Origin of the sequence: Desulfatitalea tepidiphila (genome assembly GCF_001293685.1) — a bacterium.
GTDB classification, from domain to species: Bacteria; Desulfobacterota; Desulfobacteria; order Desulfobacterales; family Desulfosarcinaceae; genus Desulfatitalea; species Desulfatitalea tepidiphila.
Map to the genome: position 1 here is coordinate 2,191,520 of NZ_BCAG01000003.1, position 57,671 is coordinate 2,249,190.

A 57,671-nucleotide genomic window follows, 5' to 3' on the forward strand; every position below is an offset into this window, starting at 1 on the left:
CTCACCCAGCGCCATGCGCACGCATTCGATACCCGTCGCCCGGCCATCTTCAGAGACGACCCGCACCGGGTTGGTCAATGTCATGATCTCGATGCCCTCCTCCCGGCATTCCGCAATTTCTTCGGCGCTGGCGGGCATCTCCGCCTCGCTGCGGCGATAGATGATGAACGGCCGGGACGATCCGCTGCGCAGGGCCGTGCGTACGGCATCCATGGCCACGTTGCCGCCTCCGATCACGGCCACGCGCTCGCCGAGGGACACCTTTTCGCCCAGGTTGATGCGCCGCAAAAAGTCCACTCCCGGCACCACGCCCTGCAGATCTTCTCCCTCGATGCCCAGCGCCTTGCACTCCTGGGACCCTACGGCCATGAAAATGCTCTTGAACCCTTGGTCGCGCAGCCGGCCGATGGTCACCTCTTTTCCAATGGCCACGCCGGTCTTGAACTCGACGCCCAGGTCCCGGATGGTCTGGATCTCGGCATCGATCACATCGCGCGGCAGCCGGTAGGCGGGGATTCCGACGCGCAGCATGCCGCCGAGCACGTCATGCTGCTCGAATACCGTGACCTCGTACCCTTCGATGGCCAGGAAATAGGCGCAGGCCAATCCGGCCGGCCCCGACCCGATGATCGCCACCCTGGTTTGGTTCGACGGTTTGCGCTCGGGCACATAAGGCGAAGCGGAGCGACGGTCCAGGTCGGCCAGGTAGCGGTGCAGGTATTGAATGCCCAGCGGCGCTTCGAGTTTCCCGCGGGTACAGGCCGCTTCGCATGGATGGTGGCAGACCCGGCCGCAGATACCCGGAAAGGGGTGCTCCTTCTTGAACAGCGCGATGGCCTCTTCGAAGCGCCCCTGGTTCATCAGGGCGATCCAGCCCTGGACGCTCACCTGGGCCGGGCAGGCGGCCTTGCAGGGCGCCGTGCCGCGCTTTTCGATGGCATATGCGCCGGGCATGGCCTGGGGATAGAGCTTATAGGCCGCCTTGCGCTGCCCCAACCCCTGATCGAAGCGGTTGGGCAGGCTGATCGGGCACACCTTGGCGCACTCGCCACAGGCCGTGCACTTTTCAGGATCGATGAAGCGGGGCCTGGACCGCAGGGTCACACTGAAATTGCCCGGTTCGCCCTCGACACGCCGCACGTCGGTCAGGGTGTGCAGATCGATATTGAGGTGCCGCCCGGCCTCCACCAGCTTGGGCGATATGATGCACATGGAACAGTCGTTGGTCGGGAAGGTCTTGTCCAATTGGGCCATGGTCCCGCCGATGGCCGAATTGCGCTCGACCAGGTAGACCTTGTAGCCCGATTCGGCCAGGTCCAGGGAGGCCTGTATGCCGGCGATCCCGCCGCCGACCACCATCACCGCGCCGATGATTGGTTGTGTCATGGGTCCCTCCTTGCTTGCCGCATTTTTTTTGCTTTTGAAACGGTCTCCTGTTCAGTGCCCATCCAGAAACGGAAGATTGTGGTTCAGATCAAGGCCCGATCATTTTGAAACCGCAGGCGTGGCATGTCTACGCTGAGTTCTTCAAAAATGGGAGAACGCAAATCCGGGCCGCAAGATGTCGTTTCAGATGGACGCTACAGCCCTATCGCCGCCAGGTCCGGCCCCAGATAGGTCCTCTCGTTCTCCCCCAGGATGCCCATAGCCAGGCAGATGAAAGTCCAGATGTGGGCCACATGGTAGTTTCCGCCGTAAAACTCGCCGATGTCTTCGATCTGTGAGTGGCAGTTGTGGCACGGCGCCAAGACGTATTGGGCGCCTGTGGCCTGGATCTGGTCGAACTTTACTCTTCCGTAAGCCCGGCGCTGATCGGTGTACCCGGCCTGCAGGGCCCCGCCGCCCCCGCCGCAGCAGTAATTGTTGGCGCCGCACGGCACCATGTCGACGAAGTTCTCCTCGCCCACCACCGACTTGACCACGAAGCGCATGTCGTCGGCCATCTCTTCGCCCCAGGTCTTGCGCACGATGTTGCACGGGTCCTGAAGGGTGAACTTGACTTTCAGGTCCCTGTTCCAGTCGTAGTTGACCTTAAGGCGCCCCTCCCGGATCCATTGGGCGTAAAGGGTGATGATGCTGGTGAATTCAAACTTGTGGGGGATGTTGAATTTTTTCAATCCTTCCAGGATTGCAAAGAAGGAGTGCCCTCACTCCGTGTTGACCACCTGCTTGCACCCCAGGTTGTTGTCGATATGGTAGACGAACTCTTCCAGGATGTAGCGCCAGCCCTCTTCATCGGCCAGAAATAGACAGTAATTCTCCCCGGCCCACATCACCGACGGGTAGGTCCAGTCGGCCCCGACGATATGCAGGATCTTCCACAGGGGGCCCAGTTCGTCCGGCTCGGTCACCGGTTCGCGTGAATTCTGGTTGATGGCCATGAAGGCGCCCTTGCGGTCTACCGTTGCCTTCAGGTCTTTGAAGCGCGGTTGGGACGCACGGATCTCTTCGGCCACATCCTCCACGGTCCAGACGAAGTCATCGGTTGGCACGCCCATGGCGTTTCCTGCCCGGATGTGCTGGTCGCACGACCCGCGGATGCCTTTGGGGCGCTTGTCTCTATCCCAGTTGTGGCGCATATTGTAGACCAGTCGGGGGATGTCGATGGACATGGGACACTGCTTGATGCAGCGAGCGCACATGGTGCAGACCCAGGCCCAAGGCGTTCGTTTGACCTCCTCGTCCAGACCCAGCACCAGCATGCGCACCAGCTTGCGCGGATCCATATCGAAAATCTCGGAGGCCGGACATCCGCCGGTGCACGTCCCGCACGTCAGGCACAAATCGAATGCGCCGGCCGGGACCCTCTCCAATACCGTGGTTTTGAACTCGCGATCCAATTCATCGACTTCGATGGGTATTGTCATAGCTTGCCCTCCTGTTAATCCGGGTTCTCACGTCTTCCCGGTCCTGCAGGCAGCGCCATGTCGGCGCCTCAATCGCCGCCGTGGGTCGGCTTCGGTGGAAAGGTTGGGCCTATGAAAAGGTGGGAGGCGGATGAGCGTTTCAGCTGATAGCCAGAACAAATTGAAGTCAAAAGGGAAAAATCGAATCGAGCCTCGCGGCCGGCGCGGTTAGCGGAGCCCGGCGGCATCCAGGTAAGCCTGCAGCCGATCCTCGCCACCCAGGGTGATGATGTGCACACCCCGGCAGACCTCCTTTAGACCTTTAACCAGATCGGCGAACAGTTCGATGCTGGCCTGTCGCTTGTCAGCCGCCTTGTCGAGCTTTTCGATAACCCACTCGGGCACCAGTCCGGATTTGAAATGCCGGTTGATGAAGCGGGCCATGGCCGGATTTCTCAGCAACAGCACCTCGGCAATCACCGGCACCCGGAAGGTGTTGACCTGGCGAGTGAACTTTTCGAATTGATCCAAGTCGAAGACCGGCGTGGTCAAAAAGTATCCGGTGCCCATTTCGCGCAAGATCTCCATCTCTTCCATGCCCTTTTTGGGGACGTTCTTGCCCCACAAGGACTCGACACCGGAGCCCAGCGTGAAATCCATCGACTCGGGGAGATGCTCGCCGTCCACGGTCCGCCCCTCGCGGACGTGCTGCAGGACGGAGGCCAGTTTGCCCGAATCCACATGAAAAAACATCGATTCCTGCAGGCTGTCGCCGGAGATGCGGTAGTCTTCGGTGAAGACCAGTAGGTTCTCCACCCCCGCCTGGTGGGCATTGGCCAAATCCTTTTGGAGCTGGATGCGGTTCTTGTCCCGGGTGGTGGTTTGATAGATCGAATTGAAGCGGCTGCGTTGAAGCAGCTCGCAAGCCCGGATGGTATCGCCGACCACCCCCTCGAGTTCCACATCGGTTACCGTGACGCCATCCATCCGACCGCGCACGCGCTGCAGGCATTCGACCAGGTCCTCCGGGGTGGCGTCGAACAGGGGCGCCTGGACTTCGGATGTGACGATGAATTTATGGGTCGACAGCGCTTCTTTCAATTTCATGGTATGCCTCCTTTCTCGAAATCCCGGCCCTGAAGGAAAAATTTACGCCCTCTCCAACAGACGGGCGACCTCCTCCTTGAGCTGGGGCAGCGGCAATGGCTTTGAAAAGCACATGTCGGCGCCGTAGGACTTCATCTCCTTGAACTTGTCATCGTCCAGGTAGGCCGACAACACGATGATCTTCGTCTCCCGAGTGTCTGGATTTTCCTTGATTTTACGGCACACCTCGTTCCCTTTGATATCGGGCATCATGATGTCCAGGATGATCAGGTCCGGCCGGAAATGGTTGACCTGCAGCCCGGCCTCGAATCCGTCGGCCGCCGAAATCACCTCGTAGTCGTGCTCGTCCTCTTCGAGGGACTGGACGATGGTCTCGACGATGATGGGATCGTCGTCCACCACCAGGATTTTCCGGCGGGTATTGGCCGGCAGTTCGTCCGGAACGGGCATGCCCTGGCGCTGCATGAATGCGATCAGGTCCTCCCGCTTGATGCGCCGATGTCCGCCAACGGTTTTGTATGCCTTGATGTGCCCCGCTTCGATCCAGTTGATGATCGATTTGGAGGAGGCCTTGCACATCTGGCTGGCTTTATAGACGGTGAGTGTGTCTTCCATGGCGAGTCCCTCCTTTCTAATCTTTGAGGAGCGTATAGTGTTCTATTACGCCGTCTCAATGGAGCTGTCAACTATAATTTTTATAATTTCTGTAATATTTAACTTTTTAACCCAGTTTTCGGCTAAGTTAATGGATGTATTTTTATTTATTATAGTTATTTTAGTTTTAAAGAGGTGGCTGAACGCTTCCGCATCGTGCAAGCCTTGGACGAAAGGCAATGGGGTGCAATCGGGAGTGCCGCCAAAGGCATGCGTAGGGCCGAGGCCGCCCAGCGGAATCCTGTTTCAGGAAGGAAGCATCTGGTGGATTCGAACCGAGATTCAGGCTGCAGCGCCCGGCTCGGGGCAGGTCAGCGGCTCGGTCGCGCTGGTGGTGGGCAGCAAAATGGTGAAGGTGGTCCCTTTGCCCACCTGGCTCTCCACCTTGATATCGCCGCCGTGGTCCTTGATGAAGCCGTAGCAGACCGAAAGCCCCAGTCCGACGCCCTTGGCACTGTCCGTCTTGGTGGTGAAGAAGGTGTCGAAAATCTTGTCGAGGTGTTCGGCCTTGATGCCCAGACCGGTGTCGGCAATCTGTACCCGGACGGTTTCGCCGTTTCCCTGGGTGCTGACCGTCAGTACACCCCCTTCGGGCATGGCATCCTTGGCGTTGGAGATCATGTTGAGGAACACCTGGCGGAGCTGGTTCTTGGAGGCCATCACGGGCCGCAAAGTCTCTCCGAAGGCGCTCACGATCTTGATGTCCACCTCGCGGAACTGCTTTTCGTGCAGCAGCAGGATTTCATCCAGAATGGTATTGATATCCACGACGCAGCGCTCCTCCTGGTCAGGCCTGGAAAAGGAGAGCATCTTGCGCAGCATGTCGGTCAGGCGCATGCTCTCGGACAGTGCCATGTCGAGCAGTTTACGCCGTTTGTTTGTGGGCGGCACCTCGGTCTTCATCAACTCCAGGGTGTTCATGATGCCGTAGAGCGGATTGTTGAGTTCGTGAGCCAGCTGTGAGGTGAGCCGCCCCATGGCCGCAAGTTTTTCCGACTGCAGCAGTTGCTCCTGGGTGCGGTGCAGCTTGCGCTCCATCTCCAGCCGCTCCTCCAGATCCACGAAAAAGCCGGCCGAGGCGATCTCCTGCCCCTTTTCATCATAGATGATGCTGGCCGACAGGGTGCCCTCCACCAGGGTCCCGTCGCGATGCCGGAAAGTCATGGGGAAAGCGCGCAATTTGCCGCTGCCGCCGTAATCCCGGCTGCGCATCTTGCGCATCAACTCGTAGGCCTGATCGCCCTCGTAAAGCTCGCGCACATCCATGCGGTTGATCACGTCCTGCGCGGCATAGCCCAGCGTCTCTTCCGCGCCCTGGTTCCAGATGATGATCTTGCCTTCCATGTCGGCGCCGATGATGGCGTTTGGCGAACTCTGAATGATGTTGTTGAGAAAATCCAGCGTCTGCCGGATTTTGCGCTCCAGACGCACGATCTGGCTCTGATCCATGCAGATGCCTTCGTATCCGGAAACCTGCCCGCTGGGATCGGTGCGCAGATGGGCGGTGAGCAGCACCGGCAGACTGCTGCCGTCCTTGCGCTTGAAATCCACCGGATAGTTGACCACCCGGCCCTGACTTTCAATCAGGCGCTGAAAGACCGCCCGGTCTTCGGGGCGCAGATAAAGATCCCTCTGCAGGCTGATTTTCAACAACTCCTGCCGGTCCGTATAGCCGAGCATCTCCATCAAGGCGGGGTTCACGTCGAGGAAACGCCCCTCTTTACTGCTTACGTATACCCCTGCCCCGACATTTTCGAACAGGCGCCGATAGCTCTGTTCTGTGGAACGCAGTTTGAGCTCCTGATCGCGGCGGCGGGTAATATCCCGATATATATTGAGCTTCGACATGGTGCCGTCCAGGTTCCGGATGGGCACCTCGATGATGCGGAAGGTGCGGTCCATCCGCGGCATGTAGACTTCCGAATGGGCGCTTTCGCCATGTTCGAACACTTCGCGCGCCTGACACCAGGGGCACATCACCTCGCTGGCGTTGACCACCTCGTAGCATTTTTTGCCCACAGCCTCGCCGAACATCGAAATCATGGCCCGATTCATGAACTCGACGGTGTAGTCCTCGCGGGTGATATAGATGCCGTCCTCCATGGCATCCAGTATATGGCCGAGTTCCTGTATGGTTTTCATGGTATCCTCGCTCGCATCATCGAGAAAGTCGCTTGACAGGCCAGGCCGGCCCCGGCGACAAACGCCAGGATCGGGCTGCAAAAGAGGTGTCGACCCATGACCATCCTTATGATTACACCGGGAGATCTGTCAAGAGATGGGCCGAATGGCGGCTCGTGGATCCTTTGGGAACAGGTTCAACGGAAATCGTCCAGCCGGCCCGAAAACCGCCTGGCCGGGCGCCTGGCATTCGAGCCCAACTTGTGTTAAAAATGCACAATTTGGGCGAAATGAACGTGAGCCGTTCGGCAGCGCATGGTAACGACGACCCGATACGAAAGGCTTCTCTGAAATGGTGACGACACAGTTCCCGGCGAAATTTGCCGCCGTCCTGGTATACAGCAGGCCCTTTCTGGTCTTCGGAGGGATGGTGTGCGCCCTGGCGGTCATCTGGGGAAAGGATCCGGCCGTTTACACGCTGGGGATATCGTTTCTGTTGATCTCCATGACGTTCGACCTCATCGACGGCTGGTTCGCCGCCCGCTTCCGACCCCAGGCACTGCTGGCGCCCCTGGCCGACCGGATCATGGACAAGCTCGTCTTTTCGATCATCTTTCCGGTGATCGCCGTCGGCACCATGTGGCGGCTGGTCGGCACCCAACCCAACCGCGCCCAGCTGCTGCACGCCATCTTCGTGCTGCTGCTGTGCGTGACCGTGCTGATCCGCGACAATTTCGCGGGATTCATGCGCGGCTTTTCTCTGCGCCAGGGCAGCGAACCCGAATCCAAGGAATATACCCGGCTGCGCACCATCGTGGCCGCTCCCATCAGCGTATTGCTATATGCCCACGCCTTCTACGTTCCCGAAGGGCCATCCTCCTGGATCTACCACTGGGTCTCCTGGATGGGCACCCTGCCGCTAAGGACCTTTTTCTTTATCGAAATCCTTTTCATGATCATCAATTTCGGCTCCATAGCCGCCTATTGCCGCAAGTACGGCACCGTATGCCTGGATGAATTGTGCCTCGGCGATCAGGTCCTCAGGCGCAAAATTCTGTCGGTGCTGCCTAATGCGCTCACGGTGATGAATGCCATGATGGGGATCATGGGGGTGATCTTCGCTTATCAGGGACGCTTCCGGGAGATGTACTTCATGCTGATCGGGGCCGCCACGTTCGATAAGCTGGACGGTGCCGTGGCCCGCCGCCTGGGGCTGACCGAGCCGCTGCCCGAGGAGGAAAACGAGTCCGGGCGGAAAGTGAACATAGGCAATCTGATGGATGACTTTGCCGACGCTATCAGCTTCTGCATCGTGCCGGCCTGGATTTTCTACATCGCCCTGACCGATTTCGGATACGGCCGTTTCAATGCCGCAGTCGTCGGATGGATCGCCGCGATCTACGCCCTCGCCGGTATAGGTCGTTTGATCTACTTCACCATCGATAAGCACCCGATCCCCGGATTTTTCAAGGGGCTGCCCACGCCGGCGGCCGCCCTGCTGGTGCTCTCGCCCATCGTCATCTATGGACATGCCTTGGAAGCATTTCCCGGATGGATCGGATTCTGGGGATATTTCTCCATCGTTCTGGTGCTCTTCAACGCCGTCATCATGAATTTTTACCCGGTCCATTACATCCATATGGGCCGGGCCATGAGCCGCAATCCGTGGTTCGGCCGCGCGACCGCGCTCATCGTGATCGCATTCGCGTTCACGCCCTACCTGGGCCAGGCCAGCCTCTGCATCATGATCCTGTACCTCTTCTCGCCCCTGGTCACCTGGCGCATTCATCCAGACGATGCGGCCAGGGAAAGCCGCAGGGACACCCAACCGGCGATCAAATCATAGTAAAAATACTGTGCCGTATTTACTCTCCGGTCGAAGCGGCCTTATACGCGAAGAAAATGCGCCGGGGATTCATACGATCGGCAAATGGGGTTTTAACACAACCGCCCTATCGCTGAGACCCGAACACTTTCTTCAGGATGTCGGTCACCCGGGCCGCCGGATCGGTCCGGATCTTGGCCTCCTCCTGCGCCAGCATGACGAAAAGGCCGTCCAATGCCTTGTCGGTCACGTATTGGTCCAGGTCGACATCCATAAGGCCCTTTACCGGCAGCACGCGGATCTTGTCTTCCAGGGTCTGGTAATAGCGTGTCACACCGACCTCCGCCATGGCGTCGTGCACCAGCGGTTGGAAGCGCTGCCCCAGAGCATGGTAGGTTTTGTCCTTGAAGAAAAGGGTCGCCTCATTCTCGCGGCCGTTCAGGATCTTTTTGGCATCGGCAAAGGTCATCTGCTTGATGGCGCCCACGAAAAGCGCCTTGGCCTCCGGCGCGGCGCGCTCGGCTGCACGGTTCATGCTCTGTTCAAAAGAGGTGACCTGCTGACCCAGACCCGCCATGCGCAGCACGTTTTCGACCTTACGGACGTTTTCCGGCAGGGGGATCTTGATTTCAGGGTTGCTGTAATACCCGTTGAGCTTGGAGGTGACATCCACCGCATTTTCCGTCCCCACCCGGAGAGCCTCCTTGAGACCGGCGACAATATCGCTCTGGCCCAGGCCCTGGCTGGCCTGCAACTCCCTTGCGACCTGGCCGAGCACGCCGTCCATGCCGCCCTGGCAGGCAAAAACCGTCATTGCCAGCAGCAATGATACCACCGCACAATACGCCGCTTTTCTTCTGGACATGAAAGTTCCTTTCGTTTGATGATTCGCCCGCAATAGCGATCCTAGACGATCGTTTTCAGCTTGCTCCTTGCCTCCCGGAGGTCGGCCGATGCCTTTTTCGCCATGAATCCGCTGTCCGTTCCCAGCGTGACGAATTGAAATCCCTGTTCGAGGTATCGTCGGGTGAATGCCGCACTCCAGGTATGAATCCCCACGGCCAGGCCATGCGCTCGGCAGGCTTTGAAGATGCGGTCGACGGTCGCCACATGGGCGGGATCGTCGTTGTCCCCCACCGGCGCCAGTCCGATCGCCAACGCCAGGTCGGCCGGGCCGATGTAGATGCCATCCAGGCCGGGCGTCGTCACGATCTCCTCCAGGTTGTCGAGTCCCTGCCGGGTTTCGATCATGCCGATGCAGGCGACCTGTCGATTCGCTTCCGCGGCATAGCCCTCGCCGCTGTATAGCGCCGCACGAATGGGGCCGAAGGAGCGCTGCCCCTCGGGTGGGTAGCGGCAGGCCGAGACTGCTTTCAACGCTTCTTGCCGGTTGTTGATCATGGGCACGATGACGCCGTAGGCGCCGGCGTCCAGCACCTTCATGATCATGGCCGGGTGGTTCCAGGGCACGCGCACCAGCGGGATGACGCCGGTGGTGGACATGGCCGGCAGCATCTGTTTCAATTCGTGTTCGCCGATCATGCCGTGCTGCATATCGGCGCACAACCAATCGAACCCGAGGTGGGCCATGAGTTCGGCCGAATAGGCATTGCCGATGCTCAACCACCCGCCGATGGTCGGCCGTCCCTGCCGCCACGCTTCGAGCGCCTTGTTCGGTCTCACCGGGTCACCTCCTGGTTCATAAAATTCGATTCACGATGCGGCAGCACGACGAATGCTGACGACAGCATTTTTACGCTCGTGTTGTAACGCTTCTGGGCTGGTGTCGCGGTTCTTCGTCGGCCAGCCATCCATAGCAGAGCCGTATCGGCGAAGCAAGCCAAGTGGACCGACACCAGCGATTCTAACTGAATGCCATTGCTTAGGCCCGGCCCGGGGGTGTTGCACAATATCGCGCAATGAAATATGGATCTGAGATGTACGAATTCATCCCAGACATCCAACACCTCGTCGATCGACTGGCAGCACTGCCCCAGGCCGAACACGGCATCGAAGCGCAGGCATTGGCTCTGCTCGTCCCTCTGCAACAGGCATTGAAAACATGCAACACGCCCGCCGTGGCTCGGTATGAGGCCCGCCTTCGGACCTTCTGGCTGCAACGCGTGCCGTGGTGTTCGAGCCTGTCCAGGGAGCTCGAAAAAGTGTTGATCCAATTGGCAGAACTCAGTAGCGAGCCGCCCGGAAATCCCGTCGGCAGGCAACCCTTTTGAACGGCTGCCGCATCCCGACGGTCCATTCAGGCCCGCTTTGCGCCGCTCCCCATCTCTCCGCCCAGGCACCTATCCCCTTTTGCTGTTGATTTTTGAAGCTCACTCATGAAAAGAGTATTGACATAAGCTCTGTTTTTCTTTCTCGACCCGACGGTTCAAATGGAAACCATGCCAAGCTGCAAGCGATCGGAAACGAAAAATGCAAACACACCTCACCCGTCTCCCCTCGAGAACCAACATGCCGCGTGTCAACCGGAAGCACCATGGGCTTGGGTGTTCTATCTGCGTAACGGTGGTCCTCCTTATACCGTTTTTGTGCGGATCGATCGCTCTCGCCGGAATGCCGGATAAACCCACACTGCTTTCCGCAGCCGAACAGCGGGGCTTCAAACCATCCGTGGATGACCTCAAAAAGCTCACTCCAGTCATGTTGGCGGCCGACCGTTTCAAAGGCACAGCTCGCGTCGATTTCGAAAAAGCGCTCCTGATGTTTACCCGCGACCTGGGGCGGCAAAAGATGTGGGCATTGAATGAGGAATGGGGGCCCCCTGCACTTTCACAGTGGACCTGGATGCATTTTCTCGGGGCCGCCGTGCAGGTGACGAGCGGCCGACAGGGTGATTTCGGGCTGGTTGGATATTACAATCCTTACTGCGATGCCTTTCTCATCACTGCATGGGACCAGCGATCAGATATTCCCCAGATTGTCGATGCGGAAATGCTCATGGGCGATTGGGTGCGCAACGACAACGATACATTAGACCCGACCCCGCTCTGGCTCAGAGAAGAGATCCATCGTCCCCTGGCCCTGGGGTTGTCTGTGGCCGAATCCCTCATTTCCTTCGAACGCATGCTCGATGGGGCCACACCAAACGACTGGCGGATGAATCTCCCGATTCTGCAAAGCGAGGAGGCACTCCAATATCTCAACTATCCGGGCCTGGCCCTGATGCTCAACCAGCATCTCAGCGGCATCAATGCATTGCTCGATGCCGAGGATCCGGCCCTGGCTGCCTGCCGTCAGCTGGCCGGCCGGGTGCTCGCAGAGGCGGCCGCGGGGAGAATCGCCACGAGCCTCTCCACGGCCACCGACACCCTGCCCGACACGAAGACCGCCCTCTTAGGCACACCGCCCGAATGGTTCAAAGACCTCAAGATGACAGCCGCACGCACCGGACCTGACGGAGCCCTGATCTTCTTCTCTCCGGCCCGACGCACCACATCCAGCCTCGGTCTCTATTTCAGCGGCACACCTAAGCACTACACCCTGCGGCGCGTGGATCTGGTGGACTACCAGGCCTTCTACAACCGGCTCAAGTATTACCAATACGAGACCGCTAAAGGAGGTCGGCCATGAAGCGAAATCTTAAGAGGTGGTCCAAGCGCCTGGTTCTATCCGCTATCGGGCTGCTGGCCTCCGTAATGGCCGCCTCGGCCACCACGAATGATTTTAAATATCTGAGAGTTCCAGAACACTATGACGACGGAAAGGATAACATCGAGCATTTTGTTGACTTGATGGAGGGGTGCGGGCCGACTTTCAACGCAGCCGAGCCGATGGGCGAAAAAATGATTGCTCATTTAGGCAAACTGTCGATCAACCAGCGGGTCAAGCTGCTGCAAAACCTGGGATTGAACCAGAAACAGGCCCACGCCATTGCCTCCAACTTAGGTAAAAACATCAAAGACCTCACCAAAAAGCTGGGCAGGCTGGACCAGACGGCCACATTGTCCGAAGCCGCCGGCGCCCTCTCGGGCGGGGATATCGTGGGTGCCGGTCAGGCGGGCACCAATAGTCTATTTTCAGGCGCAGCGGCGGCAGGCGGCGCCTGGCTGGGGGCCAAAACCGGGGCGGCCGTCGGCGCCCTGGCCGGTCCGGCAGGAGCTGCCGTGGGCTGCAGCGTGGGAGCCGTTGGCGGCGCCGTGTTGAGCTCCTATCTCTATGACTGGCAGGGCAGGCCGATCGTCGACGATGTGGCTCAAATTGTTTCTGACGACATCAGCACCAAAGAGGAACAAACCGAAAAATTCAGGCGGCGTGTCCGCGTGGATATCGCGACGGTCTATCCCAACGGTGTGATCGTATCACCGGAGAACCCCCTGCCCCCACCCAGCGAAATTCACCGCCAGGCCCAGGAGATTCGCCGGCAGCGCCAAAATGACAGGGTAAACCGCCTCGCCGGCATCGACGAATGCCCGCACGACCCGCAAAAGACCAAGCCGGGCATCTGCGGTTGCGGCCTGGCGGACATCGACACCGACGGCGATCTGGTCCCGGACTGCATCGACGAGTGTCCCCATAACCCCAAGCGATATGAAACGGGCCCCAACGGCTGCGGCAACAAAGCGACGGTGCCCGCTGTCATCGGCAAAAAGTTAGATCAGGCGGTATCCGAAATCGCCGCGGCCGAATTGGCCCCTGCGGTCAGCGGCGGCGACCCGGCACCCGAAAAGAACCGGGCCTTCACCATCCAGTCCCAGAGCCCACCGGCCGGCGACCAGGTCGACGTCGGATCGCCGGTGCGCATCCGGGTGCACAGCGACTATAAACCGACCGTTCCCAATGTCATCGGCATGAAGGCTCAGGATGCAGCGGCGGCCATAACGGCGGCGGGCTTCGAACCGATTGTGATCCAAGACGCAACCGCGCCACGGGCCGACCTGAACGGCCGAGTCCAGGCTCAATCGCCGCCCCAAGGCCAAAAAGTCACCCTCACCGTATACAAGGACTTCAAGAATACAACAGCGACCGTCGACGATTGCACGGCGCTGCTCGATCGCTTTCTGGCGGCCATGTCGGCAGAGGATGAAACCCGGGCCAGGGAGGTTCTTTCCCATAGTCAAAACTGCAGTTTTTACGCCGAGGGATCGGCACAGGTGAAAAAGATGGTGTGCCTGAAAAACGCTGCGGCATTCCTGGAGGCAATGAAACAAGGCAACCACACGCTCGCGCGTGCACTCCTGGCAGCCAGCGGCGACTGCGACTTTCACGACCGATATGCCATGAAACTTGACTGCGACGAAAACCTCAACCAAATGTCGGCCGCATTGCAGGTCAACGACATCTCCCGCTACCGCGCGCTTCTGGATCTCAGCCGCAACTGCGGCTATTATGCCTCCCTGTCCGCGGCGCTGCAGGATGCAGAGCGCCAGGCCGCCGAGCAGCGCCAGCGCAACGAACAGCTGGCCCATACCCTCGGCCAGGTGCTTGGGGGCGTGCTGCGCGAAATGGCGTCGGGGTCAGGGGCTGGATCGGGGACGGGAAGCGGCACGGCTTCCGGCAGTTCGCGAAGAGGCCAGCCATCTGGACCGCCGGTGATCAAGCACGGCACCTGCAACGATGTGCGCAAGGCTGGAGCCAATCAGCCCGAACGCCACATCATGGATTTGGGTAGCGGGAGCGGTATGTTCGTATTCGAATACGAAACCTATACCGAAGAAGACCAGATCATCGTCTCGCAGGGCGGCAGCACCCTGTTCAACAGCGGCTGCGTGGGAACCAACGGACGAAAATCGGTCAGACTCAAAAAAGGCTTCCGTTCCGAGGTGACCGTGGATGTTCGCCCCAACTGCGCCGATGGGACCAATACGCAGTGGGAATTCATCGTGCATTGTCCCAATTGAGCGTCGGCCATCTCCTGAAACTCTTCTGGGATGGCAACGGTGGGATGCTTTTTTATCTCCATCCCAGCCGGCTCAGAGCTTCGCGTGCCTTCTCATATCCTTGTCCTGCGGCGAGGCGATACCAGCGAACGGCCTCATCCTGGTTTTGGTTCACGCCGAGCCCTGCTTCATACTTGGTTCCCAGCACGAACTGGGCCTGGGGATCGCCCTGGTCAGCGGCTTTTCGGTACCATTCAGCGGCAATTTTTGGATCGCTGGGCACCCCGCGCCCTTTGGCATACATGACCCCCATGTTGAATTGGGCCTCGCCATCGCCCTGCTCGGCAGCGTATCGATACCAACGCAGAGCCTCCTCCTCATCCCGGGCAACTCCCTTGCCCTTTTCATACAGAAAGCCAAGGGTTGCAGCGGATCGAATGTCCCCCTGATCGGCGGCCTTGCGAAACCATATCGCCGCCTCACCGAAATCCTGTGCCACACCATGGCCGTTATAGTATTTTCGGGCCAGGTTGGCTTGGGCGCTGGCATTCCCCGCCTCAGCCGCCTGTCGGTACCAGCGGATCGCTTCCTCATAGTCGACGGCCACACCCTGGCCGTAAAAATACATGAGTCCCAAACTGTTCTGGGCCTGGGGCAGCCCTTGATCGGCCGCTTTGCGGAACCACATCAGCGCCTGCGCATAATCCGGATCCACGCCGCGTCCCTCGCGATAGAGGCTCCCAAGGTTGTGCTGGGCCTTGGCAAAACCGAGATCCGCCGCCCGGCGATACCATTTCAGCGCTTCGGCCGGATCCGCAGACACGCCCTCTCCTCTGCTGTACATAAACCCGATGCTGTACTGCGCTTCGGCGGACCCCAAATCGGCCGCCTCACGGTAGGCCGCCAAGGCTTTACGGTAATCCCGTGAAACGCCGTTGCGGCCATAATAATAATTCTCACCGCGGTTGTACGCCTCGTCAGCCGCTTGAGGCTTTTCAACGAGCCTTCGGGGTTGGTCGCTATAGATGCTGACAAGTTGGCCGACCTGGGGCCGCGCCACGGCGCCGACCGGCTCCGCCTCGATCGTTTCGGCGCCGACAAAGGATACCTGCCATCTGCCTTCGAGCGGCACCACACCCGTGCCTGGCACGGCGAAGCCGATGGTCACAGGATCACCGACCTGGGGAATCAGCGCCTCTTCCAGTTGAACCTGCACCGCAAAGCCATTCACTGACGTTACCTTGCCTTTAAGCTCCGCCGCCGAGGCCTCTTGGTAAGAGGTCAACAACAGTACGAAAAAAAGAATCGGTATCCAGATGCGATCCGGCTTCATGGCAGCTCCTTTTTGTGGTCCGAATAGCCATTGACTTTGCCAGAATAATCCGGTTTGCTGGATTTCACAACAGTTTGAAAGCGAACGAAAAGCGGACCAGGCGGCGATGACGACAGTAACTGACGAGAGCATTATTTCGGCGGTCGATCGATATTTCGAAAATCCGGACATCGCCCGCAACCTGACCGCCCTGTGCCGACGCCTTCCCGTCGAGGCCCGGGTGGTGGTGGCCGGCGGCGCCATCCGGAACATCATCATCGATCTTGTCCATGGCAGCGCACCCCCCACGCCGGACATCGATATTTTCATCGGCGGGCTGCCGCGCGACTTTTCCCTGCCACACGCTCTGGCCGATCAACTCATCGAACATACCGATCTAAAAGGGTTTCGCTGGCATCCTGAGGGATCGCAACTGGCCTATGACTTGTGCCTTCTTCCAGATTTCGTGATCATCGAGGCCTGCCATCTCGAACCGACCATGGACAACCTGCTGAGCAGCATCGACTTCACGGTCAACGCCATTGTATTCGACGTGCGCGACCGCTCGTTGGCGGAAAACGGGTGTACGGCGGACATTCGAGCGCGGCGCATCGATTTCAACTGCCACGTGATTCCCAACAGGGAATTGATCGCCTATCGCGTCTTGCTGATGGGTCACAAGACCGGGTTCACCCTGTCCGAAACGGTGTTCGATTTCCTCAAGCATCGCCTCGAGTTGGACGCCGTGACCCATCTGCTGAAAATTATCAGGTCCAAACTGGATAAGGAGACGGCCGACACGGTCACGGCGGAATACGACGCCCTGTGCCGCTGCCGCGACTATGTAACGTATCTCGCCGGACTGGGCCGGTGAATTGAACTTGATCCGCACAAGGAGGCAAACGATGACGAAAAAAAACTTCCCCTGCCTGGCCGCGGCCGTGGCCGTCCTTTTGATTTCCGCATGCCAGAGCGCCTACTACTCGGTGTGGGAATCCCTGGGGAAAGAGAAGCGCCACTTGCTGCGCGATCAGATCGAAGCGGTCCAGGACGATCAAAAGGAGGCCTCCGAAGAGTTCAACGACGCCTTGACCAGCCTGAAAATGGTCTACCATTTCGACGGCGGCGACCTCGAAAAGATCTATAATCGGGTATCGGGCGATTACGAGGTCTGCCGGCAGCGCGCGGGGATGATCGATGAGCGCATCGCCAAGGTCGAGCGCATTTCGGACGACCTGTTCAAGGAGTGGCGCGCTGAAATCGACCAGATCCAGAACCCGAGCTTCAAGTCCAGGAGCGCCCAGAAACTCAAAGAAACCCAGGTCCGCTATGCCCGGCTGGAAAGTTCCATGCACGCCTCGCGCAAACGCATGACCCCGGTATTGACAAAACTCAACGACTACGTGCTGTATCTGAAACACAACCTGAATGCCCAGGCCATCGGCGCGTTGAAAGCGGAAATGAGCAGCATCGAGGCCGACATCGGGACATTGATTCAGGACATCAACCGCTCTGTCCAGGAAGCGGACGCCTTCCTGGCGCAACTGGAAGAGTAGTTCCGACGACATGCAACCAGTAGAAGAACAAACGTCAAACATGCGCACCCTCTTGCTTTCCGTGATCCGCTGGTTCGACTCCGAAGCCGGGGTGGCGGATATCCTGGAGGAGGAACAGAAGCGGATCGACTGGTTCAGGGTGCTTCCCCTGATCGGCCTGCACGCCGGATGCCTTCTGGTGTTCTGGGTGGGATGGTCGCCGACGGCCGTCGCGACCGCCGTGGCGCTCTACCTGGTTCGCATGTTCGCCATCACCGGGTTCTACCACCGGTACTTTTCGCACAAGGCCTTCAAGGTCAACCGTTTCTGGCAGTTCGTGTTCGCGGTCATCGGCAACATGTCTGTCCAGCGCGGCCCGTTGTGGTGGGCGGCCCACCACCGTCACCATCACCGCTTCACCGATCAGCCATCGGATGTACACTCACCGAAGCAGCATGGGTTCTGGTGGAGCCATATCGGCTGGCTCACCTCTAGATCCAACTTTCCCACCCGCTATAAATATGTCCAGGAGTGGGCCCGTTTCCCCGAACTGCGATGGATCAACCGATTCGACACGGTCATCCCCATCGCGCTGGCCGCGTTTCTTTTTCTGGCCGGCGCTTTTCTGAATAAGGTGGCCCCGGCCCTGGGCACCGACGGACCCCAGATGCTGGTGTGGGGATTTTTCATCTCCACCGTGGTGCTCCTGCACGCCACCTGTACCATCAACTCCCTGGACCACATGTTCGGTACGCGCCGGTTCGACACCAACGACACCAGCCGCAACAACGGCCTGCTGGCTCTGCTCACCCTGGGCGAGGGCTGGCACAACAACCATCACCACTATGCTGTCTCGGCCCGCCAGGGATTTCGATGGTGGGAACTGGACATCACCTACTACCTCCTGGTGATCCTGAGCTGGTTGGGCATCACTAGGGACCTTCGCCCCGTGCCGCCGAGCGTGCTCAAGGGATGAAAAGGACAGGCGAATGAAGATTGCAGTGATCGGTACGGGCATCTCGGGGCTCGTTGCGGCGTATCTGCTCAGCGAGGCCCACGATATCTCCGTATTCGAAGCCAACGACTACATCGGCGGGCATACCCATACCGTAGAGGTGCCATCCGCCGGCGGAACGGTAGCCGTGGATACGGGTTTCATCGTCTTCAATGCCAAGACCTACCCCAACTTCATCCGGCTCATGGAAAGGCTCGGTGTGCCCTGGCAGCCATCCAACATGAGTTTCAGCGTGCAATGTGAACGAACCGGGTTGATCTTCTCGCCGAGCACCTTCGCATCTCTCTTTGCCCAGCGCAAAAACCTGGTGCACCCCGCTTTCTACAGGATGCTGGCCGACGCCCTGCGATTTCGAAGCCGGGCCGCGGCGATTATGGAACAGGGCGACGACCGGACCACCCTGGCCGCCTACCTGAAGCGAGAGAAGTACAGCCGCGGCTTCATCGAGCACTTCATCGTGCCCATGGGCGCGGCCATATGGTCGGCCGACCCCCGACGATTCATGGATTTTCCGGCCCGCTATTTCATCACCTTTTTTCATCACCACGGCTTTCTCAACCTCCGCGACCAGCCCGAGTGGCGGACCATCAAAGGCGGTTCGAGCCGGTACATCGCACCCCTCACCCGCCCGTTCCGGGACAACATCTATCTGAACACCCCGGTTCGCAGCGTCCAGCGCCATTCAGACCACATCGAACTGACCACCGCGGATGACACCCGCCATCGCTTCGACCAGGTGGTCATCGCCGCCCACAGCGACCAGGCCCTTGGCATGCTGGTAGATGCATCTCCAGAGGAGACGGAGATTCTGGGCGCCATCGCCTACCAGGAAAACTTCACGGTGTTGCACCGCGACGTCTCCCTGATGCCCTCGCTGAGGGCCGCCTGGGCCAGCTGGAACTACCGCATTCCGCGCCAGGCGATGAACCGGGTGGCGTTGACCTACAACATGAACCTGCTGCAAAACCTTCCGCCCCACGATCCTTTCTGCGTCACCCTGAACATGGCCGGCGCCATCGATCCGGCCAAGAAGATAAAGGAGATCGTCTATCACCACCCCATCTACGACCCCGTCGGTCTGGCCGCCCGCAAGCGTCGCGAAGAGATCAGCGGCGTCAACCGCACCTGGTACTGCGGCGCCTACTGGGGCTATGGGTTCCACGAAGACGGTGTGAACAGTGCGTTGGCGGTCGCCCGACATTTTGGCTTGGATCTCGATTGAGACCTGGCCGACAATGCAAAGCCAGGATACATTTTCATCTGACAAAGCCCGCATAATATCTGGAAACGATGGAATCTCTCAGGTTTCATACTTCGGATGCGTATGGACCGGCGCCTCCTTGACGACTAACCTGAGCGCCTGCCAGTAGATGAGGAAGATCACCTTTGCCGTCATTGCCGGAAAAAGCAGCAGCGCCCGGGTGAGGTTGTCACGGGTCAAGGGCCGGCGTGCCAGGGAGAGGCTGGCATCGAAGATGCGCTTGTCGTTCCGGTAGTTGATCATGTGGACGCCGAGGCGTTCGCCGGGCAACCGGAAACGCCAGTCGTATTGAATGTCCATCTCCATGAAGGGGGACACGTGGAATTCCTTGGCAAAGCGATGGCGCCGCCATTCGACGGATGCATGACGGCTTTGATCCGCCGGAAGGATGTAGAGATGCTCTTCGCCCCAGGGCGTGTTGTGGATCTCGGTCACGATGGTCTCCACGGAGTGGTCGTGGACATCGTAACAGTAATAAAAGCTCACCGGATTGAAGCAGTGCCCGAAATAGCGCAGGTGGGTGAGCATGCGCACCGGCCCGGCCGGTCGGTGGCCGGTTGCGGCCTGGACCCGATCCCTGATCGCCTGGTCCAGGGGCACGCGGGGGTCGCCTGTGTGGTCGCGGCGCCGGAAGTAGGCCAGGTTCACCCCACGGCCCGACCAGAGGGGATGAATGCCCGAAAGGGCGTCGATGCGGGCCAGGTCGAGAAACACCAGAAAGAGCCGGTACTCGAAATGGTTCTCCACCGGGTGAAAGCGGCGGTGCCGGATGGTGCCTTCGTAGAGGGCGTGCAAGGGGGCTCGCGTGGGGTCCACCATGGTTCAGCTCCTTTCTCCGGCCGTCCGGCCGACCCACGGCATGCGGGCCAGCGGCTTGGTAAAGATCATTTGCACGCTGCCCAGGTATCGTTCTTCGAATCCGGCCTCGCAATAGTGCAGGTAGTAGATCCACATACGCTGAAATGCGTCGGAAAAGCCGAGGCCCTGCACCTGGTCGAGATTAAGGTGGAAATTGCCGCGCCAGCGGCGCAGGGTTTCGGCATAGTGGGGCGTCATGTCCTCCAGATCGAATAGGCGCAGGTCGGTACGCCTGGCCGCGGCGTTGCCGATGGCGGACACCGAAGGGATGCAGCTGCCCGGAAAGATATAGCGTTTGATGAAATCCACGCTCCGCTTGTGCGTCTCGAAGGCCCAGTCGGCGATGGTGATGGCCTGCAGCGCCATGCTGCCCTCGGGCCGCAGCAGTCGCGCGCACTGGGCCATGAACGTCTCCAGGTAGTGATGACCGACGGCCTCTATCATCTCGATGGAGACCAGCTTGTCGTATTGGCCCCGCAGAGCGCGGTAGTCCGATTTCAGCAGGGTGATCCGGTCGGCGACCCCGGCCGCTGCGATCCGTTCCCGGGCAAGCGCGTATTGCGCGTCGGAAATGGTGGTGGTGGTCACCCGGCAGCCGTAATGCTGCACGGCGTGCAAGGCGAAGCCGCCCCAGCCCGTACCGATTTCGAGCACATGGTCTTTTTCCGAGAGCTGCAGTTTCCGGCAGATCCGGTCGTACTTGGCGACGGATGCCTGGGCGAGGGTGGCGTCCGGGGTGTCGAAATAGCCGGCCGAATAGGTCAGGGTCTCATCGAGAAAAAGCCGGTAGAACTCGTTGCCCAGGTCGTAGTGGGCCACGATGTTCTTGCGGCTGCCGGAAACGGTGTTGCGCCGCATGAAGTGGAACAGTTGGTAAAATGGGCTGGCCAGCCGCGCCGGGCCGCTTTCCAGCTCCCGGAAAACCACCTGGTTGCGCAGCACGATGCGCACCAGGGCGGTCAGGTCGTCGCTCTCCCATTCGTGCCGCATATAGGCCTCGGCCGCGCCGATGCTGCCGCCGAAGACGATTCCCGTGTAGGCCCGCCGGTCGCGAATGCGCACTTCCGCTTCGAGTGGAAAGTCGTTCGCGGCGTGCCCGAAACAGCGGCGGACGTCGCCGTCGTAGACGCAGACCCGGCCGTTTTCCAATTTGGACAAGAGCCTGAACAAGATCTTTCGGGCCAGGCCCGCGGCCGGAACCGCTGCGGCCTGCACCGGCCAGCGCGTTTGGTAAGGCGTCAAGGTTTCGTTCATACGCACCCCCTGTGCGGTCGATGGGTCAGCAGATAGTGGGATACCAGCCATTCCCGTCCCCGGCGATATCCCCAGAGCTCGGCGCAGGCCATAAAAAAGATCCGCCAGCGCTGATACCACATGTCGGCATGTTCGCGACCATAGGTCGCCTCCAGGATGGGCATGACAAGGCTCTTGCCGGCATCCAGGTTGGCCAGCCAGGCTTCGGCCGTCTTCTGGTAGTGGCGTCCGTCCAGGCGCCAGTGGCGCTCCACCACGAGATCCTGCTGGAAATAGAGCAGCAGGTCGTCCGAGGGCATCATCCCGCCGGTGAAGAAGTGACGGCCCATCCAGTCGTCGTCGCTGGTGGTTTCATAGAGATACGCCGCATCGCGGTGGGTGAAGATGTGGATGAAGAGACGGCCGTCGGGTTTCAGCCAGCCGGCCATCCGGTCCAGCAACTTTTCCCAGTTGCGCATGTGCTCGAACATCTCCACCGAAACGATGCGATCGTAACGCCCCTGGGCTGTGAAATGATTCATGTCCGCGGTCACCACTTCCAAGTTGTCCAGGTTGCGCCGACGGGCCTGGGCAGTGATGAATTCGCGCTGGGAAGAAGCGTTGGAGACGGCCGTGATCCGGGCACGGTGAAAGCGCTCGGCAGCCCACAGGGAAAACGATCCCCATCCGCAGCCCAGCTCCAGGATTCGCTGGCCGTCCAACAGCTCGGCGCGCGCGGCGACCAGCTCGAGGGCCCGCGCCTCGGCCGCGTCCAGGCTGTCGACCCCATCAGGCCAATAACAGGCACTGTATTTAAGGTGTTTGCCCAGTACGTGCCTGAAAAAGTCCGGCGGCAATTCGTAGTGCTGCGTGTTGGCCACATCGGTCGCCAGCGCGATGGGGCTTTGCCGCATCGCTTGTATAAAACTTTGCTTACGGGACATCTGCCGTTCCGGACCGCCCTTGCCTTCTACGGCCAGGCGCTGGAAATCCAGAATTTTGATTCCCAGTCGGATCAGCGGATCGGGCAGCCGGCCCTGGTCCGCCAGGTCAATCAAGGTCTTCATGGGGATCCTCCGTTGGTCGTCGCTCCCGGGGCATCCAGGGAATGAAGGCGGACGTCCGTTCGATGTAGCGTCGATAGGCCGGCCGCTTTTCGATCAGTAGTTTTTCCGTCAGCGGCACGCCCGTCATTTTGAGAAGGACGAGGGTCAGGACCAGGGGGCTGATGATGCTCCAGCCATTCTCAACCTGGGATAACCCGACGACAAACACGCCCCACCATAGCAGGCATTCGCCAAAGTAATTGGGGTGGCGGCTGTAGCGCCAAAGGCCGCGGTCCATGACCCGACCCCGGTTGGCGGGATCGGATTTGAAGCGGGCCAACTGCCAGTCGCCCACGCTCTCGAAAACGAAACCCACAAGCCAGAGCCCTGCGCCGATGGCATCCAGGATGCCCAATCGAGACGGTTCGCTTGCGGCCATGCCGGCCTGAAGCGCCAGGGCGATGACCCAGAGAAACAGCGCCTGCAACAGGAACACCTTGAACAGGCTGGTCCACCAGAAAGCGGCGCCGCTCGATCGGCGCCATGCGGCATAGCGCGGATCTTCGCCTTTGCCGCGACTGCGCCAGGTCATGTATGCGGCCAGACGAACCCCCCAAACCGTTGTCAACCCGAGCAGCAGAGCCTGGCGCAGCGCATATCCGTCGGTCCGGGACCATGTGAGCCAGGCAATCATAACGAAACCAAGTCCCCAGAGTGCGTCCACGTGGGTCACATCCCGGCGGACGAGACTCACCACCCATCCCAGGCCCATCAAAAGCATCGCGGCCAACAAATTTTCCATATAGAACGATGCCAATATCATGTCGATCACCTCCTGAAGCTATCTGGCCGACGCCGAAGCGTCAGATCACGCACGCCATGCGGTCTCGGCACACCAGTACCCCGGGCCGGAGCGGATCCGCCGCCGCGCCGCCCGCCCGGACACGGTCGATGGCCGCGATCACTTCCCCATGGCGCTCGCCGCTGAGCGGATAACGCAGTGCGATGGCGATGGCCGCAACGTTGCAAAGCGAGGGAATAAGGGCGTAGAAAACCCGGATGGTCCACTCGACGGATGTGCCCTGGATCGCATTGGGCACGTATCCGGCCATACCCATGGCCGCCAGTCCGACCCCCACCCCCACGGCTGCGGTCATCTTTTTGGCCACGGACCAGAGGCCCATGTATTGGCCTTCACGACGCTGTCCGGTAATCAGCTCATCGTAATCGATCACGTCGGCCTGCAACGCCGACGGCAGGGCCAGCACGGCCCCAAACCCCACGCCGGAAACAACCACCAGCACCCCATAGGCGACCACGTCGCCCGGCCCGAGAAAAAAGATCATCAGAGAGACGATGGCATTCACACCCAGGGAGATCAACCAGGCGTGCTTCTTGCCGAGTCTACCGGCCACCCGCCGCCATAACGGCAGAAAAGCGATGCCAGTGACAAAAAAGAGAAGAAGAAACAGTTCCGCACCGGATGTCCGGAGCACGTACTGCACGTAATACAGGATCAGGGCCGCCGGCAGGTTGCTTCCCAATGCGCTGACGGTAAAGGCCGCCAGCAGGATCAGGAACGGCCGGTTGCGCCGCATGCCGCGCAGGCTCTCGGACAACCGAATCCGTGCGGCCTCAGTTAACTGCCTCCGCTCGCGCAGGCGATACACGCACCAGGCACAAGCACCTACCAAAGCCGGGGCATAGAGCAGGCCCATGATCAGAAAGGCCGTGCGCTCCTCTCCAGGACTACCATCCAACCCCCATGCCCATCTGACAATGGCCGGCGAGGCGGCGGCCACCAGCGTACCGCCGATGAGAAATCCGTCCCGCAGCATGAACAGCGTGGTCCGGTCATCGTAGTGTCGGCTCAGCTCCGGGCCTAATGACTCATAGGGGACGGCCGTTACGGTCCAGAACAAGAAAACCGCATAGATCCAGAAGGCAAACCAGACGGTGCTGGTCCGAGCCTCGGCGGCCATAGGGGGCCGGAACAAAAAGAAAACGCCAACGGCGAGCAGTACGGCACCGAAGAGGATGAAGGGCCGGCGCCGGCCCATGGCTGTGTGGATGCGATCCGACCACAAACCCATCATCGGATCCGTGATCGCGTCGAAAATGCGCACCCCGAAGAGCAGGAATCCCACCACGGCGATGTCCACCCCTACCACATCGGTATAGAACTTGGGAATGAACACATAGACCGGAATGCCCACCATGGCCAACGCAAAAGCGGGCATGGCGTATGCCAGTTTGAGGTTCATGGGGAGTACATTCTGGTCTGTCCGCATCGGGTATCTCCTGCCGCGTTCGATTCTGTTTGATCGTGTATCTTCAATTTGCATAGGAAGTTATGGAGCCCCCGCCACAAAGACAACCAGGTAAGACTCGGTGGTCAATGGCAGGATAAAACTACCCATAAGCGTTTTCTGTCATGCATGGGCGCGCTTCATCAGCCATAAGAATTTGAAAACGAGAAATCGAAGCCTATTTTGAGGAAGCAAGTTTGATGGATTCGTAAAAAGTTGTTGCCGGACGGCGCCGTAAAAGGTTCAAGATCAAGGCGCGCGAAATTCCGTGTCCTGAGGCGTACTTGTCGTACGCCGCAAGGACTACGGAATGAGCGCAACGCAGATATTGGACCTTTTACGGTGACGTCAAGTTTGACAAAATGGCAGCGATTCATCTGACAACCGAAAGGAGCTATACCCATGCCCGTCATCATCGTGAAAGCACGCGAAACCGAAATCGATACCCGAGAGAAAAAGAGCGCCCTCATCGAGGCCCTCTCCGATGCCTATGCCAGGGTCGCCGGCGACACGGAATACAAGGATCAGGCCATGGTCGTGATCGAAACGTTCCCGGACGAAAACTGGGGCCGCGGCGGGGGAAAGCCGCTACCTTGAGGGGTGCCCCCGCAGGGGAATCTCCTTCAGCCAGAAATTGATGAGCCATGCCCCGGCAACGACCACCAGGGCGACCAGAAAAACTTGAAATAAAGCCGCCTGAAGCGCCTGCCGAAGGCTCGTCATGGTTGCGTCGAAAAGGGCCGTGGCATGTGGCCCCAAATCGGAGAAGAGGTCGCGCAGCAGCTGACGGTGCTCGGCACTGACCAGCGCCTGGGGGGTTGCGGGCCAGCGCCGAAAGTCGTGGCGCGTCGATGATGCCCTGTAACGCCTTGGGAAGGTAATCACGGAAACCGGCGGTCAGGCGAAGGTTCATCACCGTCCCCAACACGGCAAGGCCGATGGCGCCGCCGAGGGAGCGGACAAAAGCGGTGGATGAGGTCGCCGCACCGAGAAACCTGTGAGAAACCGCATTCTGCACCGCGATGGTGTAGATCGGCAATGTCGCGCCCAGACCGATGCCGACGACCGAGATGTACATGACCGCACGGGCATACCCGGTGTTCATGTCCAAGCCTGCAAGCATCGCCAGCCCTGCAGCCATCAGTCCGAGTCCCAACATCCCCTGGATTTTGTAATGCCCGCCCATGCGCGAGAGCGACTGCCCAGAAAAAAAGCTGCCGAAGACCATGCCCAGCATCATGGGGGTTAAAAAGCTCCCGCTGATCGTGGCCGTGACCCCCAGCACCCCCTGGAAAAACAGGGGAATGAAAATAATGCTGCCGAACATGCCGAAACCGATGAGAAATGTGACGATCAACGATACCGCCACGATACGGTCCCGGAACATTGCCAGGGGCACGATAGGGGCCTTGCACCTGCTCTCGATCCATAAGAACCATACCACCATAGCCCCGGAAAAGCAGAACATGCCGAGGATGCGGACCGACCGCCAGGAATGGTCGCTCCACCAGGTCAGGGCGAGCATGGCCGGCACGATGGCCAGCGCCAGGGTCGTCATACCGGCCCAATCGATGCGACGGCGTTCACGCTTGGGCCGAACATTCGGAAAGTACAGCGCAAAAAGCGTAATGATGGTGACACAGAGCGGGATATTGATGAAAAAGACCCAGTGCCAGGAAAGCGTGTCGGTAATGTAACCGCCCAGGGTCGGTCCGATGATGGAGGACAGGCCATACACGGCGCTGCCGGTGCCGATGTATTTGCCGCGCTCGGCCGGCGGAAAGAGATCTCCGATCACCGCAAAACCGGTCGCCATCATGATGCCGGCGCCCAACCCCTTGGCGGCGCGGCTGACGATCAACTGCCACATGGTCTGGCTCAGGCCGCAGGCGATCGACGTGACCAGGAACAGGCTTAAACCGATCATGTAAAAGGGTTTGCGTCCATACGAATCGGTCAGGCTTCCGGTAATGGGCATGATCACCGCCGAGGAGATGATGTAGGCGGATGAGATCCAGGTGTAATGGCTGAAGCCCCCCAGATCGGCGATGATGCGCGGCATGGCGGTGCCGATGATGGTCTGATCCAGAGAGCCGAGAAACATGGCCAACAGCACCCCGGCAAAGGTCATCGCTTTCTTGCGGCGCGGCAGGACGTGAAGGCCGGAAGGGGCGGCATGAAAAGCATCGGAAGGCATGTGTTGTCTTTATTGATCCCTTGAATCCATGGTGAGATTCTTATTCAGCCCATTTCGCTATCCACGGCCCTTTTGCGAGCCATCGCAACCTTTTAAAAAGGCGTTGACGGAAAAGTCCCGGAGACGTAAACAAAGCAGGTTTACAGACGGTTACTGTTTATCCACTTTTAAGGGGTTTTTCATGAGAGTTCTGTCCGGCATTCAACCTTCCGGTTCACTGCACCTCGGCAACTACTTCGGCATGATGAAAAAGATGATCGAATACCAGGAGAGAGCCGATCTTTTCTGTTTCATCGCCAACTATCACGCCATGACCAGCCTGCGCAACGGCAAGATGCTCGCCCAGGGGACCCTCGAGGCGGCCGCCAACTTCCTGGCCATGGGCATGGACCCCGAAAAATCGACGTTCTGGGTGCAATCCGACCTGCCGGAAGTACAGGAACTCACCTGGGTGCTTTCCAATTTCACCCCCATGGGCTTGCTCGAGCGCTGCCACAGCTACAAGGACAAGGTCGCCAAGGGCATCGCGGCCAATCACGGCCTGTTCGCCTACCCGGTCCTGATGAGCGCCGACATTCTGATGTTCCAGAGCAACATCGTACCGGTGGGCAAGGACCAGAAACAGCATGTGGAGGTCACCCGGGACATCGCCATCCGGTTCAACAACGAATACGGCGAGGTTTTCACCCTGCCCGAGCCGGAAATCGACGAGGAGGTGGCCACCGTGCCCGGCCTCGACGGCCAGAAGATGAGCAAGAGCTACGGCAACACCATCGATCTGTTTCTCGACGACAAAGCGTTGCGCAAACAGATCATGCGCATCGTGACCGACGCCACGCCGGTGGCCGAACCCAAAGACCCGGACCGCTGCAATGTATTCCAGATCTATCGGCTTTTTCTCGACAAAGAGCAACAGGACGCCCTGCGCCGACGCTACCTGGCCGGCGGCATGGGCTACGCCGAGGTCAAGGAAGAGCTGTATGAGACCGTGCGCGCCTTTTTCGCGCCCTTCACGGAAAGACGTCGGGAGCTGATGGCCGACAGGGAGGGCATCCGCCGCACCCTGGCCCAGGGCGCCGAAAAGGCCCGCTACGTGGCCCGCAAAACCATGGGTAAGGTTAAAAAGAAGGTGGGGGTGATTTACTGAGTGTCCGTCCACAAACGGCCAATTGGCCCGATATCGGCGTTGCGCGAAAAATTCAATCCTCGGAATATCGACCATATGCCTGCGGTTAAATTTTTCGTGCGCCTTGATCTCGACCCAATTCGCCTGTTTGTGGACGGACACGACTGAGTATCGCCCTTTTTTCGATCGGACTTCTTGACACCGGACGACAAGCGTTTATCGTTTTTCTCAAGTGTGACAATTCCCCGTGTGAACATCTGCTGCTTCGGTAGCAGATAAATTCAGGACATACAAAAAAACGAACACCGTGTATCTCCATTTCTTTTTTTAACCGGTGATTTCAGACCGGTGCGAGCGTTCATTCCGGAAGGATCAGAAGCCCACCCTTCCCGCCTATCCCGCCTTATAGACATTGCCAACCCATCAATTTCAAAGGAGATTGGCCATGAATAAGTCCAAAACCACTGTCCGTGCGTTTATGCTGTTCGCTGCGCTTGCCGCGATCGGCGGCGGTCTCGCCATGTGGAAACATGCCGCCACCGAGGAGGCCAATGCCGCCACTGCCAGCCAAGCTGAGCCGATGGAGACGGTGATGGCGGCCGTCGCGAAACCGTTAGAGCACCGGCAGACCGCCACCGCCATCGGGACGGTTCTGGCGTTGCGCTCGATCACCTTGCGCAACGAACTTGCCGGCACCGTGCAAATAGTGATGCTCACACCCGGACAGATCGTCGAGCCAGGTGCTGTCCTGGTTAAACTCGACGTCTCCGTCGAACAGGCCGAGTTGAAAGCCCAGGAAGCCCAGGCCGCACTGGCGCGAACCACCCTCAGGCGCATGAAGCAGGCCCACCGGAATCGGGCCGCGTCCGAAATCGAAGTCGATCGCGCGGCCGCTGAACTGGACATCGCCCTGGCCCAGATCGCCCGCAACCAGGCGATCATCGCCCGCAAGACCATCCGCGCACCGTTTCGCGCGCGGGTGGGCCTGGCCGACGTGCACGTAGGCCAATATCTGAACGAAGGGACCCAATTGACCACGCTGCAAGGCGTGGACGACGCCGTGCATGTGGACTTCAGGGTGGCGCAGCAGGTAGCCGAGGGATTGACGGTCGATCAGTGGGTGGATGTGTTTCCCGCCAGTGACGCGCAGCCGACCAAAGCCAGGATCGTGGCCCTCGATGCGCGCATCGATCCCGAGACCCGCAATGCGATGGTGCGTGCCAGGATGGACGGCGCCGCCCAATCGCCGGCTCCGGGCGCCTCGGTGCGCATCCGGATTCCCATCGGCCCAACTCGAGAGGTCGTGGCCGTTCCGGTGAACGCCCTGCGCAAGGGGCCGGACGGGGACTTCGTGTTCATCATCGAGCCGGACCAGCACGGCCGGTTCCGCGCCCGGTTGCGGACGGTGCGAAGCGGGGCTGTGCAGGGCGACGAGATCGCGATCTACGAAGGGCTTTCCCCAGGGGACCGAATTGCGGCTGCGGGCTCGTTCAAGCTGCGCGAAAACACGCTCGTGGCGCTCGCCAACGGGAATGGTGAATAGAGGAGGTGATCTATGGAGACACCATCTGGGGAGACACCATCTGGGGAGACACCATCAGAGGCAAAAACAGGCAATCAGGATGTAACCCGGCGTTCTTTTACCGACCTCTTTATCAAACACCCGGTTCTGGCCGTGGTCGTCAACCTTGCGCTCGTCTTCGGCGGGTGGCGGGCGCTGACGGCCCTGCCGGTGCAGCAGTATCCGGACCTCCAGAGTTCCTCGGTCGTGATCACGACCGTATACACCGGCGCCAGCGCCGAGACCATCCGCGGTTTTCTCACCACCCCCATCGAACGGGTCGTGTCGGCGATCAGCGGTGTCGACCACATCGAGTCCTCCAGCCGCGCCGGCCTCAGCACGGTCACGGTGCGCCTTAAACTGAATCATGACAGCACGGCGGCGCTGGCGGAGGTGACCGCCCGACTGCAGCAGGTTCGATCCGAGCTGCCGGCCGAAGCAGAGCCGCCGGTGGTGGAGGTGCAGCGCGCCGACCGGCCGTATGCATCGTTCTATTTGAGCTTTACCTCCACCGAGCGAACTGTTCCGGCCATTACCGACTGGCTGACCCGCACGCTGCAACCGCAGCTTGCGACCCTGGCGGGTGTCCAGCGGGTCACCATCGAGGGCGGCCGCGCCATCGCCATGCGGGTCTGGATCGACCCCGAGCGCCTGGCCGCGCTCAACCTCTCCCCTGGTGATGTGCATGCGGCCTTGCAGCGCAACAACTACCTGGCGGCCGTGGGCCGGACTAAAGGCAACCTGGTGCAGGTCAACCTGCTGGCCAACACCGACCTGCGCTCTGCCGAGGAGTTCAGGGAGTTGATCGTGGCCGAGCGCAACGGCGCCATGGTGCGCCTGAGGGACGTGGCGCGGGTCGAACTGGGCGCCGAGGAAGCCGAAATGGTCGCCAAGTACAACACATCCAAGGCCGTCTACCTGGGCATCTGGCCCCTGGTCGGCTCCAACGAAATCGAGGTGGCCGAACGCCTGCGCGACGAGATGGCGCGCATCCGGATAACCCTGCCCAAGGACATCGACATGCGTCTGGTGTGGGACGGCACGATGTTCATGCGCGACGCGCTGGCGGAGATCACCAAGACCCTGGGCGAGACCATCCTGATCGTGGGCGTGGCCGTGTTCCTCTTCATGGGCTCGATACGCACGGCGCTGGTGCCGCTGTTCGCCATGCCCGTTTCGCTGGTCGGGGCCGCCCTGGTGATGCTGGCCTTCGGGTTCAGCCTGAACCTGTTGACCATCCTGGCCATCGTCCTCTCGGTAGGCCTGGTGGTCGACGATGCCATCGTGGTGGTGGAAAATGTCGAGCGCCACGTGCGCCTGGGCAAATCGCGGATCGAGGCCGCCCTGGTCGGGGCGCGCGAGCTGGTGGGTCCCATCCTGGCGATGACCATCACCTTGGCCGTGGTTTACGCTCCCATCGGATTTCAGGGGGGCCTGACCGGCTCGCTGTTCCTGGAATTTGCCATCACCCTGGCCGCAGCGGTCGTGGTGTCGGGCATCGTCGCCGTCACCCTGTCACCGGTGATGAGTTCCCGCTTCATCCACCCCCAGGGTCGGGAGGGCCGCCTGACCGCCCTGGTCAACCGCGGTTTCGCCCATGTGCAGCGTGTCTATGCATGGCTGCTCGACCGCGCCCTCGAGATGCGGTGGGCGATCGTCACGGCCGCCCTGCTGATCACGGCGGCCGCCGGGCCCCTGTACCAGCAATCCCAGCGAGAGCTGGCGCCCGTGGAGGACCAGAGCCACATCAGCCTCTTTCTCGAAGCCTCTCCCGATGCCAGTCTCGAAGCGGTGGATCGCGAATCGCTCGATGTGATCGGCAACATCACGGCCTTTCCCGAGGCGGATTTCATGTGGTCGTTGACCACCCCCTGGGGCGGCTTCGGCGGCATGGTCACCCGCAACTGGAAGGAACGTGAGCGCTCCACCGCCGAGATGTACGGCGATGTGTTCGCGACGGTGTCCCAGGTGCCCGGCCTGCGGGTGTTCCCGCGCCTCGACCCGCCCCTGCCCACGCCGGGCCAGTACGACGTCGAGCTCGTGCTCCAAAACGATGCGTCGACCGGGGAGCTGCTGGACACGGTGGCATCGGTGGTGAACGCCGGATGGCAGAGCGGCAAGTTTCTGTATGTCGATACGGATCTGAAAATCGACCTGCCCCAGGCGCACGTGGTCCTCGACCGTGAACGGCTCTCCGACCTCGGGCTCGATCTGGCCGGTGTGGGTCAGGAACTGGGCACACTGCTCGGCGGGGCTTACGTGAATCGTTTCAACTACTTCGATCGCAGTTACAAGGTGATCCCGCAAATCGGCGACGAGGACCGTGCCACACTCCAGCCGCTGCTCGATCTCAAGGTCAAGACCCCGAGCGGCGAGCTGGTACCGGTATCGACCTTCACCCGGATTGACACCGGCACGGCGCCGCGTGTGTTGAACCGTTTCCAGCAACGCAATGCGGCTCGGGTTTTCGGCGGCCTGCAGCCCGGTGTCACCAAGGAGGAGGGATTGCGGGTGCTCGAAGCCGCCGCGGCCGCAGTGGGCAGCCCCGGCATGTCTGTCGACTACGCGGGAGAATCCCGGCAGATCCGCCAGGAAGGCGAGGCGCTCACCGTCACCCTCGGGTTCGCCCTCGTGCTCATCTACATGGTGCTTTCCGCCCAGTTCCAGAGCTTCCGCGATCCCCTGATCGTGCTGCTGGGCTCGGTGCCGCTGGCCATATCGGGTGCGCTGGTGTTCACCTTCCTGGATCTGACCACCATCAATATCTACTCCCAGGTCGGCCTGATCACGCTGGTGGGACTGGTGGCCAAAAACGGCATCCTGATCGTGGAGTTCGCCAACCGGATGCAGGACCGCGGCCTCTCCAAGTCCGCCGCATTGCGCGAGGCGGCGTTGACGCGACTGCGACCGGTGATGATGACCTCGGCCGCCACGGTCTTCGGCCATCTGCCCCTGGTTCTGGTGTCCGGACCCGGCGCCGCCGCCCGCAACAGCATCGGGACGGTCCTTGTGGCCGGCATGTTTCTGGGGACGACGTTTACCCTGTTCATCGTGCCGGTGTTCTACTCCCTGATTGCGGCCGGACACCGGCGGGAACGGGTAGCGGAACAGCCCATCGACAGTTTTCGCCCGGTGGCGGTGCCCGTCGGTGCGGATACCGACGTACGGGAACGGCGCCGGACGCATGGGGGCCTTGCCGGTACTGCCGCCCGTGTCGGTGACGGCCACACTGACGTCATCCACCTGCCGGTGCAGGGCCGGGGGGTTCACGCCGGCCGACCGTTGCACCAGGTGTCGGGCCACCGGAACTGGCGGGCGCGCATGAAGCGGTGGCTGGTCTCACATCTCTCATTGTTCATCTTGCTGACCGGCTGCACGCTGGGGCCGGACTACCGGCGTCCGGATGTGCCTGCCCCCGACGGGTGGCGGCAGGGCAAGGCCGAGGCGGCCTCGCTGGCCGACCTCACCTGGTGGGAACTGTTCAAGGACGAAGAGCTTCGCCGGCTGGTGAGGATTGCGCTGGACGCCAACAAGGACCTAGGGATCGCTGTAGCGCGGGTGGATCAGGCGCGCGCCCAACTGGGCATTGTCCGGGCGGCGCAGCTGCCGGGAATCAACGCCGGCGCCGGCGCTACTACCAACAGGTTCTCGGAAAATGTATCTTTGCAGGGTCAGGGCGGAGAAATGGAGTTGCTGTCCACGACAGTGGATCTGACCTTTGAAATCGACATCTGGGGACGGCTCCGGCGGGCCAGCGAGGCCGCCCGGGCGGAACTCCTGGCCAGCGAAGAGGCCCGGCATACGGTGGTGATGACCCTCGTCAGCGACGTCGCCGCCACCTATCTCCAACTCCGCCAGCTCGATCTGGAACTCGAAACCACCCGACGCAGCGTCGCATCACGCCGGGACTCCATGGATATCGTGCGTGAGCGCCTGGCGGCCGGTCTGACCTCTCCGCTCGATCTGCGCCAGGCCGAGGCCGCGCTGGCGGGCACGAGCGCCCAGATTCCTGAACTGGAACGCCGGATCGCGCAGACGGAAAACCGGCTCAGCCTTCTGCTCGGCCGTTATCCGGGCGGCATCGACCGCGGCCGGCCCCTCATCGGGCAGATTGCGCCGCCCGCCGTTCCGGCCGGGTTACCTTCGGTGCTCCTCGAACGCCGTCCCGACCTCCGCCAGGCCGAAGCCGGGCTCGTGGCCGCCAACGCGCGCATCGGCGTGGCCAAGGCGGCTTTTTTCCCCCGAATCTCCCTGACCGGATATTTCGGGGTGGAGAGTGAGTCGCTCTCGAATCTTTTCGAGGGGCCGTCGCGCATCTGGCGGTTCGGCCCGAGCATCACCCTGCCGATCTTCACAGCGGGCCGCAACCAGGCCACCCTCGAACTGGCCGAAGCCCGACAGCGGGAAAGCCTGCTGCACTACGAGCAGGCCATCCAGCAAGCCTTCCGGGAAGCGGAAGACGCCCTCATCGCCCACCGCAAGGCCCGGGACGCACTGACCGAGCGGCACGCCGCGGTCCAGGCCTCACGGGAAGCCCTGGGCATCGCTGAGTATCGTTACGCGAGCGGCCTTTCCAACTATCTCAACGTCCTGGACGCCCAGCGCACCCTGCTCGCCGAGGAGGTGGCCGAAAGCCGGACGCTGCTGGACCAGGTCGTGGCCGTGGTGCAACTCTACCGCGCGTTGGGCGGCGGCTGGGAAGACGAACAGGTCGATACACGGTCATCGGCCGGTCGACGACCGATTTCTATGCAAGCTGACGCAAGGAGGTAAGAATGAAAAAAATGCAATTTTCCAACCTCATCGATGCTCCGAAGGAGAGAGTCTGGCAGACCATGCTTGACCCGGAAGGCTTTAAGATCTGGACCACACCGTTCTGCGATGGTTCCTATTTTGAAGGTTCCTGGAACAAAGGCGAGAAAATCCGGTTTCTGACACCCGATGGCAATGGCATGACTTCCATAATCGCCGAAAACAAGCCATTTGAATTCATATCGATCCAACATCTCGGCATGATCAAGGACAGCATGGAGGCTCGGGACGGTCCGGATAGTCAAACCTGGGTGAACATGTTTGAAAATTACACCTTCAGTGAACGCGATGGCGCGACTGAAGTGATAGTGGACATGGATGTACCGCCGGAGTATGAGGAATTTATGAATCGTACCTGGCCAGAGGCATTGGCCAGGCTGAAAGAAATCTGCGAGAAGTAGGGCCGTCACAAACGGCATTGCGGCGCATCCGAGCACCGCGAGCAAGGCGTGCCAGGGCCCTGTTCACTCCCGATGCACGTGAACAGGGCCCTGCGACGATTATGCCACCTGCACGCCACGTTCCTTGAGATAGGCCTTGAGCTCTCCGATTCCGATGATGTTGAAATGGAACACCGAGGCGGCCAGCAGAATGGTGGCCCCTGCCTGCACGGCGTCGTAGAAATGTTCGAGTTTGCCCGCGCCGCCCGAGGCCACCACCTCGGCTGAGGTCGCCTCCTTGATCTTGCGGATCAGGGGCAAATCGTAACCGGTTTTCACACCGTCGGTGGTCTTGCTGGTGGGCAGAATGGTGGCCACGCCATAGCCGTCGACCCGCTTGGCCCACTCCACGGCGTCGGCGCCGGTGGGCGTGCGGCCGCCGTCGATGTACACTTCATGGCCCGAGGGCATGGCGGCATTGACCGAGGCGTCGATGGCCACGGTGACCCGATCCGGTCCAAATTCGGCCACCATCTCCTTGATGATCTCCGGCTTTCGGAAGGCGGCGCTGCTGGTGGATATCTTGTCTGCGCCGGCTTTCAGAACGGCCGCCGCCGAGGCCACGTCATTGATGCCGCCGCCGACCGTAAACGGCACGGTGGCCGCATCGGCCACCTTCCTGACCACATCCAGCATGGTGGCACGGCCCTCGACCGTGGCGGTGATGTCGAGCAGTGCGATTTCGTCCGCACCGGCCTGGCAGTAGGCCAGGCAGCATGCCACCGGATCACCGGCATCGCGGATGTTGACGAATTGGACGCCCTTGACCACCCGTCCGTTCTGCATGTCCAGGCAGGGCATGATTTTGACCGTCATTGCCATATCTCCTTTCATTGAAAGCGATTTTGCTGCTGGGTTCGTTCCGGATGTCTACACCGCCTCTATGGTGGACGGCGGCTTGCTCGTGACGTTATACGTGACGCTCACCACGCCGGGCACCTCCGTGGTGATCCGATCCGCCATTTTGCGGAGCAACTCGAAAGAGAGCCGGGTCGGCGAGGCCGTCACGGCGTCCTGGCTGTCCCAGCAGCGGATTTCGATCTGAAAACCATACTGCCGCTTGCCGTCGCGCATGCCGGTGACCCGGTCCCCGTGCAGGATGGCCATGTACTGGAAGGCGTCGACGGCTTCGAGTTCCTCTTCGACCACGACCGTGGCCTTGCGGACCAGCTCGATCCGTTCCGGCGTCGCCTCGCCGATCACCCGTGCGGCCAGGGCCGGGCCGGGAAACGGCGGCCGATGGTACATTTCTTTCGGCATGCCCAGGGTCTTGCCGATCGTCCGGACCCCTGTCTTGCGCAGTTGAATCAACGGCTCGATGACGGTGTAGCCATAGGCGGCTTGGGTATCGATGCCCAACTGGGCCAGGATGTTATGCTGGCGTTTGATGCCGGCCACGGTCTCTTCCACATCCGTGAAGATGGTGCCCTGAAGCAGGAACGGCGCGCCGCTTTCCCTGACCAGCCGGCCGAAAACGGTTTTGTAAAAGGTGTCGGTGATGGCCTGGCGCTTCTCTTCCGGATCCGCCTTGCCCTCGAGGGCCGAAAAAAACGCCTGGCGGGCATCCACCCGTTGGACGGGCACCCCCAATGCTTTCATGGCCGATACGACGGCCTCCGGCTCGCCTTGGCGCATGAGGCCGTTGTCGATAAAGTACGTGAGCAGCCGGTCTCCCAACGCCCGATGGGCCAGCATGGTGGTCACCGACGAATCCACGCCCCCCGACAGGGCGTTGACCGCCCTGGCGTCCCCGACCTGCTCGGAAACAAGGCGGCACTGCTCGTCGATAAAGGCCTGGGGATCCAGATCTTTCAACAGGATTTCCTGGATGGTCATGATGCAATCTCCTTGTCCCTTGTTCATGGTGATGCGCGTCGACCGGCGGGACGCAACCTGTTCCTCGCCCGTCGATGCCGGATGATCGGTTTCAGCCCAGCCGTTCGGCCAGCAAGGCCTTGAGCACCTTGGGATTGGCCTTACCCTGGGAGGCCTTCATGGCCTGCCCCATGAGGAATCCCAACACCTTGGGGTTGCCGTTGCGATAGTCGGCCACATCGGCGGCGTGGTCCGCCAGCACTCCATCGACCAACGTCTCCAGGTCGCCGGTTGCGGAGAGCTGGCGGAAACCGCCATTCTGTATGATCTCTTCCAGGGCGGCCGGGCTGTCCAGCAGCTGCACCAGTATCTCCCGGGCGGATTGGGTGTTGATGATCTCCTTCTCCAATGTGTCCAGCAAGCCGGCGAAACGCTCGGTCGTCAGATGGGTTTGGCCGATACCCTGGTTGCGATCCCGCAGCGCCGGGATCAGTTGCGAAACGATCCAGCCGGCCGTTTTCCGCGGCGGCAAATCCTGTGCGACGACGGATTCGAAAAATTCCGACAGATCGCGCTCGGCGCTCATGGCCGCGGCTTCGTCCGGCGTCAGGCCGTAGGTTTCCATGAAACGCGCGGATTTGCGGGCGGGCATCTCGGGCAGCCGGCCTCGGATGCCTTCCAGCCAGGCATCGGTCACCACGATGGGCGCCACCGAAGGGTCCGGGACGCAGGGCCCCTCGAACTTGGCCCGCATGGGTGCGGTCACGCGCCGCTCCGGGTCCCACAAACGGGTATGCAGGACGATGGGTTCGCCCTTTTCCAGGCACTCGGTCTGGCGGACGATTTCGTAGGCAATGGCATCGCCCACGTTGTGGATGGAGTTCATGTTCTTGACCTCCACCTTGGTGTTCAACCCCTCGGTGCCGGCCGGCCGCAGGGAGATGTTGGCATCCACCCGCAGGGTGCCCTGCTCGAGACTGCATTCGGCGCTTCCTGTATAGCGCAACTGGGCCCGCAAGGCTTTGACATATTCCATGGCGTCGTGGGGGGTGCGCATGTCCGGCTCGCTGACAATCTCGATGAGCGGGGTGCCGGCGCGGTTGAAATCCACCAGGCTGATCGGGGTGCGGCCTTCCGTTTCATGCACCAGCTTGGCCACATCCTCTTCCAGGTGGATATGGTGGATGCGGAGCCGCTTCAGACCACCGTCCGCCCCCACGATGTCCACCCAACCATTGCGCGCCAAGGGTTTATGGTGCTGGGAAAGCTGGTATCCCTTGGGCAGATCGGGGTAGTAATAGACCTTCTGGTCGAAGGCGCTTTCGTTCTGGATGGTGCAGTTCAGGGCCAGGCAGGCCAGCACGGCCTTTTCCAAGGCCTCCTGGCTCAATCGGGGCAGCGACCCAGGCAGCCAGAGACAAACCGGACAGACATTGCGGTTGGGCGCATCACCGGGCCGGTTGGGGCAATCGCAGAACAATTTGGTGGCGGCGTTGAGTTGTACGTGGATTTCGAGACCAATGACGGCTTCGTATGTCATGTTAGCGTCCCTCCCGTGCCGCTGACGACAGGTGCTGACCGATGGCGAGCAGCCGGCCGTCGTCCAGCCGCCGGCCGATGAGTTGCAGGCCCGTATCCCGATCCGCGGCCACTCCCGGGTTCGGCACCTGCAGGGCCGGATGGCCGGTGACGCTGGCCGGCAGGGTCAGTGCAAAGACCGCATAGGTCGCTTGGATCGTGGCCGCCTGCGCCGGATCTGAAGCCGGGCGCCGGGTGGGCAAGACGAGGATGTCCACCTTCCCGAGCAGATCGTCGACCGCCCGCACCAACCGGCAGCGGAGACGGCAGGCGTTCTCAAAGGCAAGGTAACGTTCGAACTGGAAATAGGCGCCTTGGAAAAGAAAAGGTTTGAGCAGCGGCCCGAAGCTTTCCGCCCGGGTGTTCAGGTACATGTCGTTCCAGTTTTTGCCGACCGCACTGCGGTGACCGTAACGCACGCCGTCGAATTTTCCTGCACTTGAAGAGGCCTCCACTGCGGCGATCAGGTGGTGCACATCCTTAAATAGCCCGTAATCGGCCAGGTTGACCGTCTGGATGGTGACGCCGGCGGTCTCGAGACACGCCGTACCCGCATCGAAGGCGAGGCGTTCCTCCGGATCGAGGCTGCTCAAGCTCTCTTCGATGACCCCGGCCGTCAATGATTCTGTGCCGGACGGCGGCGCCGCGCTGAAACCGGCCGTGCAATCGTCGGGCATGGAGGGGTCGTCGGGGTCTGCGCCGGCCATGACCGCCAGAATTTCTGCGATCATGCGAGGATCTGCAGCGGCCAGGCCGATACTCTCCATGGAAGGCACCAGGCCGGCCAGGCCGTGCCGCGAGACGAGGCCGTGGGTGGGTTTCAGGCCGAAAAGACCGGAACCGGCAGCGGCCAGACGGACCTCGCCCATGGTGTCGGTGATCAGGGCCACGTCTGCGTGGCCGTCGACGAGGGTCCGGGCCGATGTGTCGCCGGCCAGTCCGAAACCCAATTCGGCCATGCGCGAACTGCCGCTCAACACGGCGCCGGCCTTGACCAGGCGGGCGACGACCGTGGCATCCTGCAGGGCGGTATAGCCGGACAAGGCGCGCGAACCGGCCTCGCAAGGCCATCCCCGCACCGCCAGATTGGGTTGTACCGCCACCCGCAGGTCCGCGAGTGTTCCCTCCGGGGTGATTCGGGATGGTGACGCGTTACTGTAAGTGTAAACCTCGTGCATCCGTATGACCTCTCAATCCAGGACGGCGGCCGTCTTGAAGAAACCGCCTTTTTCTGCGGGTGCGTTTTTAAACAGCTCGCCGTTTTCCGACAGGGAATGGATACGTGCCTCGCGGCCTTCCCGGAACCGGTTGGATACGGCCGCGACCCGGAAGAGCGGCGCATCCTGCGGGGAGGCCTGCCGATTGACCCGGTCGGCACAGGCGGCGGCCTGTGCCAGTGCATCGGCGATGGCCGGCCGTTCCGGGTCGCCGATGCCGATGCGCGACACCCACGATAAGGTCTCGATCTGGTCCTTCTTCGCATGGGCGCCGGGCAGCGGGCGGTCCCCCCCCAGATCGAGCAGGCCCAACTCCTCCAACTGCGCGGAGGCCACCGTCGATGGGGCCTGGGTCAGGGGGCAAAAGGCGCTGCGATTCTTGGGAAAGGCGATCACCTCGCGGATCGAGGCGGCGCCCAGAATCATGGCCACGACCCGGTCGATGCCCAGGGCGATGCCACCGTGCGGCGGGGCGCCGAATTCCAGCGCCTTGAGGAAGAAACCGAATTTTTCAGCCACCTCCTGCTCACCCAGCCCTAGGGCCTGCAAAATGCGCTGTTGCAGGCCGCGATCGTTGATGCGGATGCTGCCGCCCCCCAGCTCTTCGCCGTTCATCACCAGATCGTAGGCGCGCGAGCGCAGGGCAAGCAATTCGTCTATGTTTCCGGGATCGAAATCGGTCCGGTCCGGCATGGTAAACGGGTGGTGGCTGGACGTAACGCCCTCGTCCGCGGCCTCGAACAGGGGAAAATCGGTGACCCACAGCGGGTAATAGACGCCTTGGGGAATCATATCCAAACGGTGGGCCAGGTGCAGGCGCAACTGCCCCAAGGCCGTGCAGACCAGGGACCAGGAGGGATCGGCGATCATGAGAATGACGTCTCCCGGCTTGGCGTCGAAGCGTTCGAGAATCCCCATGCGCTCCGCTTCGCTGAAGAACTGCACGATATTGGATTCCAGTCCGCCGTCCATCACCCGCATCCAGGTCATGCCCTTGGCCCCGAATCCCGGCACGATCTCCTTGGCATATTCGTTCTGCAGCACATTCTTGCTCAACCGTTCGGACGCGCCTTGGACGTTGATCCCCTTGATGCAGCCGCCGCGTTCGAGAATCTGTTTGAAAATACCGTAGCGGGTTTGGGTGAAGAGATCGGTGGCGTCCTGGAAAGTCATGCCGAAGCGCAGGTCGGGGCGGTCCGAACCGCTGCTGTTCATGGCATCCTGCCAGGTCATGCGGGGAAAGGGACGCGACAGGTCGATACCGCCGATCTTGAACATGCGGGCGGTGAGCTCCTCGAAAAGCGTGTAGAGGTACGCCTCGTCGATGAACGAGGCCTCCAGGTCCAGCTGGGTGAATTCCGGCTGCCGGTTGGGCCGCAGATCCTCGTCCCGGAAACAGCGCACGATCTGGAAATAGCGCTCCATGCCGCCCACCATGAGCAGTTGTTTGAATAACTGCGGCGATTGGGGCAGTGCGTAGAAATTCTTTGGAAAATGGCGGCTGGGCACGAGATAGTCCCTGGCCCCCTCGGGGGTGCTCCGGGTCAGCATGGGGGTTTCCACCTCGACAAACCCCTGCTCGTCCAGAAAATCTCGTATGGACTTGACGATGCGATGACGCCGGATCAAGTGCTCCTGCATGTTGGGACGCCGCAAATCCAGGTAGCGGTATTGCAGCCGCAAATCCTCTCCCACCGTCTCTTCGCGCTTGACGGCGGCGCCGGCAGTCATGGATTTTTCCGAGATCTGAAACGGAAGGGCAGCGCACCGGCCGAGAATATCCAGGTCCGCGGCCACCACCTCGATGCCACCGGTGGCGATGCCGGGATTGTCGGTGCCTTCGGCCCGCTCGATCACCCGGCCGGTGACCTGCACGCAGAATTCGCTTTTCAGCTCGGCGGCCTTGTCGCAAACCGCCTGGGGCGTGCTTTCGGGGGTAAATACGACCTGCACGATACCGCTGCGGTCGCGCAGGTGAATGAAGAGAACCTCTCCGTGATCCCGGAGGGCGTCCACCCAGCCGGCCAGGGTGACCTCTTTCCCGGCATCGGCCAGACGCAGCTCTCCACAGCTGGATCGGTCATGGTGTGGCATCGTCGCCGCCTTTCTTTGGTGACAGTTGACCCCATTGTCATGGTCGGCCCTGCGGCCGTCCCGTCCCAAAAAACGTCGGGACGTTACCATCGCGCTCCGGGCGGGTCAACGCAATTATCGACATACCAGCGGATCTAACTGAATGCGATTCATTAAACCCGGCGAGGATAGGACAGGTAGCCGATGCCACACGCCAAGCGGTCAAGTGCCGGTAAAATGCACGGCGGGCGGCCCAGAAACTCGCTGCGCTCAAACAGTCTGGGTCACTTGTCCGCCGTTTGCATTCAACCGGCACTAGCGACCGCAGGCGTATGTGGCCCTGGCCACCTGCCCTATCCTCGCCTGCCATGCCCATTGCCCTGCGTTTTTTTATCAAACAACCTCTGAAAATTACCCTTCAAGGTGAATCACGTTGAGTGAGAGTTGCTGGCGACATATGCCGAAGAGGGTATGAATTGATCAGGTGTGCAGGATCCGTTCGGAGGCCGCCGCACAATCGCGGGTTCCCGTCAACACCATAGCCGACTGCAACTCCGATGCGATCTGCTTCAGATATGTCTCGACCCCCGCTTTGCCGCCGCCGATGGCGGCCACGCTGATCGGACGGCCGATCATCACGGCATCGGCGCCCAGGGCCAACATTTTGAGGACATCGGCGCCGCTGCGCACGCCGCCGTCGGCGAGGATAGCGATCCTGCCTTTCACCGCCGCCGCGATGTCAGGCAGAACCTCGGCCGTGCCGGGCGTGTGGTCCAGCACCCGGCCGCCATGGTTGGAGACCACGATGGCGTGGGCGCCCGCGTCCACCGCCAGGCGGGCCTCGTCCGGGGTCATGATGCCTTTCAAAATGAACTTGACCGGCAGGTTCTCGATGATGCAGCGCAACGCATCCGCGGGTTTGGGCGATACCGGCCGTCCCATGAGCTTGAGTGTGATCAGGCCGGCGGCATCCACATCCATGCCGATGATGTCGGCCCCTGCAGCCAGAGCCTTATCCACTTTAAGTTGCCACTCGGCCGCTTCCCAGGGCTTGATAAAAGGGATACCCGCCCCTGCCAGGGATTCGATGGCCGCATAGCCGGCTTCGTGAATGAAGTCCGGCACGCCGTCGCCCACGCAGCCGAGCGTACCGGCCGCCACGCACCCGGACAACACCGCCTCGATGTACGCATCTTCTGAAATGGCACCGCCCATGTTAAAGGAGACCCCGCCGATGGGTGCGGCCAGGACCGGCAAACGCAACTTTTTGCCCAACAGCTCGAGGTCGGTGCGCGGATCGGCGACATTGTGCAATACGCGCATGTTCAAGCGCCGCCTGGCGAGGGCCGCCACATTGGCGGTAAACGCGCCGCCCGTTCCAATGCCGCCCATACCGGGCACTTCACCGGCGCAGGCGCGGCCGTCGCAGACCGGGCAAACCCGGCAAAAGCCCTTCATTCGTTCCCTGGCGGTTTGACGAATCTCCTTCATAATTAAGTCGACTCCTTCCGTAATTAGGTTGGGCATCCAATGCACGATGGATTCGTAGAAAATTTCCCCCGACGGTGCCGTCAATCAGCAATTCTAACTGAATGTGATTCACCTGGAAGGGCTCACCCTCCAAAAGTTTTTGACAAAAAAGTCGCATGGCAACGCAGATGGCAGGCGTGCGTGGGGCAGGTGGCCAGGGCCACGTGAGCCTGCGGTCTTAGAGCCAGTTAAATGCAGACGGCGGACAAGTGGCCCAGACTGTTTGAGCGCAGCGAGTTTCTGGGCCGCCCGCCGTGCATTTTACTGGCTCTTGACCGCTTGGCGTGTGGCATCGGCCACCTGCCCCACCCACGCCGGGTTAAATGAATCGCGTTCAGTTAGAATCCCTGGCCGTCAATCCATTGTTTTGACAAAACCCGATCCCACGTCTATACAAGCTATCTCAAAAAATGAATTCTGGTTCAAGATCATGGCGGCGCCAATGGAAAAAACAATCCAAAGGCACTGCCCGGAAATCACTATGGCACGCGGAGACCAACTCAGCCGGCAGTGGAAAATCATCCAGAGCCTGATCGCATCGGCCAGGGGCAAGTCGGCCGGCGAACTGGCCGGCGACCTCGATTGCCACTCCCGGACGATCTATCGCGATCTCGAGGCCTTGCAGCAGGCCGGTTTCCCGCTGTTCACCGAACAGGAAGGCGGAAAAACCTACTGGTCGATCCTTGATGCGGGAAAGCACCAGATGCCCCTGCCGCTGAGCCTGACCGAATTGATGGCGCTCTATTTCAGCCGCGACATGCTCCAGGTGCTGCGCGGCACGGTCATCCACGAGTCGCTGGAGACCCTGCTGGAGAAGGTGAAGGCCACCTTGCCGCCGGCCTACACCCAATATCTCGATGCTTTGGGACAAACCGTCGAAATCGGGTTCAAAGCGTACAAACCCTATGACGGCATCGAAGCGCGGCTCGACCAGGTCAGGAGCGCCATCCGTGAACAGCGCTGCGTCGATATCGACTACTTCAGCATGAGCCGCGGCGTCGCGACCCATCGTCGCGTGGCCCCTTACCGGCTGTGGTTCCACCAGGACACCTTCTACCTGATCGGTTTTTGCCACTTCCGGCAGGCGGTCCGGTTGTTCGCACTGGACCGGGTGGAGCGGTTGGAGGTTGCGGAAGAGACCTTCCAGGCACCGTCCGACTTCGACGCCAATGCCTTCATGCAGGCCAGTTTCGGAGTGTTTCAGGGAGAAGCGGTCCGGGTGCGCATCCGTTTCGATTCGACGGCGGCCGGATACATCCGGGAAAAGATCTGGCACCCGACCCAGGAATTGACGGAGGAAACCGACGGCGGCGTCATTTTCGGCGCCGAGGTGGCCGGCATCGATGAAATAAAATACTGGGTGCTCAAGTGGGGGGCGGCGGCCACGGTGTTATCGCCCAGCCACCTGCGCCTTGCGGTGGCCGAGGAAATCCGCGCCATGGCCGGAAATTATTCTTCGTAGCGGGAGGAATCTTTCATGACGATCGCATCCAAGCTCCCTGATGTGGGCATCACCATCTTCACGGTCATGTCCAAGCTGGCCGCCGACCACGGGGCCATCAACCTATCCCAGGGCTTTCCCGATTTCGATGCGCCGGCCGAACTGATCGAAAGGGTCGGCCACCACATGCGCAGCGGCATGAACCAGTATGCGCCCATGCAGGGGGTGCCGGCCCTGCGGCAGCGCATCGCCGAGAAGATCAAGGCACTTTACGATTGCGATGTCGATCCCGACACCTGGATCACCATCACCTCCGGGGCCACCGAAGCCCTGTTCGCCGCCATTTCGGCAGTGGTCCGCCCCGGCGACGAAGTGATCGTGGTCGAGCCGGCCTACGACGCCTACGTGCCCGTCATCCAGCTCAACGGCGGAGTGCCGGTCTTCATCCCTCTTAGCTTCCCGGATTATACGGTGGATTGGGATCGCCTGCGGGACGCCCTGACCGCGCGCACCCGGCTGATCATCCTCAACTCGCCCCACAACCCCACCGGCACGGTGCTCGACACGGAAGACATGGCCGCGTTGAAGGCCATCGCCGCCGACCGGGACCTCTTCATCCTCGGCGACGAAGTTTATGAACACATCGTGTTCGACGGCCGGGTCCACCAGAGCCTCCTGCGCCACCCGGAACTGGCCCGCAAGAGTTTCGTGGTCAGCTCGTTCGGCAAGACCTACCACACCACCGGGTGGAAGATCGGTTACTGCGTGGCGCCTCCGGAGATGACCGTCGAGTTTCAAAAGATCCACCAGTTTCTCACCTTTACGTCCAACACGCCGATCCAGCTGGCCTATGCCGACTACATGCAGCACACCGAACACTATCTGCAGCTGGCCGGCTTTTATCAGCGCAAGCGCGACCTGTTCCTGGATTGTATGCGCACGTCGCGTTTCAAGCCCCTGCCCTGCGCCGGCACCTATTTTCAGATGATGGACTACTCGGCCATCACCGACGCCCCGGACATCGAGTTCGCCCGGCGCCTGACCACCGAGTTCGGCGTGGCGGCCATTCCACCGTCGGTCTTTTACCACGACCGCCGGGATCATCAGGTGCTGCGCTTCTGTTTTGCCAAGCAGGATCAAACCCTCATTCAAGCCGCGGAGCTGCTATGCCGGATTTGACCGTGACCCTGATGCAAAGCGATCTGGCCTGGGAGGATGTCGCGGCCAATATCGGCCGGTTCGACGCCGCCATCGACCGACTGGAAGCGGCCGGCGACCTGATCGTGCTGCCCGAAATGTTCTCGACCGGCTTCAGCATGAATGCCGCGCGCCTGGCCGAACCGATGACCGGCCAGGCCGTGACCTGGTTGCGCCGCAAGGCCCAAGCCAGGGGCGCCGTGCTGACCGGCAGCGTGATGATCGAAGAGGGCGGCAAATATTTCAACCGCCTGGTGTTGGCCCGGCCCGACGGCACGCTGGCCACCTACGACAAGCGCCACCTGTTTCGATATGCCGGAGAAGAGAAGGTCTACACCCCCGGCCATGGGCATATCACCGTGGAATGCCGCGGCTGGCGCATCCGTCCGTTCATCTGCTACGACCTGCGCTTTCCCCTCTGGACGCGCAACCTGGACCTCGCATATGATGCGGCCCTCTTCGTGGCCAACTGGCCGGACCGGCGATCGGCCCACTGGCGTGCCCTGCTGGTGGCCCGCGCCATCGAAAATCAATGCTATGTGATCGCTGTCAATCGCGTGGGCCGCGACGGCAACGGCCTGGGCTATGATGGCGGCTCGATGGTGATATCACCCACTGGAGAGATTCTCATGGAAGGATTGTTTGAGGCAGCAACGCCCACCGTCACCCTGCGGCATGACCTTCTGGAACAGTACCGAAAGGACTTTCCGGCCTGGATGGATGCGGATACCGATCTGATGCGCCGGCCCGAAACCCGTTAAGCCGTTTCGGAATTAATTCCCTGGAAGTTTGCAAGTCACCCGGAACCCCAGCCCCGACCCCAGAAAATCGGCCGCACAACTGAAACGCCTTGCGCAGCGGGCGCTCCAGGCGTCCAGGTGCCAGCTGCCGCCGCGGATCACGCGGTCCGCATCCGACAGTTCGACGAGCGGATTGTGCGCGGCGTGCCGGCTGTAAGCATCGGCGGCAAAACTGTCCCGGCACCACTCCCACACGTTGCCGCTCATGTCGCAGAGGCCCAAACCGTTGGGCGCCCGGGTGCCCACCGGATGCGTATGCCCCTGGCTGTTGGCCTCGTACCACGCCACCGACTGAATATCGTCGCCGCCGGCGTATAGCTCCTGGCGGCCGCCGCTCCGGGCGGCATACTCCCACTGGGCCTCGGTGGGCAGATCGAAGATAGCCCGGCCGTGATGCGCCGCGTTCAACCGCGCGATGAACTGCATGGCATCGTCCCAGGTGACCTGTTCCACCGGTCGATCCGGCTCCTGGAAATGGGACGGATTCTCCGGCATCAGCCGCAGCCACTGCGCCTGGGTCACGCAGCAGCGTCCGATATAAAACGGATCCAGACCGATCTCATGCACCGGCTTCTCGTTGTCCGAACCCTGGTCGAAGGTATCCCCCATCTTGAACCGGCCGCCGGGCACCAGAACCATTTCGATGCCGCAGACCGATTCGGTCCATGTGGAAGGCGATGGCTTCTCATCGACCGCCGCCACGGTAGGCGTGCAATGGGGGCAGACATGGTGGCCTTTGGGCACACGACGCCGGCAGATGCTGCACAGCAGCAACGCTTCGCACTCGGGGCAGCGCTTCCAGTTCTCTTTGACGGGCTGACCGCAGACCGGGCAGGCCAATTCGACCAGGCGCGTTTCGCACACCGGGCAGATGCGCCAGGTGGGCTGTACCGGTTCATTGCAGTTGGGGCAGTGGGATGGCGGTGTGGATTGCGTCATGATGCCTATCGCTGTCGTTCAGCGACCCTCGGAGGCGCCGACCGAACGCCGGTTGGATATATCCTCGGCCCGCATGCCGTCGAAGGCATGGGCCTGATGTGCGTGCTAAAATAACTTTCTCGCGTCGCCCTGTCAACGCCGGCCTATTCGGCGCGTAACGCTTCGATGGGGTCCATTTGTGCCGCATGCCGAGCCGGCAAGACACCGGCCAGCAGGCCGATCGCGGCAGACAGCAGTTCTGCATAGAGCACATAGCTCCAGGGCGTGTGGGTGGGCAGGCTCGGTACCAGCGTTCCCAACAACCAGGCGCCGCCGGCACCGACCACCAGACCGGCCAACCCGCCCAGGCTGGCAAGAACGATCGCTTCTCCGATGAAAAGAAAGAGAACCTGCCGACGATCCGCACCGATGGCGCGCAGGAGTCCGATTTCGGCCGTGCGCTCATGGACGGCGATGGTCATGATGGTCAGGATACCCACACCGCCGACGAACAGCGATATACCGCCCAGGGCACCCACCGCCAGGGTCAGAATATCGAGCACCGAGCCGAGCACCTCCAGCATCTGGTCCTGGGTGACGATGGTGAAGTCTTCATCCCCATGCCGCTCGATGAGCAACTTCCTGGCTCGCCGGGCAACGTCCGCAGAACTGCTGCCGGCCGCGTAGAGCAGATCGATCTCCATCAGGCTTTCGCGATTGAACAGTGCAAGCGCCCGGGCCGCGGGAATATAGACGGCATCATCGAGATCGAACCCGAGCATCTGCCCCTTGGATGCCATGACGCCGATCACCCGATAATGTTCGCTGGCGATGCGGATCCTGCGCCCCAGAGGATTTTCGATGCCGAACAACTCCTTTTTGACCCGGCTGCCCAGCACGACGTAGGCCCTGGCCGCACGGGGATCGTCATCCGGCAGAAAGCGTCCCTGGGCCACGTCCATCTGCCACACCCGGGGCACCGCCGCGCCCACGCCGAACACATAGGTGCGGCGGCTGCGTTCACCGCTCTCCACCGCGGCGTTGCCTTGGACCACCGGCACCGTCGCCAACACCCGGGGCAGCCGTGCCAGGGCCACGGCATCGGCCAGGCTCAAAGGCCGCACATTGCTGATCACACCGCCGGAAAAGCCGGTAGTGGTGGTTTTGCCCGGCGTGATGCCGATCAGGTTGGTGCCGAACTGCGTGAACTCGGCCAACACGAAACGATGGATGCCCTCTCCCAGGGAAGTCAGCAAAACGACGGCGGCGATACCCACGGCGATCCCCAGGGCCGTCAAAAAAGAACGCAACCGATGGCTGACCACGGCCTGGAGGGAGAGGGTGGCGGTGTCTCGCAGAAACATGTCTCTATTCTTCTGTTCTATTATTCGTATGTTCTTACAGTCGGCCCAAAGGCCTCCAGCGCCTCCGGCGGGTGCCCGGGCGCGATCCTATCTCCGCGACAGGGCCGCCACCGGATCGAGGCGGGCCGCCCTGCGAGCCGGCATCACCCCGAAGATCAACCCGGTGCCGATGGCCACACCCACGGCCGCGAAAGTCGCCCATGGTGGCACGGTCACCGGAAAATCGGGAAAGAGCCTGGCCAGCAACACTTGCCCCAACATGGCCAGAAGGAGGCCGAAAAGAGCGCCGATGCTCGACAGCATGGCTGCTTCGGAAATAAAGAGCCGCTCGATCTGTGTGCCGGTGGCGCCCAGCGCCTTGAGCAACCCGATTTCGGCCGTTCGCTGAGACACGGCAATGAGCATGACGTTCATAATTAAAATGCCGGCCACGGCCAGGCTGATGGCCGCGATACCGCCCACGGCCAGGGTGAGCACTTTGAATATACGATCAAAGGTCGATAATAACGCATCCTGGGCAATGACCGTGACGTCATCCTCGCCGTCGTGTCGCTCACGGATAATCTCCAGAACGGCGTTTTTGGCTCTAGGGATGGCGTCGCGCCCGGTCGCCTGCACCAATATGCGGAACAGTGAACTGCGATTGAAAAGGGCTTGTGCGGAGGCCACGGGAATAATGGCCACATCGCCGATATCCACACCGAGCGATTGCCCCTTTTTGGCCAGAACTCCGATGACCCGGAGTCGGCGTTGGCCGATGCGCACGAAGCCGCCCAGTGGCGAATCGTTGCCGAAGAGTTCGGCTTTTAATTTATGCCCCAGGACACAAACCGCTTCGGCGCGATCAATGTCCCCTTCGGGCAGAAAACGTCCCTGGGCCACGACCAGATTTCTAACCGGCAGCAATTCGGCGGTGGACCCGAGCACCACGGTTTCACGGGTCAAGTTGCCATGGGCCACGGGCGCCGAACCCACCATGATCGGCGCGATGAGATCCACGGCACTGCTCCGTTGCAGGGCCAGGGCATCTTCCAAGGTCAAATCGCGCGGGGTTTCACCGATGAGCGGTGGCGGTCCGCCCACGGTTTCGGAGCGGCCCGGCAAAACGATCAACAGGTGGGAACCCAGGGAACTGAACTGCTGGGTCACATAAAGGCGGGCCCCTTCGCCCAGGGAGGTCAACATCACCACGGCGGCGACACCGATCGCCATGGCCAGGAGCATGAGACTGGTCCGCAAGGGATAACCGGACAAGGAACCCGTGCAAAAACGAATCGAATCCCAGGTCTTCATGGGGCGCCCTCGTTAGCGTGCCCCCTGTCAAGCATGCCGTCAAAACCGCTGTCAAATTCGATGCGTCCGTCCATCATCCGAACCTGCCGATGGGTGCGGCGCCCGATTTCAGGATCGTGGGTCACCATGACCACCGTCATGCCCTCTGCGTTCAGCAATTCGATGGTCTGGATCACCTCCTTGCCTGAAGCGCGGTCCAGATTTCCGGTGGGTTCATCGGCCAGCACGATGGCCGGCCGCATGATGGTGGCCCGGGCAATGGCCACGCGTTGACGCTGGCCGCCGGAAAGCTGGTCCGGGCGATGCCTGGCTCGATCGGCCAACCCGAGTCTTTCCAGAGCGACGGCGACACGCGATTTACGATCCGATGGATTCACCCCGGCCAGGATCAGGGGGAGTTCGACATTTTCGGCGGCCGTCAGGCGCGGGACCAGATGGAAAAACTGGAAGATGAAGCCGATACGGTGGCGTCTCACCTCGGCCTGCTGGCGATCGGACAACGCCGTGGTGTCCCGCCCTTCCAGATGGTAGCGTCCCCGATCCGGTCGATCCAACAAGCCTAAGATATTGAGCATCGTGGATTTACCGGAACCGGAAGGCCCCATGATCGACAGATACTCCCCTGCCGCTACCTCCAGGGTCACATCACGCAATGCGTGAACGCGTTCGTCGCCTACCTCGAAAACGCGATCGATATTCTCCAGCCGTATCAAGGCGTCGCCTCGATCAGCACCGCGGCCGCCCCATCTTCAATACCCGGCGCATCGACATTGACCACCACCTGTTCATCTGTCGTCAGGCCTTCGGCCACTTCCGTCCAATCCCAGTTGCTCAGGCCGGTTTGAATCGATCGTGCCGAAATTCGACCTTCGTCGGCATGGAAGACGAAAACGCGCCGTCCGTCCAACACCGCCTCGGTGGGCACCCGCAGCACATCGTGGCGAACATCGATCGTCACCTCGATGTCGGCACTGTATCCGGCCAGCAGGTGCTTGAAATCCTCCGGCCGGCTGAAGGCGACCTCCACATCCACGGTACGCGCCTGCTTTTCGATGTCGAGCACATAATCGGCAATCCGTCGCACCTGCCCCTGAAATTGTTTTTCCCTGAAGGCATCCAAGGTGACGTTCGCCGTCATGCCGACCCGTATGGCGGCGGCATCCACTTCGTCGATGGGCGCGGTGACATAGAAGCAGGCGTTGTCGATGATATCCACGGCCGGCGGCGTGGGGATGCCGATGGGAGACGGGGTGACGAATTCGAAGAGCTCACCGTTGATGGCGGCGATCACCCCATCGAACGGGGCGGTCAATTGGGTGCGCCGGATATTGGCGCGGGTCACGGCCACCTTGGCTTCCAGAACCCCTATTTCCGTGGTTCGGGCCCGGCACTCGGCCTCCAATGCGGTGGCATCGGCGACGGCGTTTTCGGTTTGGTCCTGGGACACCACATCCTTTTTCCGCAAAGCGACAAGGCGGTCGGCGCTGCGCCGGGCGGCATCCGCCTTGAGGCAAGTGGCCCTGGCCCTGCTGCGCGCCGCCGTCACTTCGCGTTCGGCCAATACGGCCTGCGCTTTCAGATCCTCGTTCCACAACTCGAGGAGCAACTGCCCCGTCTTGACCGTATCGCCCTCCTTGATGGGGAGATAGGCGATCTGTCCGCCGGTGCTGGGAGAGAGTTTCGCCCGGCGGCACGCCTCGATGGTGCCGGCGCGGGTGTTGGCCACCGTTTGGGCAACCGTGCCGCGAGTCACCGGTTTGAGCACCACCTTAACCGGTTCGGGCCGCGTGGCGGTCCAGATCCACAGCGCGATGGCAACGACAATGATCGCTACGATCAGCCACCTTGCAACGCTTCGCAATGTCATGCCGAAATTCCTGTAGCGGCCGCTCTTTCGTCTTCGAACAGGGCCAGGTTGCGTTTCAGGACCGTCCCATCCATGAGATCTTGCATGGCCTGGCGGTAATGCGCGGCCGTGAGGCCTTGGATCAAATCCAGCCGTTGAATCCGGGCCAGGACCACGATGTTCTGCATACGCGCGTCTGCCAGATCGGGACGATTCACTCGAATCAGGCGCGCCCGCAACCGCTCGCACCTATCAGAGACCTCCTCCCCGGAGACCTCCGGCGCTTCGCCGAGACGCACGGGCAGAGGCTGCCAGACCGTATCGTAATAGATGAGCGTACCGTGCTCCTTGAGGGCGGTATCGGCGGCCCGCAAGGCCTCATGACGCTCCAGGGCCACCACCAGATCGGCATCATGAGCGCCGATCAGAGGCGAAAAGGCATCGGCGCCGATGCGCAACTGTGAAACGACGACTCCGCCGCGCTGAGCCAGACCGTGGGTATCCACCGATTTGACCGCCAGACCGGCATGATCGGCAGCGCGCAACAGGACCTCGCTCAGCAGGCCGATACCCTGGCCGCCAACCCCTATCATGTAGATGTTGAAGGTGCTCATGGTGTCATCCCTCTTGGCAATCCCTACTTTTTGGAAGGCATGCCGATGGCGTGCGTGGGACAGGTTTGCACGCAGGATCCATCCCCGATGCACAGATCGGTGTTGACCTCGATACGGCCATCTGGACCGCGGCTGAAACTCGGGCACCCGAATCGGGCCACACAGTTGTGAATCTGTTCGCACAGGGTCTGATCGATGTCGACCTGACGGGGTTCAAAACCAGGCTTACGCCGCTGTTCGCGGTTGAACTTCAACATGCAGGGATGCCGGGCGATAACCACGCTGAAACCCGTCACCGCCATGGCCTCCTTGACGATTTCGGCGAGACGCTGCTGCTGATAGGTATCGACCTCGAAAATGTCCTTGACCCCGAGCCCTTCGAGCACCTTCCGGATCGGAATTTTATCCGTGGCCATGTTGAAATTGCGCCCGGAACCGGCGTGATCCTGATGGCCGGTCATGGCGGTGGTGCCGTTTTCCATCACGATCATGGTGAGGTTGTGGCGATTGTGCAGCGCGTTGATGATGCCGGGCAAACCGGCATGATAGAAGGTGGAATCGCCCATGAACACGACCACCTTGCGGGTCTGGTTGAACAGGGCCAACCCCGAACCGATCCCGGTGGATGCGCCCATGCACATCAGCAACCGGCCGATTTCGTAAGGTGGCAGATAGCCCAGAGTGTGGCATCCGATGTCCGCCACCGTGATGTCTTCTACGGCCAATGCCTGTTTGATCGCATAGAAAGCGCTGCGATGACCGCATCCCGGGCACATCTGGGGCGGCCTCTCCGGAGCTTCGGAGGCCGGGCCAGGGGTGAAAGGCTCCGGTACCATCTCCGGCCAGACGCTGTGGAGGATGCCCCGCACCTTATCCGGCGTATATTCGCCGATCCAATCCCTGTGGTCTCGCTTGCCGACGATTCGGGCGGTCAACCCCATGTCGTAAGCCCGGGCCTTGATCTCTTTTTCCACCAGGTCGTCAAGCTCTTCGAGGACCAGCACCTCCTGATGGTTTTTTAAAAAATCGGCGATCGGGTCGTGAGGCAGCGGATGAACGATGCCGAGCTTTAGAATGTCAGGTCTGTCGGTTGCCTTTGAAATGGCTTCCATGAGGGACAAATAGGGCAGCCCCCAGGTGATGACGCCACACGCCGGGTTGCCGCTATCCATCAATTGATTCAACGGGCACTTGTTGGCATAGGTCCGGAAGTCGTCCAACCTGTCCAACGCCCGCGCCTTGAGTTCCGCTACTGTTGCGGAAAGCGGAATGTAAGGACCGTTGGCGGCATCGAATCGGGGCGTGCGGTCCACGGCGATGGGATTCCAGGCCGCAAAAGAGATTTTTTGCTTGGCATGGCACACATGGGTGGTCAGGCGCAGGATGATGGGCATCCGGCGCTCCCGGCTTTGGCGTGCTGCCTCCTTGTAATATGCATAGACCTCTTCCGGATCGGACGGCTCCAAGACCGGCATATATGCCAGATGGGCATAATGGCGGTTGTCCTGTTCGTTCTGGGAAGAGTTGGCGCCGGGATCGTCGCCCAGGACGATCACCATGCCGCCGATCAAGTTCATCAGGCTCAGTTGGACGAAGGTGTCGGCCGCCACGTTGAGCCCTACGCTCTTGAAAAAAACCGTGGCCAGATGACCGTTCACTGTGGCGCCGTAGGCCACCTCTGTCGCCACCTTTTCGTTGGTGGAAAATTCGAAATAAAAAGGGCGTCGATCGATGGGGATGGATTGGATGGCGGCAGCGATTTCGGGCGTCGGCGATCCGGGATATGCGCTCACCACCTGGGTACCGGCTTCCACCATGCCGCGAACGAGGGCGGTATTTCCCATGACGATTTCGGCGAAGGGCTCACGTCGCAGCAACATGTCACCCATGGACTTCATCATCTCACCCCTTTGGTTGTCTGATTAAACAGCGCGCTTTGGGTACAGATCCAATCGCCTGGGCATGGAGCAAGTTCCATCAAATTTGCCGAGTCATCGATACATTAACGCAGAACGAGGTTCCTTTCAAATAGACAGGACAATATAAATGAGTCAGTCGGACGTCACTTTTTGTAGCCCACGAACGTGCCCTTCCCCTGCCCACCGAAATCGATGGTGCCTTGCATTTTATCGCCGGCCACCTGGCCCGTATAGGTCATCGGCAGACCGTTGGAGGTAAATTCGATCACAAAATCAATGCCATGGACCTCTCCTCGAAGGGGAGCGTCACCGAAAGCCCCTTGGTAGGCGCCGGACAATGCCTTCCCGTCCTGGTTCAGATGAAACAGCGGTGTGCCGATGCCGCCGGGAGTGGCCACCTCGAGAATCCAGATCCCGGTCATGTTCAGGCCCATTCTGGCCTTAAGGCCGGCGCATCCGCCGATGGCCGATGCCACTGCAAGGGTCGCCACCATCAGTGTCGTTGTGACAAGACAGTTGATCTTCATACGTTCCTCCAGACGATATGCTTGCAGCCGAGAGCCTCTGCTTCGAAGTCCATCTCTGTATACATCGTATTCGCACCAGAACAGGAATGACGTGAAAGGTGTTTCTAGTTTTTGAAATAATCTATCGTCTTTGAAATCGCAAGGCGGGCGTGCTCTTTGAGTATGAGACGTCGGCCATCTGCTCCCTCAGCGCCGGGTTTAATGAATACCATTCAGACAGAATCGCCGAGGCCCATGGCTGAAGTTATGACATGGGGTTGCCCGGAACGGAGCTGTTGATTGTTCTGCGATGGGCTAAAGAAAACGTACGACCAGCCGATTAATCATTCCGATTCAATAATTTTTAGACCATAGGGCAAAGGAGACGCTTGCATGGGCACCGATAACATCGTTTTTCTGGAAAACCTGGAGTGGTTTGACGAAACTGGCAAGGAACTCGTGCACCGCCTGCCCGAAAAGGGCTCCGGTGAAATCAAATGGGGTGCCCAGCTCACCGTACGCGAAAGTCAGGTGGGTGTCTTTTTTTATAAAGGCAAGGCCGTCGAAGCCTTTGGCCCCGGTCGGCACACCCTGAAAACGGGCAACATCCCCATTTTGACCAAGCTCGCCAGTCTGCCGTGGGCCATGAACAGCCCCCTGCGCGCCGAAATGTACTTCGTCAACATGAAGACTTTCGCCAATTTAAAGTGGGGCACCCGGGACCCAGTGGCCTTCAAGGATACGGAACTCGGTCTGATTCGATTGCGCGCCTTCGGCGTCTTCAACCTGCAAGTCGTGCAGCCGGTGCTTTTTATCAACCGATTGGTCGGCACCCAGGGTATCTTTACCACCGAAGGCATCGAAGAGTATCTCAATCGGGTGATCGTTTCGCGTTTCAATGATTTCATGGGCGAAACGATCGATTCACTGTTGAACCTACCTGCCAAATACGACGAACTATCCACCGGTTTATCCAAACGCCTGCAGGAAGATTTCTCTCATTTCGGCCTCGGGTTGCCCCAGCTGTATATCAATTCAGTCACACCGCCGCCTGAAGTGCAACAGGCCATCGACGATCGCAGCCGCATGGGCGTTTTCGATGATATGAACAAATTGATGCAGATGAAGACGGCCATGGCCATGGAAAAAGCCGCTCAGGGCGAAGCCAGCGGCGAGGGCATGGGCGCCGGACTCGGTCTGATGATGCCGGCCATGCTGGCGCAATATTTTGCCCATCCCCTGGCTCAGGGGCACTCGGGGGCCGCACCTTCGGCGCCGCCGGCCGGCGCGCAGCAGGCCATGGCCCAATGCCCGGATTGTGGGCAATCCATCCCCATCAGTTCGAAATTTTGTCCCATGTGCGGCCACCAGCAGTTGGTCTTTCGTCAGTGCACCCATTGCGGTAAAAACCTGACGCCGGGCGCCAAGTTCTGCTCCCGCTGCGGCCATCCGGCCGAAGAGAAGCCGGCGGCGAAAATCTGCGGCCGGTGCGGTGCCGAGAATCTGGGAGATGCCAAGTTTTGCACGCAATGCGGTGAGAAGTATTAGATCGGGCCCGTCCACACACGCCCCACTCGCCTGTTTGTGGACGGGCTTCAGATAGGACCAGGACGAGGAACTGTTTTTGACGAATTTCATCATCGAGCATCAATGCCCGCAGTGCGGTGCGCCGGCGGAGCTGGAAGAGACGGATCGTCTCTTCCGGTGCAGCTTTTGCCGGACGGCCTCCTATCTGAGCGCGCCTTCCTTTTTTCGTTATGTTCTGCCCCATAACGCACCACAGGACCAAGAGCTGGTCTACTTCCCCTACTGGCGGTTCAAGGGCATGCTCTTTTCGTGCCTTCCCGGCCAGATACGAAATCGATTTGTGGATCTCAGCCAACAAGCGATTCCATCCGACCATTTCCCTTTCTCCTTGGGTTTTAGAAGTCAAACGCAGAAGCTGCGGTTTGCCACATCCGAGATCAACGGCCGATTCTTGAAACCCGAACTGCCCAAAAACGGTCTGATCGAGGCGCTCAACGACCGCTTCAACGCGAACCTGCCCAAACCGATCCTCCATCAGGCGCAGATCGGGGAGACGATCAGCCTCCTTTACGCGCCGTTTTATGTGACCGAAAAGGTCTTCGATGCCATCCTGAACGAACCGGTCGGCGGCGGATCCACCGAAGAGACTGAAAAATTATTGCAAGTGGCGCAATCGCCCAACTGGCCCATCCAGTTTCTGGCCACGCTTTGCCCTCATTGCGGATGGGACCTGAACGGAGAGCGTGACGCCTTGACCCTTTACTGCCAGAACTGTCAATCCGTCTGGTGGCCGAAACAGGGCCGACTCGAACGCCTGCCCACCATCTATGAAAAAACGTCGCTCCCAAACCCTGTCTTTTTGCCGTTCTGGCGGATTCAGGCCGATATCACCGACCTGCCGCTCAGCAGTTATGCGGACTTGATTCGGACGGCCAACCTGC

At 60.7% G+C, this 57,671-nt stretch carries 44 protein-coding genes and 2 pseudogenes (2 of these 46 running past the window's edge); 18 read left to right on the forward strand and 28 right to left on the reverse strand.

Going from position 1 to position 57,671, the window contains the following annotated elements; translation table 11 throughout:
• The 5 genes and pseudogenes from DFT_RS14365 to DFT_RS14390 all read right to left on the reverse strand — a co-directional run.
• Positions 1-1,386 (reverse strand): annotated as a pseudogene (locus tag DFT_RS14365) (FAD-dependent oxidoreductase) (it extends 3,044 nt beyond the left edge of the window).
• A 194-nt stretch (positions 1,387-1,580) separates the two neighbouring features.
• On the reverse strand, positions 1,581-2,867 hold the full coding sequence (locus tag DFT_RS25125; protein WP_083453520.1) for a (Fe-S)-binding protein: 1,287 nt from the start codon (positions 2,865-2,867) through the stop codon (positions 1,581-1,583).
• Positions 2,868-3,074: 207 nt separating this feature from the next.
• Complete coding sequence (locus DFT_RS14380; protein ID WP_054031851.1) at positions 3,075-3,953, reverse strand: methylenetetrahydrofolate reductase; 879 nt, start codon at positions 3,951-3,953, stop codon at positions 3,075-3,077.
• A gap of 42 nt (positions 3,954-3,995) precedes the next feature.
• Positions 3,996-4,568, reverse strand: a complete 573-nt coding sequence (locus DFT_RS14385; protein ID WP_054031852.1) for a response regulator — start codon at positions 4,566-4,568, stop codon at positions 3,996-3,998.
• A 321-nt stretch (positions 4,569-4,889) separates the two neighbouring features.
• Positions 4,890-6,749, reverse strand: coding sequence for a PAS domain-containing sensor histidine kinase (locus DFT_RS14390; RefSeq protein WP_054031853.1), 1,860 nt, complete (start codon positions 6,747-6,749; stop codon positions 4,890-4,892).
• A gap of 331 nt (positions 6,750-7,080) precedes the next feature.
• On the opposite strand from DFT_RS14390, the gene DFT_RS14395 reads away from it, so the two are divergent.
• The gene (locus DFT_RS14395; protein WP_054031854.1) at positions 7,081-8,574 is read left to right on the forward strand and encodes a CDP-alcohol phosphatidyltransferase family protein; all 1,494 of its coding nucleotides are present in this window, start codon (positions 7,081-7,083) and stop codon (positions 8,572-8,574) included.
• Positions 8,575-8,680: 106 nt separating this feature from the next.
• Here the strand turns inward: DFT_RS14395 and DFT_RS14400 are convergent, their stop codons facing one another.
• Together DFT_RS14400 and DFT_RS14405 are read right to left on the reverse strand one after the other, a co-directional pair.
• Entirely contained in the window at positions 8,681-9,418 is a 738-nt protein-coding gene (locus DFT_RS14400; protein ID WP_054031855.1) for a DUF4197 domain-containing protein, read from the reverse strand.
• A 41-nt stretch (positions 9,419-9,459) separates the two neighbouring features.
• The gene (locus DFT_RS14405) at positions 9,460-10,236 is read right to left on the reverse strand and encodes an HpcH/HpaI aldolase family protein (protein WP_054031856.1); all 777 of its coding nucleotides are present in this window, start codon (positions 10,234-10,236) and stop codon (positions 9,460-9,462) included.
• A 254-nt stretch (positions 10,237-10,490) separates the two neighbouring features.
• Between DFT_RS14405 and DFT_RS14410 the strand changes: the two genes are divergently transcribed.
• From DFT_RS14410 to DFT_RS14420, 3 genes are all read left to right on the forward strand, one after another.
• Complete coding sequence (locus DFT_RS14410; protein WP_054031857.1) at positions 10,491-10,784, forward strand: hypothetical protein; 294 nt, start codon at positions 10,491-10,493, stop codon at positions 10,782-10,784.
• A gap of 199 nt (positions 10,785-10,983) precedes the next feature.
• Positions 10,984-12,141: a hypothetical protein gene (locus DFT_RS14415; protein WP_152971997.1), complete on the forward strand. Its 1,158-nt coding sequence runs from the start codon at positions 10,984-10,986 to the stop codon at positions 12,139-12,141.
• Positions 12,138-14,408: a PASTA domain-containing protein gene (locus DFT_RS14420; RefSeq protein WP_054031859.1), complete on the forward strand. Its 2,271-nt coding sequence runs from the start codon at positions 12,138-12,140 to the stop codon at positions 14,406-14,408. The genes DFT_RS14415 and DFT_RS14420 overlap by 4 nt, the downstream gene beginning before the upstream one ends.
• Before the next feature lie 52 nt (positions 14,409-14,460).
• Here DFT_RS14420 and DFT_RS25530 read toward each other — a convergent pair whose 3' ends face one another.
• Positions 14,461-15,720: an SEL1-like repeat protein gene (locus tag DFT_RS25530; protein WP_054031860.1), complete on the reverse strand. Its 1,260-nt coding sequence runs from the start codon at positions 15,718-15,720 to the stop codon at positions 14,461-14,463.
• Between the two features lie 106 nt (positions 15,721-15,826).
• Here DFT_RS25530 and DFT_RS25535 point away from each other — a divergent pair, with 106 nt between their 5' ends.
• Genes DFT_RS25535 through DFT_RS14445 form a run of 4 tightly spaced genes read left to right on the forward strand, consistent with a single transcriptional unit; the run spans position 15,827 to position 19,471 of the window.
• Complete coding sequence (locus tag DFT_RS25535) at positions 15,827-16,573, forward strand: hypothetical protein (RefSeq protein WP_054031861.1); 747 nt, start codon at positions 15,827-15,829, stop codon at positions 16,571-16,573.
• Positions 16,574-16,604: 31 nt separating this feature from the next.
• On the forward strand, positions 16,605-17,255 hold the full coding sequence (locus tag DFT_RS14435; protein WP_054031862.1) for a DUF2959 family protein: 651 nt from the start codon (positions 16,605-16,607) through the stop codon (positions 17,253-17,255).
• Positions 17,256-17,295: 40 nt separating this feature from the next.
• A complete protein-coding gene (locus tag DFT_RS14440; RefSeq protein ID WP_200907061.1) occupies positions 17,296-18,210 on the forward strand; it encodes an acyl-CoA desaturase in 915 nt (304 codons plus the stop codon).
• A gap of 13 nt (positions 18,211-18,223) precedes the next feature.
• A complete protein-coding gene (locus tag DFT_RS14445; RefSeq protein ID WP_054031863.1) occupies positions 18,224-19,471 on the forward strand; it encodes an NAD(P)/FAD-dependent oxidoreductase in 1,248 nt (415 codons plus the stop codon).
• Between the two features lie 78 nt (positions 19,472-19,549).
• On the opposite strand, the gene DFT_RS14450 is transcribed toward DFT_RS14445, so the two are convergent.
• From DFT_RS14450 to DFT_RS14470, 5 genes are read right to left on the reverse strand one after another with little or no spacing between them, the layout of a single operon-like run.
• Positions 19,550-20,329: a DUF1365 domain-containing protein gene (locus DFT_RS14450; RefSeq protein ID WP_054031864.1), complete on the reverse strand. Its 780-nt coding sequence runs from the start codon at positions 20,327-20,329 to the stop codon at positions 19,550-19,552.
• 3 nt (positions 20,330-20,332) lie between these two features.
• A complete protein-coding gene (locus DFT_RS14455) occupies positions 20,333-21,622 on the reverse strand; it encodes an SAM-dependent methyltransferase (RefSeq protein WP_054031865.1) in 1,290 nt (429 codons plus the stop codon).
• Positions 21,619-22,668 carry an SAM-dependent methyltransferase gene (locus DFT_RS14460; protein WP_054031866.1) on the reverse strand — a complete coding sequence of 350 codons (1,050 nt, stop codon included), beginning with the start codon at positions 22,666-22,668 and terminating at the stop codon, positions 21,619-21,621. Before DFT_RS14460 ends, DFT_RS14455 begins: the two co-directional genes overlap by 4 nt.
• Entirely contained in the window at positions 22,652-23,470 is an 819-nt protein-coding gene (locus DFT_RS14465; protein WP_054031867.1) for a DUF1295 domain-containing protein, read from the reverse strand. Before DFT_RS14465 ends, DFT_RS14460 begins: the two co-directional genes overlap by 17 nt.
• Positions 23,471-23,510: 40 nt before the next feature.
• A complete protein-coding gene (locus tag DFT_RS14470) occupies positions 23,511-24,938 on the reverse strand; it encodes an MFS transporter (RefSeq protein WP_054031868.1) in 1,428 nt (475 codons plus the stop codon).
• 420 nt (positions 24,939-25,358) lie between these two features.
• On the opposite strand from DFT_RS14470, the gene DFT_RS27320 reads away from it, so the two are divergent.
• Positions 25,359-25,553, forward strand: a complete 195-nt coding sequence (locus DFT_RS27320) for a tautomerase family protein (protein WP_076750573.1) — start codon at positions 25,359-25,361, stop codon at positions 25,551-25,553.
• A 268-nt stretch (positions 25,554-25,821) separates the two neighbouring features.
• Here the strand turns inward: DFT_RS27320 and DFT_RS14475 are convergent.
• Positions 25,822-27,153, reverse strand: a pseudogene (locus DFT_RS14475) (MDR family MFS transporter); the annotation flags it as partial.
• A gap of 181 nt (positions 27,154-27,334) precedes the next feature.
• Between DFT_RS14475 and trpS the strand changes: the two are divergent.
• From trpS to DFT_RS14495, 4 genes are all read left to right on the forward strand, one after another.
• A complete protein-coding gene (gene trpS / locus DFT_RS14480; RefSeq protein WP_054031870.1) occupies positions 27,335-28,300 on the forward strand; it encodes a tryptophan--tRNA ligase in 966 nt (321 codons plus the stop codon).
• Positions 28,301-28,724: 424 nt separating this feature from the next.
• Positions 28,725-29,822 (forward strand): efflux RND transporter periplasmic adaptor subunit, encoded by a 1,098-nt coding sequence (locus tag DFT_RS14485; protein WP_054031871.1) that lies wholly within the window; start codon positions 28,725-28,727, stop codon positions 29,820-29,822.
• Positions 29,823-29,834: 12 nt separating this feature from the next.
• Positions 29,835-34,613, forward strand: coding sequence for an efflux RND transporter permease subunit (locus tag DFT_RS26275; protein WP_083453523.1), 4,779 nt, complete (start codon positions 29,835-29,837; stop codon positions 34,611-34,613).
• A 2-nt stretch (positions 34,614-34,615) separates the two neighbouring features.
• Positions 34,616-35,053 carry an SRPBCC family protein gene (locus DFT_RS14495; RefSeq protein WP_054031872.1) on the forward strand — a complete coding sequence of 146 codons (438 nt, stop codon included), beginning with the start codon at positions 34,616-34,618 and terminating at the stop codon, positions 35,051-35,053.
• A gap of 99 nt (positions 35,054-35,152) precedes the next feature.
• Here the strand turns inward: DFT_RS14495 and hisF are convergent, their stop codons facing one another.
• The 6 genes from hisF to DFT_RS14525 form a co-directional block, all read right to left on the reverse strand.
• On the reverse strand, positions 35,153-35,908 hold the full coding sequence (hisF, locus tag DFT_RS14500) for an imidazole glycerol phosphate synthase subunit HisF (protein WP_054031873.1): 756 nt from the start codon (positions 35,906-35,908) through the stop codon (positions 35,153-35,155).
• Between the two features lie 54 nt (positions 35,909-35,962).
• The gene (locus DFT_RS14505; RefSeq protein WP_054031874.1) at positions 35,963-36,928 is read right to left on the reverse strand and encodes a GMP synthase (glutamine-hydrolyzing); all 966 of its coding nucleotides are present in this window, start codon (positions 36,926-36,928) and stop codon (positions 35,963-35,965) included.
• A 91-nt stretch (positions 36,929-37,019) separates the two neighbouring features.
• Positions 37,020-38,447: an Asp-tRNA(Asn)/Glu-tRNA(Gln) amidotransferase subunit GatB gene (gene gatB, locus DFT_RS14510; protein ID WP_054031875.1), complete on the reverse strand. Its 1,428-nt coding sequence runs from the start codon at positions 38,445-38,447 to the stop codon at positions 37,020-37,022.
• A 1-nt stretch (position 38,448) separates the two neighbouring features.
• On the reverse strand, positions 38,449-39,663 hold the full coding sequence (locus tag DFT_RS14515; RefSeq protein WP_054031876.1) for an amidase family protein: 1,215 nt from the start codon (positions 39,661-39,663) through the stop codon (positions 38,449-38,451).
• A 12-nt stretch (positions 39,664-39,675) separates the two neighbouring features.
• Positions 39,676-41,796, reverse strand: a complete 2,121-nt coding sequence (gene aspS / locus DFT_RS14520; RefSeq protein ID WP_054031877.1) for an aspartate--tRNA ligase — start codon at positions 41,794-41,796, stop codon at positions 39,676-39,678.
• A gap of 459 nt (positions 41,797-42,255) precedes the next feature.
• Complete coding sequence (locus tag DFT_RS14525; RefSeq protein ID WP_054031878.1) at positions 42,256-43,266, reverse strand: alpha-hydroxy-acid oxidizing protein; 1,011 nt, start codon at positions 43,264-43,266, stop codon at positions 42,256-42,258.
• 520 nt (positions 43,267-43,786) lie between these two features.
• On the opposite strand from DFT_RS14525, the gene DFT_RS14530 reads away from it, so the two are divergent.
• From DFT_RS14530 to DFT_RS14540, 3 genes are read left to right on the forward strand one after another with little or no spacing between them, the layout of a single operon-like run.
• Complete coding sequence (locus DFT_RS14530) at positions 43,787-44,767, forward strand: helix-turn-helix transcriptional regulator (protein WP_161807169.1); 981 nt, start codon at positions 43,787-43,789, stop codon at positions 44,765-44,767.
• A gap of 15 nt (positions 44,768-44,782) precedes the next feature.
• The gene (locus DFT_RS14535; protein ID WP_054031880.1) at positions 44,783-45,925 is read left to right on the forward strand and encodes a pyridoxal phosphate-dependent aminotransferase; all 1,143 of its coding nucleotides are present in this window, start codon (positions 44,783-44,785) and stop codon (positions 45,923-45,925) included.
• Complete coding sequence (locus DFT_RS14540) at positions 45,913-46,704, forward strand: amidohydrolase (protein ID WP_054031881.1); 792 nt, start codon at positions 45,913-45,915, stop codon at positions 46,702-46,704. The genes DFT_RS14535 and DFT_RS14540 overlap by 13 nt, the downstream gene beginning before the upstream one ends.
• 12 nt (positions 46,705-46,716) lie before the next feature.
• On the opposite strand, the gene DFT_RS14545 is transcribed toward DFT_RS14540, so the two are convergent.
• The 8 genes from DFT_RS14545 to DFT_RS14580 all read right to left on the reverse strand — a co-directional run bounded on the left by DFT_RS14545 (position 46,717) and on the right by DFT_RS14580 (position 55,224).
• Positions 46,717-47,682 (reverse strand): SUMF1/EgtB/PvdO family nonheme iron enzyme, encoded by a 966-nt coding sequence (locus tag DFT_RS14545; protein WP_054031882.1) that lies wholly within the window; start codon positions 47,680-47,682, stop codon positions 46,717-46,719.
• A gap of 143 nt (positions 47,683-47,825) precedes the next feature.
• The gene (locus DFT_RS14550; protein WP_054031883.1) at positions 47,826-49,025 is read right to left on the reverse strand and encodes an ABC transporter permease; all 1,200 of its coding nucleotides are present in this window, start codon (positions 49,023-49,025) and stop codon (positions 47,826-47,828) included.
• Between the two features lie 87 nt (positions 49,026-49,112).
• Complete coding sequence (locus tag DFT_RS14555) at positions 49,113-50,318, reverse strand: ABC transporter permease (RefSeq protein WP_054031884.1); 1,206 nt, start codon at positions 50,316-50,318, stop codon at positions 49,113-49,115.
• Complete coding sequence (locus tag DFT_RS14560; RefSeq protein WP_054031885.1) at positions 50,315-51,031, reverse strand: ABC transporter ATP-binding protein; 717 nt, start codon at positions 51,029-51,031, stop codon at positions 50,315-50,317. Before DFT_RS14560 ends, DFT_RS14555 begins: the two co-directional genes overlap by 4 nt.
• Positions 51,028-52,185, reverse strand: a complete 1,158-nt coding sequence (locus DFT_RS14565) for an efflux RND transporter periplasmic adaptor subunit (protein WP_054031886.1) — start codon at positions 52,183-52,185, stop codon at positions 51,028-51,030. The genes DFT_RS14560 and DFT_RS14565 overlap by 4 nt, the downstream gene beginning before the upstream one ends.
• A complete protein-coding gene (locus DFT_RS14570; protein WP_054031887.1) occupies positions 52,182-52,778 on the reverse strand; it encodes a 2-oxoacid:acceptor oxidoreductase family protein in 597 nt (198 codons plus the stop codon). The genes DFT_RS14565 and DFT_RS14570 overlap by 4 nt, the downstream gene beginning before the upstream one ends.
• A gap of 23 nt (positions 52,779-52,801) precedes the next feature.
• Positions 52,802-54,676: a thiamine pyrophosphate-dependent enzyme gene (locus tag DFT_RS14575; RefSeq protein ID WP_054031888.1), complete on the reverse strand. Its 1,875-nt coding sequence runs from the start codon at positions 54,674-54,676 to the stop codon at positions 52,802-52,804.
• Positions 54,677-54,840: 164 nt separating this feature from the next.
• On the reverse strand, positions 54,841-55,224 hold the full coding sequence (locus DFT_RS14580; protein ID WP_054031889.1) for a hypothetical protein: 384 nt from the start codon (positions 55,222-55,224) through the stop codon (positions 54,841-54,843).
• A gap of 372 nt (positions 55,225-55,596) precedes the next feature.
• Here DFT_RS14580 and DFT_RS14585 point away from each other — a divergent pair, with 372 nt between their 5' ends.
• Entirely contained in the window at positions 55,597-56,751 is a 1,155-nt protein-coding gene (locus DFT_RS14585; protein ID WP_054031890.1) for an SPFH domain-containing protein, read from the forward strand.
• Positions 56,752-56,827: 76 nt separating this feature from the next.
• Positions 56,828-57,671 carry the 5' portion of a TFIIB-type zinc ribbon-containing protein gene (locus DFT_RS14590; protein WP_054031891.1) on the forward strand. It continues 386 nt past the right edge of the window, so only the first 844 of its 1,230 coding nucleotides appear in the window; the start codon lies at positions 56,828-56,830; the stop codon falls past the right edge of the window.

What these genes read in the sequence shown, in the direction of transcription:
- DFT_RS14380 (WP_054031851.1), bottom strand. Translation starts at nt 3,953, where the DNA reads ATGAAATTGAAAGAAGCGCTGTCGACCCATAAATTCATCGTCACATCC.
- DFT_RS14385 (WP_054031852.1), bottom strand. Translation starts at nt 4,568, where the DNA reads ATGGAAGACACACTCACCGTCTATAAAGCCAGCCAGATGTGCAAGGCC.
- DFT_RS14390 (WP_054031853.1), bottom strand. Translation starts at nt 6,749, where the DNA reads ATGAAAACCATACAGGAACTCGGCCATATACTGGATGCCATGGAGGAC.
- DFT_RS14395 (WP_054031854.1), top strand. Translation starts at nt 7,081, where the DNA reads ATGGTGACGACACAGTTCCCGGCGAAATTTGCCGCCGTCCTGGTATAC.
- DFT_RS14400 (WP_054031855.1), bottom strand. Translation starts at nt 9,418, where the DNA reads ATGTCCAGAAGAAAAGCGGCGTATTGTGCGGTGGTATCATTGCTGCTG.
- DFT_RS14410 (WP_054031857.1), top strand. Translation starts at nt 10,491, where the DNA reads ATGTACGAATTCATCCCAGACATCCAACACCTCGTCGATCGACTGGCA.
- DFT_RS14415 (WP_152971997.1), top strand. Translation starts at nt 10,984, where the DNA reads ATGCAAACACACCTCACCCGTCTCCCCTCGAGAACCAACATGCCGCGT.
- DFT_RS14420 (WP_054031859.1), top strand. Translation starts at nt 12,138, where the DNA reads ATGAAGCGAAATCTTAAGAGGTGGTCCAAGCGCCTGGTTCTATCCGCT.
- DFT_RS25530 (WP_054031860.1), bottom strand. Translation starts at nt 15,720, where the DNA reads ATGAAGCCGGATCGCATCTGGATACCGATTCTTTTTTTCGTACTGTTG.
- DFT_RS25535 (WP_054031861.1), top strand. Translation starts at nt 15,827, where the DNA reads ATGACGACAGTAACTGACGAGAGCATTATTTCGGCGGTCGATCGATAT.
- DFT_RS14435 (WP_054031862.1), top strand. Translation starts at nt 16,605, where the DNA reads ATGACGAAAAAAAACTTCCCCTGCCTGGCCGCGGCCGTGGCCGTCCTT.
- DFT_RS14440 (WP_200907061.1), top strand. Translation starts at nt 17,296, where the DNA reads ATGCGCACCCTCTTGCTTTCCGTGATCCGCTGGTTCGACTCCGAAGCC.
- DFT_RS14445 (WP_054031863.1), top strand. Translation starts at nt 18,224, where the DNA reads ATGAAGATTGCAGTGATCGGTACGGGCATCTCGGGGCTCGTTGCGGCG.
- DFT_RS14450 (WP_054031864.1), bottom strand. Translation starts at nt 20,329, where the DNA reads ATGGTGGACCCCACGCGAGCCCCCTTGCACGCCCTCTACGAAGGCACC.
- DFT_RS14455 (WP_054031865.1), bottom strand. Translation starts at nt 21,622, where the DNA reads ATGAACGAAACCTTGACGCCTTACCAAACGCGCTGGCCGGTGCAGGCC.
- DFT_RS14460 (WP_054031866.1), bottom strand. Translation starts at nt 22,668, where the DNA reads ATGAAGACCTTGATTGACCTGGCGGACCAGGGCCGGCTGCCCGATCCG.
- DFT_RS14465 (WP_054031867.1), bottom strand. Translation starts at nt 23,470, where the DNA reads ATGATATTGGCATCGTTCTATATGGAAAATTTGTTGGCCGCGATGCTT.
- DFT_RS14470 (WP_054031868.1), bottom strand. Translation starts at nt 24,938, where the DNA reads ATGCGGACAGACCAGAATGTACTCCCCATGAACCTCAAACTGGCATAC.
- DFT_RS27320 (WP_076750573.1), top strand. Translation starts at nt 25,359, where the DNA reads ATGCCCGTCATCATCGTGAAAGCACGCGAAACCGAAATCGATACCCGA.
- trpS (WP_054031870.1), top strand. Translation starts at nt 27,335, where the DNA reads ATGAGAGTTCTGTCCGGCATTCAACCTTCCGGTTCACTGCACCTCGGC.
- DFT_RS14485 (WP_054031871.1), top strand. Translation starts at nt 28,725, where the DNA reads ATGAATAAGTCCAAAACCACTGTCCGTGCGTTTATGCTGTTCGCTGCG.
- DFT_RS26275 (WP_083453523.1), top strand. Translation starts at nt 29,835, where the DNA reads ATGGAGACACCATCTGGGGAGACACCATCTGGGGAGACACCATCAGAG.
- DFT_RS14495 (WP_054031872.1), top strand. Translation starts at nt 34,616, where the DNA reads ATGAAAAAAATGCAATTTTCCAACCTCATCGATGCTCCGAAGGAGAGA.
- hisF (WP_054031873.1), bottom strand. Translation starts at nt 35,908, where the DNA reads ATGACGGTCAAAATCATGCCCTGCCTGGACATGCAGAACGGACGGGTG.
- DFT_RS14505 (WP_054031874.1), bottom strand. Translation starts at nt 36,928, where the DNA reads ATGACCATCCAGGAAATCCTGTTGAAAGATCTGGATCCCCAGGCCTTT.
- gatB (WP_054031875.1), bottom strand. Translation starts at nt 38,447, where the DNA reads ATGACATACGAAGCCGTCATTGGTCTCGAAATCCACGTACAACTCAAC.
- DFT_RS14515 (WP_054031876.1), bottom strand. Translation starts at nt 39,663, where the DNA reads ATGCACGAGGTTTACACTTACAGTAACGCGTCACCATCCCGAATCACC.
- aspS (WP_054031877.1), bottom strand. Translation starts at nt 41,796, where the DNA reads ATGCCACACCATGACCGATCCAGCTGTGGAGAGCTGCGTCTGGCCGAT.
- DFT_RS14525 (WP_054031878.1), bottom strand. Translation starts at nt 43,266, where the DNA reads ATGAAGGAGATTCGTCAAACCGCCAGGGAACGAATGAAGGGCTTTTGC.
- DFT_RS14530 (WP_161807169.1), top strand. Translation starts at nt 43,787, where the DNA reads ATGGCACGCGGAGACCAACTCAGCCGGCAGTGGAAAATCATCCAGAGC.
- DFT_RS14535 (WP_054031880.1), top strand. Translation starts at nt 44,783, where the DNA reads ATGACGATCGCATCCAAGCTCCCTGATGTGGGCATCACCATCTTCACG.
- DFT_RS14540 (WP_054031881.1), top strand. Translation starts at nt 45,913, where the DNA reads ATGCCGGATTTGACCGTGACCCTGATGCAAAGCGATCTGGCCTGGGAG.
- DFT_RS14545 (WP_054031882.1), bottom strand. Translation starts at nt 47,682, where the DNA reads ATGACGCAATCCACACCGCCATCCCACTGCCCCAACTGCAATGAACCG.
- DFT_RS14550 (WP_054031883.1), bottom strand. Translation starts at nt 49,025, where the DNA reads ATGTTTCTGCGAGACACCGCCACCCTCTCCCTCCAGGCCGTGGTCAGC.
- DFT_RS14555 (WP_054031884.1), bottom strand. Translation starts at nt 50,318, where the DNA reads ATGAAGACCTGGGATTCGATTCGTTTTTGCACGGGTTCCTTGTCCGGT.
- DFT_RS14565 (WP_054031886.1), bottom strand. Translation starts at nt 52,185, where the DNA reads ATGACATTGCGAAGCGTTGCAAGGTGGCTGATCGTAGCGATCATTGTC.
- DFT_RS14570 (WP_054031887.1), bottom strand. Translation starts at nt 52,778, where the DNA reads ATGAGCACCTTCAACATCTACATGATAGGGGTTGGCGGCCAGGGTATC.
- DFT_RS14575 (WP_054031888.1), bottom strand. Translation starts at nt 54,676, where the DNA reads ATGAAGTCCATGGGTGACATGTTGCTGCGACGTGAGCCCTTCGCCGAA.
- DFT_RS14580 (WP_054031889.1), bottom strand. Translation starts at nt 55,224, where the DNA reads ATGAAGATCAACTGTCTTGTCACAACGACACTGATGGTGGCGACCCTT.
- DFT_RS14585 (WP_054031890.1), top strand. Translation starts at nt 55,597, where the DNA reads ATGGGCACCGATAACATCGTTTTTCTGGAAAACCTGGAGTGGTTTGAC.